This window comes from Bradyrhizobium sp. 2TAF36, from assembly GCF_052114925.1.
In the GTDB taxonomy this organism is placed as follows: domain Bacteria; phylum Pseudomonadota; class Alphaproteobacteria; order Rhizobiales; family Xanthobacteraceae; genus Bradyrhizobium; species Bradyrhizobium barranii.
The window spans coordinates 1-57671 of record NZ_JBFRFR010000016.1 but is presented as its reverse complement, the minus strand read 5'-3'; the positions used below and the strand labels follow the sequence as shown (position 1 = coordinate 57671).

The window sequence follows — 57671 nt, the reverse complement described above, 5'->3', positions numbered from 1 at the left end:
GTCCAGATCGAGATGCCGTTCAGCGTCAGGCTGAGTTCGCCGTTCAGGAACGCCTTGTTGTTGTTCGAGTCATTCCACGACAGCACGCCCGGGATGAAGGTCTCGTAGAGCTGCTTAACGTATTCGAGCGCGGCGATGGTCTCCGGGGAGTCGATCACGACCTCGTTCTTGTCGTTGACGACCTTGCCGCCGAACGCCCAGAGCGCCCACTGGCACCAGCCATTGGCATCGCCCGTGGCATGGCCAAGCGCGAAGCCGGCCGGCGTGTTGTTCTTCTTCAACGCCTGGCAGAGCTTGAGGAAGCCGGCGGTGTCCTTGGGGAATTCCTCGAAGCCCGCAGCCTTCACGTGGCTGATGCGGTAGTTAAGGCAGCCGCCGGTTGCACCCTGCGGAATGGCGATCCAGCTGTTGCCCTTCTTGCCGTAACGTTCGGCAACCGGATACCAGCCACCATACTGCGCGCCGAGATAGTCGGCGACATCGGTCATGTCGATCAGCTTTTCCGGGAATTTGTGGGGATCGTCGAGCGTGCCGATGATGAGGTCGGGGCCGGCGCCGACATTGGCGGCCACCGCGGCCTTGGGGCGGATGTCTTCCCAGCTCTCGGCCTCGAGCTTGATCTTGACGCCGGTCTTCTCGGAGAACTTCTTGGTCTGCTCGGCGAACTTGTCGAACTCGGCCTGGATGAACTGCTTCCAGCGCAAGACGCGGATGGACGCGTTCGGTTCGGGCGTGTTGGTCCACTCCGCGGCGCGCACCGGCACGATGCCCGGGCCGGCCAGCAACGCTGCGCCGCCCAGGCCGGCCTTAAGCACACTTCGCCTGTCGAAATTGCTCATCGTTCTCTCCCTGAATTTTATATTTGTATTTGGGTCGTTCTTGAACAGTCGTTGGGCAATCCTTCGGCGCGGCTACATGCGTTTGCCCGTCGCCTCGTCGAACAGATGAACCAGTGACGGGTCAGGCTTCAGCTTGACCTTGTCGCCCGGATTGAACTGGTGACGCTCGCGGAAGACGGCGACGACCTGCTCGCCACCCACCTTCGCGAACACCTGCGTCTCCGAGCCGGTCGGCTCGACCACGATGATCTCGGCATCGGCGCCGTCGTCCGCGATGGTGAAATGCTCGGGTCGCACGCCATAGACGACAGGGCGACCGTCGGACGCCGCCGGCGCGTTCTTGAGCGGCAGCTTGACGCCGTTCGGCCCCTCGAAGGTCGCAACGCCGTTGACGCGCACATGGCCCTTCAGGAAGTTCATGGCCGGCGAGCCGATGAAGCCGGCGACGAACTGGTTGTCGGGCTTGTCGTAGAGCTCGAGCGGGGTGCCCATCTGCTCGACGATGCCGTCATGCATGACGACGATCTTGTCGGCCATGGTCATGGCCTCGATCTGGTCGTGGGTGACGTAGACGGTCGTGGTCTTCAGCCGCTGGTGCAGCTCCTTGATCTCGGTGCGCATGGCGACGCGCAGCTTGGCGTCGAGGTTCGACAAGGGCTCGTCGAACAGGAACACCTGCGGATCGCGCACGATGGCGCGGCCCATCGCGACGCGCTGGCGCTGGCCGCCGGAGAGCTGGCGCGGATAGCGCTCGAGCAGCGGCGACAGCGCGAGAATTTCGGCGGCGCGCTTGACGCGCTTGTTGATCTCGTCGGAGCTCGCGTTCCGCAGCTTCAGCGAGAAGCCCATGTTCTCGCCGACGGTCATGTGCGGATAGAGCGCATAGTTCTGGAACACCATCGCAATATCCCGCTCCTTGGGCTGGATATTGTTGACGACGCGGTCGCCGATCGAAATCGTGCCGGAGGTGATGTTCTCGAGGCCTGCGAGCATTCGCAGAAGCGTCGACTTGCCGCAGCCGGAGGGGCCAACCAGGACGACGAACTGGCCGTCCTCGATCGGAATCGAAACGCCGTGCAGGACTTCAAAATTGCCGAACGATTTCCGCACGTCGCGGATTTGCACAGACGACATCTAGCTCCCTCCTCGAAAGTCCACGACGCCTCACGCGCCGCGACCGTCTTGTTTTTCAGACTTCACCGAACGAAGCCCGATCTTAGCGAGCGACATTGTCGGCAGTTTGTGCGGTTTTGGCAATTTGTCTTTGGTTAGTCGTTGCTGGTAGCGCTGTCAACGTTCCTTTGTTTGCCGGACCGACTGTGATAAGAGCAGCAAATGGSTCGAAAACGCACCAAGTCAGGTAAAATCCGGCTGGCGGAAGTTGCCGAGCTTGCCGGCGTCAGCCCGATCACGGCGTCCCGGTTCTTCCGCAATCCGGAGGCCCTGTCGGTCGCCAAGCGGACGCGGGTCGAGAGCGCGGCCAACGAGCTCGGCTATGTGCCGAACCTGGCGGCGCGGGCGCTGGCCTCGCAGCGCACCGAAGTGATCGGCGTCCTGATCCCGTCACTGACCAACAACGTGTTTTCCGACGTGCTGCGCGGCATCTACGACGCCTCCGAAGGCAGCCGGTACTCGATCCAGTTGTCCAACACACGCTACAGTATTCTCCAGGAGGAGAAGCTGCTGCGCCTGTTTCTCGCGCAGAAGCCGGCCGGACTGATCGTCACCGGCATCGACCAGACCGCGGAATCGCGCGCGATGCTGGAGGCCGCCGACTGCCCGATCGTGCAGATCATGGAGATCGGGCCCAATCCGGTCGACATGATGATCGGCTTTTCGCACTATGATGCGGCCCGCGCGGCGATCGCCCACCTGTTCGCGCAAGGCCATCGCAAGATCGGCTTCGTCGGCGCGCGCATGGATCCGCGGGTGCAGCGGCGGCTGGACGGATATGTCTCGGCCATGAAGGACGCCGCGCTGTTCGAACAGCGCCTCGTCGTCACGACGGCGACACCGACCTCGGTGACGCTCGGCGGCACCCTGTTCACCGATCTGCTGGCGCGCGAGCCCGATATCGACTCGGTGTTCTGCGCCAATGACGACCTCGCGCTCGGCGTGCTGTTCGAATGCCGGCGCCGGGAGATCGCGGTCCCCGAGCAGATCGCGATCGTCGGATTCAACGACCTCGAATTCATGGCCTCCGCGGTACCCACCCTCACCAGCGTGCGCACCAACCGCTACGAGATGGGCAACACGGCCGCCACCATGCTGATCGAAGCGATCGACGGACGCCGCCCCGAGCAGCCGGTGCTCGATCTCGGCTTCAAGGTGATCGAGCGGCAGAGCTCGTCGTCGCGGCGTTCGGACGACAGGCCTGCCGCATCAGGCGCGGGCGCCGCGAACAAAATGATAGCGTTACCAAGTGGCCAAGACTAGTATCGCGCTTGTGAGGGAATGACCCGCCAACGGGCCTTTGAACCATGGATCGCGCCGTTGGGCATCGCACCAGCCGAAGCTGAGCTCCCGACGCCAGTGCGTTTGCATTGCAGGAGAAACCAATGACAAAAAAACCAACCAATGGGCATGCGCCCGCCAGCAACGGCGCTCGCCGCCACCTCCGCTCGCAGGAATGGTTCAACAATCCGCATAATCCGGGCATGACGGCGCTCTATATGGAGCGCTACCTGAATTACGGCCTCACCCGGGCCGAGCTTCAGTCCGGCAAACCGATCATCGGCATCGCCCAGACCGGCAACGACCTTTCCCCCTGCAACCGCCACCATATCGAGCTGGCGCACCGCGTCCGCGAAGGCATCCGCGAGGCCGGCGGCATCGCGATGGAATTCCCGACTCATCCGATCCAGGAGACCGGCAAGCGCCCGACCGCGGCGCTCGACCGCAACCTCGCCTATCTCGGCCTCGTCGAGATCCTCTACGGCTATCCGCTCGACGGCGTGGTGCTGACCACCGGCTGCGACAAGACCACGCCCGCCTGCATGATGGCGGCGGCGACCGTGAACCTGCCCGCGATCGTGCTGTCGGGCGGCCCGATGCTGAACGGCTGGCATGCCGGCGAGCGCACCGGCTCCGGCACCATCGTCTGGAAGTCGCGCGAACGGCTCGCCGCCGGCGAGATCGACTATGAGGAATTCATGGAGATCGTGGCGTCCTCGGCGCCGTCGGTCGGCCATTGCAACACCATGGGCACCGCCTCGACCATGAACGGGCTTGCCGAAGCGCTCGGCTTCTCGCTGCCGGGCTGCGCGGCGATCCCCGCCCCCTATCGCGAGCGCGGCCAGATCGCCTACGAGACGGGAAAACGCGCCGTCGAGATGGTCTGGGAAGACCTCAAGCCGTCGGACATCCTGACCCGCAAGGCGTTCGAGAACTGCATCGTGATCAACTCGGCGATCGGCGGCTCGACCAACGCGCCGATCCACATCAACGCGCTGGCGCGCCACATCGGCGTCGAGCTGTCGATCGACGACTGGCAGAAATTCGGCCACGACGTGCCGCTGCTGGTCAACATGCAGCCGGCCGGCTTCTATCTCGGCGAGGAATTCCACCGCGCCGGCGGCGTGCCGGCCGTGGTGCGCGAGCTGATGAAGCACAAGCGCATCCACGAGGACGCGGTCACGGTGAACGGCCGCGGCATCGGCGAGAACTGCGCCAATGCGCCCGCGCCCGACAATGACGTGATCCGGGCCTACGACAAGCCGCTGGTGAAGGACGCCGGCTTCCTGGTGCTGAAGGGCAATTTGTTCGATTCCGCGATCATGAAGACCAGCGTGATCTCCAAGGAATTCCGCGACCGCTATCTCAGCAACCCAAAGGACCCTGGCGCATTCGAGGGCCGCGCCATCGTGTTCGAGGGCCCGGAGGATTATCACGAGCGGATCGACGATCCTTCACTCGACATCGACGAGAATTGCATGCTGTTCGTCCGCGGCACCGGCCCGATCGGTTACCCCGGTGGCGCCGAGGTCGTGAACATGCAGCCGCCGGCTGCGCTGATCAAACGCGGCATTCTCGCCCTGCCCTGCATCGGCGACGGCCGCCAGTCCGGCACCTCGGGCTCGCCGTCGATCCTGAACGCCTCGCCGGAAGCTGCCGCCAATGGCGGGCTCGCGATCCTCAAGACCGGCGACAAGGTACGCATCGACCTCAACAAGGGCAGCGCCAATATTCTCATTTCGGACGACGAGGTGAAGAAGCGCCACGCCGAGCTGATGGCCAATGGCGGCTTCAAGCATCCGGCGAACCAGACGCCGTGGCAGGAGATCTACCGCAACACGGTGGGCCAGCAATCGACCGGCGCATGCATGGAGCTCGCCACACGCTACCAGAACGTCGCCGGCACGTTTGGTGTCGCCAGAGACAACCACTAACAGCCACGTCGTCATTGCGAGCGAAGCGAAGCAATCCAGAGATATCTCCAAGGAGACAGTCTGGATTGCTTCGTCGCAACAGTGCAAAATTGCTGCGCAATTTTGTCACGAGCACCTCGCAATGACGAGCCGATAGACAAATTCAAGCCAAGGAGAAAAACAACATGGCAGACCGCCTCAAGGGAAAGCGCGCCGTCGTCACGGCTGCAGCGGCAGGCATCGGGCGCGCATGCGCCATCGCATTCGCGCGTGAAGGCGCAACCGTCATCGCCACCGACATCAACGAGGCCGGCATCGCGGGCCTGACCAAGGAAGGCATCGCCGAGGTCGCCAAGCTCGACGTCCGCAACACCGCCGACGTCAACGCCTTCGCCAAGCGCGTCGGCAAGGTCGACATCCTGCTCAACGCGGCGGGCTTCGTGCATCACGGCACCATCCTGGAGTGCTCGGAAGAGGATTTTGACTTCTCGTTCGACCTGAACGTCAAGTCGATGCACCGGACCATCCGGGCGTTCCTGCCCGAGATGCTGGCGGGCGGCGGCGGCAGCATCGTCAACATCTCGTCCTGCGCGGCGCTGCGGCCGCCGGCCAACCGCTACGTCTACAGCGCGTCGAAGGCCGCGGTGTCGCTGCTGACGCGCGCGGTCGCGCTCGACTTCATCACCAAGGGCATCCGCTGCAACAGCATCTGCCCCGGCACCGTCGAGACGCCCTCGATGCTCGACCGCGCCGCCGCCCAGGGTCCGCAGGGCAAGGAGATGTTCGTCTCCCGCCAGAAGATGGGCCGGCTCGGCACCGCCGACGAAATCGCATCCATGGCGGTCTATCTCGGCAGCGACGAAAGCGCATTCACCACCGGCGTCGACCTTGTCGTCGACGGCGGCTACATGCTCTGATCGCCCCTCATCCCGAGGAGGCGCGACAGCGCCGTCTCGAGGGATGGGCCACGGGCTTATGGTTCGAGACGCGCGCAAGTGCGCGCTCCTCACCATGAGGGATAGAGAAGGGAGTTCTCGATGAACAAGATCGATCTCAACGGCCGCATTGCCGTCGTCACCGGCGGCGCGCAGGGCTTTGGCCGTGCCATCACCCGGCGTTTCATCGACTCCGGCGCCAAGGTCGCGATCTGGGATTTTGACTCGGCTCTCGCCGAGAAGACCGCGAATGAAGTCGGCGGCGAGACAAAAGTCTTCAAGGTCGACGTCACCGACCCCGCCGCCGTCGAGCAGGCGCGCGATGCGACGCTTGCCGCCTTCGGCAAGATCGACATCCTCGTCAACAATGCCGGCATCGCCGGCGTCAACAAGCCGGTCTGGGAGACCGATCTCGAGGAGTGGCGCAAGGTCCTGCGCATCAATCTCGACGGCCCTTTCATCGTCTGCAAGGCGATCGTGCCGACGATGCTCAAGCAGAAATACGGGCGGATCGTGAACATCGCCTCGATCGCCGGCAAGGAAGGCAATCCCAACGCCTCGSATTATTCGGCCTCCAAGGCCGGACTGATCGCGCTGACGAAATCGCTCGGCAAGGAATTGGCGGCACATGACATCCTCGTGAATGCGGTGACGCCGGCCGCGGCGAAGACCGCGATCTTCGACCAGATGACGCAGCAGCATATCGACTTCATGCTGTCGAAAATCCCCAAGGCACGCTTCGTGCTGGTGGAAGAGCTCGCCGCGATGGTGAGCTGGCTCGCATCCCAAGATTGTGCCTTCTCCACCGGCGCGGTGTTTGATCTTTCCGGCGGACGGGCGACCTACTGAAGCTTTGGCCGCCCCTTGAAGGGGTGGACCATGCGGCTTGGACGTCGGGATTTTGGGCGTCGGGATTTCGTGAAGCTCGCAGCGGGCGCAGGCGCGCTGCCGCTGCTGTCGCGCGTTGCACCCGCGCAACTGGCGCCCAGCCCSCCGAGCATCCGTCCGCCCTCGCCGGCCGAACGCGGCGCCATGGCGCGGCTCGCGCGCAGCTTCATGGACAAATACGACGTGCCGGCGCTGTCCTTTGCGATCGGCTATGCCGGCACTGTTGTCCACGAGGACGCCTTCGGTCTTGCGGATCGCGAGCGGAACGAGACCGTGACGCCGCGGCATCTGTTCCGGATCGCCAGCGTCAGCAAGATGATCACCTCGGTCACGATCTTCCGCCTGATCGAGGAGAACCGCCTCAAGCTCACGGATTGCGTGTTCGGCCCCGGTGCACTGCTCGGCACCGATTACGGGTCACCGCCCTACTCTGCCGGCATCGACCAGATCACGCTCGAGCATCTGCTGACGCACGCTGCAGGCGGCTGGAGCAACGACAACCGCGATCCCATGTTCACGCATCCGCGGATGGATCATGCCGAGCTGATCGCCTGGACGCTCGCCAACCGGCCGCTGGACCGGCCGCCGGGCCAGCACTACGCTTATTCCAATTTCGGCTATTGCGTGCTGGGCCGCGTGATCGAGAAGCTCACCGGCCAGGCCTATGCCGAGCACGTCCGCACCGAGGTGCTGACGCGCTGCGGCGTCACCGACATGACCATCGCCGGTAATACCCGCGACCAGCGTCAGGCCGGCGAAGTCGCCTATTCCGGTCAGGGCGAAAGTCCGTATGAGATGAAGGTGAGGCGGATGGATTCCCATGGCGGCTGGATCGCGACGCCGGCGGATCTCGTCCAGTTCCTGATGCATGTCGACGGCTACACGAGACCGGCGAACATCCTGCGGCCGCGYACCATCGAGGTCATGACCACCGCGCCCAGTTACAGCCCGAACTACGCCAAGGGCTTCTGTGTCAACAAATTCGACAATTGGTGGCACAATGGCAGCCTGCCGGGCACGAGCACGATCGCCGTGCGCACCCATGGCGGCTTCTGCTGGGCCGCCTTCACCAACACCAGACGCGGAAATTCCAACATGGATGGCGATCTCGACAATCTCAACTGGAGCATGGCGCGCCAGGTCGGCGAATGGCGGGTGGCCTGAGCCATGATCCGGGAAGGTGGATGCCTGTGCGGCGCGGTGCGGTTCAAGGCGGAGGGTGAGCCGCTCAACGTCCGCATCTGCCATTGCCGCCTGTGCCAGAAGGCGATGGGCTCGCCGTACTTCGCCCGCGCGCAATTCGATCAACGCGCGCTGACCGTCGAGGGTGACATTGAGCGCTATGCCTCGTCCGAGAACATCGACCGCGTGTTCTGCAAGCGCTGCGGCACGCGCCTGTTCTCCTGGCGGCGCAACGGCACGCTGGCGGGCGTTTCGCTCACGGCCTTCGACGATCGCAACGCCTTCGCGCCGACCGAGCACATCTGGGTCTCGGAGAAGGTCGCCTGGCTGAAGCTCGACGACGGCCTGACGCAATATCAGGGCACCATCCCGGCGTGACGTCAGGCTTGCCCTGACGCAGGCACTCTCGCCGCCTGAGCGCGCCGTCCCGTCGTCGTCGCGATCCAGATCCCGGCAAACACCGCGACAATGCCGGCCGCCAGATTCCAGCGCAGCGGTTCGTTCAGCAGCCAAGCGCCGACCAGCGAGGCCGTGATCGGGTTGACCGTCACCGAGATCGCGACGCGCGTCGGAGTCGTCCGCTCCAGCGCGAAGGCCCAGAGATAGAAGGTCAGCGCTGCGCCGAAGGCGCCGAGATAGAAAGCCGCCAGCCATTGCGGCGCGCCGAAGCCGGCGACCGGCGCAAAACTGCCGCGGACATAAGAGAGCAGGATGAGGCAGGTCGCCCCGGCCGCCATGCTCATGGTCGTGAAGGCGATCGGGCCGGAGCGCCGGATCAGCGGCTTCGACCAGATGCCGTACAACGCCATGCACAGCGCGGCCGCCATCATCAGGAGATCGCCGCGCCAGGCGCCGGATGGTGCCGAGGTCAGGTCGGAGAGCAGCGCGACGGCAACGCCAAACGTCGCAATCACGACACCGATCGATTTGCGCCAGCTCAGGGCCTCGGCGCCGAGCGCGGCGCCGATCACGAGCGACAGCAGCGGAAGTGTCGACAAAGCGAGCGCGCCGCGCGCGGCAGTCGTGAAGATCAGCGACGCGTTGAACAGGATCGGAAACAGGGCAAAGAACAGGATGCCGAGCCCGATCGCGGCGGCCCAGTCCCCTCGCCCCGGCCAGCGGTCACCGCTGAGCAGCGTCAGGGGTAACAGCAGCAGGAATCCGATGCCGAACCGGAACGAGCCGATCGCGAGCGGATCGAGGCTGCCCACGAGATAGCGCGTGGCGCCGATCGAGGTGCCGCCGAGGCCGCTCGACAGCACCGCGGCCAGAACGCCGGAGATTTCGCCCACACTCCCTCCCTTGACGAGCCCTGAACGCAGCATACGAGGCGCGCCGAAACAGGGAATGGAGTTTCCGTCATGCTGGGATAAGTTTTCGTCATGATCACGCCTGTTCTCGATCCCGATCTGCTGCAGGCCTTTCTCGCCGTCGCCGAGCATCGCTCGTTCACGCGCGCAGCCCAATTGCTCAACCGGACCCAGTCGGCGGTCAGCGTCCAGATCAAACGCCTGGAAGAGCGGATCGGCACCAAGCTGTTTCAACGTACCAGAGCCGGTGTCGCGCTGACCGCGGCGGGCGATGAACTCCTCGTTTATGCCAGACGGCTTCTCGACCTCAATGCAGAGGCGATCGATGTGCTCCGCGCACGCAAGCACGACGCGGTGGTCCGCCTCGGCGTGATGGACGATTACGGCACGATCGTCATTCCGCCCTTGCTGGCGCGCTTTGCCCAAAACCACCCGGAGATCCGGGTCGAGATCGAAACCGGCCTGACCGCGACGATGCCGGCACGGCTCGGCGAGGCCTATGACCTCGTCATCGCCATGCATCCGGAAGGACGCGGCGATGGCGAACTGCTCCGGCGCGAGCAGGCGGTCTGGGCTGCGGCCAGGACATATCGAGCCGAAGCGCAGGACACGCTGCCCGTCGCGCTCTACCCGCCGGGCTGCCTGTTCCGGCAATGGGCCGCGGACGCCCTCGATGCCGCCGGCCGGCCCTGGCGATTGGCCTTTGTCAGCCGGACGCTGGCAGCGGTGGAAGCGATCGCGGCGCAGGGCCTCGCGATCACGGTCGTGAAGGCCGGCACCCTGCCCTCCCGCCTGCGCGTCGTGTCGAACGGCCTGCCGCCGCTGCCCGCCGCGGACATCCGCCTGCACCGCGCGCGCAACCTGTCGCAGCCGGCGGCGCTGCTGGCGGATCATTTACGGCTTGGGATTTCGGAACCCGCGTCCCATATCCTGACCTGACGCGTTGCCCCATCACCGGATCGGCCGGGTTGGCTGCAAGGCCACGAGGCACAAACCGGGACGGACGAGCCGTGAACATTTCCCTCTATGAGCTTTCTGTATGGGTGCTACCGCTGCTGCTCGCCATCACCTTCCACGAGGCCGCGCACGCTTTCGTCGCGTACCGTCTCGGTGACAACACGGCCTGGCAGCTCGGCCGCGTCAGCTTCAACCCTATCAAGCATATCGATCCGTTCGGCACCCTGATCCTGCCGGCGATGCTGCTGTTCGCGCACTCGCCGTTCCTATTCGGCTATGCCAAGCCGGTTCCCGTCAATTTCCGCAAGCTCAACCATCCCAGGCTCGACATGGTCTGGGTGGCCCTTGCCGGACCCGCCACCAACATCCTGCTGGCGCTCGCGGCGGCTCTTGCCCTGCATGCCCTGCCCCTAGCACCGGCGGCCTCGGCCCAGTGGATCTTCGACAACCTCAAGAATGCGCTGGTGATCAACGCGGTGCTGGCGGTGTTCAACATGATGCCGATCCCGCCGCTCGACGGCGGGCGCGTCGCGGTCGGGCTGTTGCCTCGGGCCCTCGCCATGCCGCTGGCCCGGCTCGAGCCATTCGGGATGCTGATCCTGATTGGTCTTCTGATCCTGCTGCCGCTCGCGGGCTCGCAGTTCGGTCTAAATCTTGATGTTATTTCAGGAATACTRCGAACGTTGACCGGTTATGTGATTCAGGCTGTTCTCTTCCTGACCGGCAACGCGTAGTTCAACAGAACACCCGAACATAAGCCGAAGGGCTCGAGGCCGACTTGGTCAAAGCTGCCGATATGCTGATCGCGCGACGCGCGGACACCCGCGCCCGCGCCGATTTTGCCACCTGGAAGATGATGGCCAAGCTCAACGGGGCCTCCGCGCTGCCTGCCGAGGCGCAGAAGTTCCTGGTCAGCTACAAGAACCTACTGGCGCGGATGAGCGAGGGCGAGGCCACCGAGGCCACGATCGGCGCGATCTACAAGGCCTACTATGCCGAGATGGGCGGCGCGGGAACTCCGCCCGACGTCCGCACCCGTCCGCCCGAGCCGGCGGCGGACAATGTTACCGCTTTCCGCCGCCCGCCTCCGAAACCGACGAAGACGGCCTCCTTCACGGCGGCGTTTAGCGGAGCCCAGAAACGGCCGCTCCCGGTGGCGCTGATCTTCGTCTGCCTGGTCGTGGTCTATGTCGGGATCCGGCTCTACTGGCGCTGAGCCGATTTCTTCTTTTTCTTCTCGTCCGGCGGCGTGAAGATGATGTCGACGGTCCGCTCGAACCGGTCTTCGGTCAGTCCGGCCGGGGGCTGCGGGATGGGATCGGACTTGCGGACAATCGAGAGCGCGGCCGCATCGTAGGCCACATCCCCCGATGACTCCACGACGTCGACGGACAGCACATTGCCCCTGCGGTTGATCGCGAAGCTGACCTTCACCTTCTGATTATTGGGCTGCTTGCCCTCAGGGTTGACCTTATGGGCCGTGAGGTGCGCGCTGATCTTGCGATTCCAGTCGGTCGTGATCCTGAGGATGTCTTTGCCGAGGCCAAGCACCGGCGCCAGGGCCTTCTCGGCCTCGCGCGCGTCCTCGTCGAGTGTCTGCCGCGCCGTTGCAACCGACTGCGGCGAAGCCTCGGCAGCGGGTGTCTCGACCGCCGCGATCTTGGGATCCTCGTCCTGCGGCTTCTTCGAGATGTTTTCGGTGACGACCCGATCGGGATCGTCGACCGGTTGCGACTGGTCCTTTGGAAGCTCGGTTTCCTTGGTCTCGGCCTTTTGCTCGGGAAGCGCCTGCTGCTCCTGCATCGCTTCGCTGTCCGGTCCCGGCGGAAGGTCGGTCTCGGGCGCCTTGGGCGAGGCCATCTCRACGGCGAACTCCGCGCCGGACGCGCCCAGGCCATCATCGTCGTCATCGGTCCGCAGATGGGCCAGGGCGAGCGCGGCACCGCCCAGATGGAGCGCGAGCGCCGCCACCGCCGCCAAAATCCAGAGCTTCCGGGATGGTCTGGCTTCGTCCGACATCGTGCGCCTCTAAGGCTGACCGGCGCCTGCCGCAGGCGCTCCGGGAGCGCCCTCCAGCGCGACCAGCTTCACCCGGGAATAGCCGCCTGAGCGCAAGAGCTCCATGACACTCATCAATTCGCCATACGGCACCGAGCGATCGGCGCGCAGGAAGACATACTTGTCCTTGCTCATGTCGGACAGGCCGTCGAGGGTCCCGATCAACTCGGCGCGGTGGACCGGGTTTTCGCCGATCGCAAGCGTCAGATCGGGCTTGATGCTGAGATAGGTCGGCTTGTCCGGCTTCTTCTGCGGGGTCGCGCTCGAGGTCGGCAGATCGATCGGCAGGTCGACCGTGGAGAGCGGAGCTGCGACCATGAAGATGATCAGCAGCACCAGGATGACGTCGATGAACGGCGTGACGTTGATGTCATGCGTCTCGCCGAAATCGTCGTCGTCATCATTGTCTGCGAGCGAAACGCCCATGGTTCACTCCGCCGCGCGCGAATGCGCGCTGCCGTGGCTGCGGTCGAGATCGCGCGAGAGCAGCCGCCCCGCTGCGCCCGAGGCACGGCTGACGAGCTCGAGATAGCTTTTCGTCACGCGCGAGAAGTGGTTGTAGATGATGACGGCGGGAATGGCGGCGACGAGGCCGATCGCGGTCGCGAGCAGCGCCTCGGCGATGCCGGGCGCGACCACGGCGAGGTTCGTGGTCTGCGACTTCGAGATGCCGATGAAGCTGTTCATGATGCCCCAGACCGTGCCGAACAGGCCGACGAAGGGTGATGTCGAGCCGATGGTCGCCAGCACGCCCATGCCGATGCGGATGCGCCGCGCCTCCGCGCGCACGATTTCGGAAAAGCTCGAGGCCGCACGCTCCTTGATGCCGGCATCGCTGGACAGGCCGGCCGACATCCGCGCCTCACGCAGCGCCGCCGCCAGGAAGGACGGCAGAATGCCCTGCTTGGCGCCGAGCGCCATCTGCGCTTCCGCGAGCGAGCGCGCCTCCGAGATCTTCTTCAGTGCCGAACGAAGCTTGCCGGACGCGACCGACAGCTCGATCGACTTGGCGATCAGGACGGTCCAGGTCATCAGCGATGCGAAGGCAAGCCCGATCATCACCGCCTTCACGATGACGTCCGCCGACATGAACATCACCCAGGGCGACAGCTCCTTCATGGCCGGCGCGATAGCGGCCGCGTCGGGCTTCGCCACGGGCGCCACCACCGCCGGAGCGGCAGCCGGAGCCGGGCTGGCGGTGGCCGGCTGAGCCGTCGCCTGTGCCGGTGCAGGTGCCGCCGGCGGGGTCTGTGTCTGGGCAGAAACAGGGGATACGAGCCAGGCGGCCGCCAGCATCAAGGCGGCGGCAAGGCTTGCTTGGAAGGACATGATCTTCATACTTCGGCCCAGTAGCGAATGAGGTTGTGATAGATACCCGTCAATTTGACCGTTTCGGGATCGTCACGCCCGAGCCGTTCCACCAGCGCCTGTATCGCGGTGTCGAGGTCAAAGATCATGCTCCGGGCTTGATCGTCCCGTATCATGCTCTGAAGCCAGAAGAAAGACGCAACCCGCGTCCCCCTCGTCACCGGCGTGACGAGATGGAGGCTGGTCGAGGGATAGAGCACGCAGTCCCCGGCTTGCAACTTCACTTCGTGCGAACCGTAGGTGTCCTCGATCACAAGTTCGCCACCGTCATACTCTTCCGGCTCGGCCAGGAACAGCGTGACCGACAGGTCTGTGCGGATGCGAAGGCCGGTCAGGCGGTCGCCCCGGATCGCATTGTCGACATGCAGCCCGAAATGATGGCCGCTGTTCGCCGCATAGCGGTTGAACAGCGGCGGGAAGATCTGCAGTGGGATCGCCGCTGCCAGGAAACGCGGGTCCGACGTCAACGCCGAGATGATGCGGTTGCCGAGCTTGCGCGCGACCTCGCTGTCAGGCGGCAACTGCTCATTGCGCTTGACCATTGCTGACTGCGCGCCCGCGGTGGAACGGCCGTCTTCCCATTCGCTGGCGTCCATGATGCGGCGGAATTCCGCCACATCATCCTTGCTCAGGACGCCGTCTATGCATGTCAGCATGGCACCTCGTCGTTACTCCATCAGTAGCGCGCCGAGATCACCAGATAGGCGGCGCGTCCCGGTGCTTCCAGCACGAAGGGCGCGGCGCTCTGGTACAGCGCGTCATAGTAGCGTTTGTCGAAGATGTTGTTCACGAACAGCTTCAACTGCCAGTTCTTGTTGATCTTGGCTTCCGCGAACACATCGAAGCGCCAGTAGCTCGGAAGCGACGTGCCTGCGTTGGCCGCAAGCAACGAGCCACCGTAGATCTTCGAGCGGTAGACGGCCTGCCCGCCCAGTTCCCAGATATCGTTGAACTGGTACTTCGACAGCATGCTGAACGACTGATGGGCAACGTTGGCCAGAGGAAGCCCGACATTGGTGGTGTAGAGAAGCGGCGCGGGCATGTTCGCGGGCTTCACGTTGGACGCCGTAACCTCCGACTGCATCAGGACGAGGCCGCCGAACACACTCCATTTGTCGGTGATCTTGCCGCTCACGCCGAGATCGATGCCGCGAATACGATAAGCGGAACCTGCGGTGATACACGATATGTTGCCGGTCGTGCCGGCGGGATAGACGCATCCCAACGCGGACGCCGTGGCCACACTATTGACGTTCTGTGCCTCGCGCGCATTGTCCTTGGTGGTCTGAAACAGCGCAGCCGTCAGGAGCAGGTGGCGGTCGAACAGCTCCCACTTGGTGCCGAGTTCGATGGCCGTGTTCTTCTCCGGCCCGAAGATCTGATTGTTGCCGCCGGCCAGAGCGGGATTGACGCCGCCATACGCGGTGCTGGTGCCGTCGAACTCGGCGCCCACCGGGTTCGCTGAGGTCGCGTAGGCCACGTACACGCTGCCGTTTGGCGCCGGCTTCAAGGTCAAACCGAGATTGAAGTTGGGAATCAGGAAGTTTGCCGATTGCTGCTTGAGAGCGTTGCCCGCCCCGTATGCAGACGTATCGAGGTTGTAGTTGTCGTAGCGGAAGCCGCCATTGAGGATCAGGAGGTCACGATAGTTCGCACTGTCCATGACGTAGCCGCTGACAGTGTCGATGCCGATCTTGGCCGGCAGACCGGCCAGTGCGAGCGCCTTCCCGGGCAAGAACGTGTCCTGAGGGAAGAAGACGCTGACACCTGTCGGCGAGCCGCCTGGAGTGATCGGAACTCCGTTCCCTTCCGAGGTGAGCCCGAGATACTTGTCGATCGACGACCGCTCGCGATCGACTTCGATCCCGGCCAGCGCGGTGTGCTTGAAGCCGGCCCAGTCCTGGAACTTGTAGGTCGCTTCCGTCTGGTTGGCGAGCACGTCAGTGATCTGGAGACGGCTCTGCGGATTCATCGTGAGCGTCGAATTCGAAAGCGGGTTGGCGATCACCGGCTGCTCAGGCAGCGTTCCGACATAGTTCTGGGTCGAACGAGATACGCGGAACTTGTTGCTGACCATCAAGTCGGGCGTGATCTGCACTTCCGCGTTTAACGAGCCGATGTCCTGGCCGGTCCGGTAGAAGTCGCGGTTGATCTGGCCATACCAGTTGTTGCGGTTGGAGCCGAAGTCCGGGAACGGCCCACCGGCGGTCGTCGCCGTGCTCGGCCGGTAGTAGGGCACGCCGAAGTCCGGCACGCCGGTCAACTCGGTGTGGATGTAACCCCCGGTCACCCTGATCGTGTCGGTCGGCTTCCAGGTCGTGGCGACGAACGCGCCGTTGCGATTATCCTTGACGAAATCGCGACCGGCGACATCGGCGTCCTGGAACAGACCGCCGGCACGAACGGCCAGCGTCGGGTTGATCACCTGGTTGACGTCGAGCACCACACGCTTGGTCTGGTCGGTGCCAAACGTCGTGTCCATGTTGTAGAAACTGTTCTGCGTCGTCGCCTGCTTGGTGACGATGTTGATCGCACCACCGGCGACACCGCGGCCCGCGAAAGTTGAGCCCGGACCACGCAGAATTTCGACCTGCTCGGTGAAGAAGTTTTCACGGACGCTGACGCCCGCGTCGCGCACGCCGTCGATGAAGATGTCGTTGCGGGCATCGAAGCCGCGAATGAAGAAGCGGTCACCGAAGGCATTGCCGCCCTCACCCGTTCCGAGCGTCACGCCTGCCGTGCTCAGGATCGCCTGCTTCAGCGTCGTGGCGTTCTTGTCCGCGAGCACATCCTTTGTAAGCACGGTGATCGATTTTGGCGTGTTGAGGATTGGCTCAGGGAATTTACCCGACGCTTGCACTCGGGTGGCCATATAAGGCGCGGCGGGATTTGCGTACGGATCACGATCGGCAGGACCAGGGCTCGGATTGGCGACAGGCGCTTGTGCGGCCTGCTGCCGCTGCGCCGCGCGCCGCAGCGCGTTGCGCGCGCGAATCTGATCGGCGGTGGGCTTCGAAGCGGTCGGACGCGGACGCTGCTGAGGCGCATCGACGTTCACGGGGGGCAGATTGGTCTGCTGCGCCTGTGCGCCGGTCGAGACCGTCGCGACCGCGATCAGACTGGCGACCGTGGACACAGTCTTGCCGGTCGCAGTGTCGAAATTGTTGCCGAAGGATTTCCGATCCGCGACCGAACGCAACGATCGCGGTGTCTTCATCATGCCCATCACACGCCCCACAGTGCTTATGCTTCCATTGGTCGCGTTGCGACAACGCGACGCATTGGTGCTATCGGGCGTGTTCATGGGGGTCAACGCGATCTCTGCAACACTCCGTTTGAATCCGACCATTTCAAAGCAATTCTAAACTCGGTTGAGTGCGCCGCAGTTTTAAATGGTTCTAAACTTGAACCGTTCTAATCTGGACATTGATCGCTGCGATCTCGTCGTGCCGCATCAACCTTCGAGCTGATGCGCTTCGTCGATGCAGAAACGCGAACGATGGGGCGGTGCTATCGGTCGGAGAAAAGCAGGTCAATGCGATTGATCTGCCTGCACATTTGAATTCATCCAGATCGGACTCGGTGCAGATTTCAATCTGGAAACATGGGCGCATGCGAGAGCTGCGCAGGCGCGAGCAGCGGCGCCGCTCTCAATCGCTGCTCGGCGGCTTCATCAGCGAGAACAATTCGTCGACGGTTTTCTGCGCGACGGCACGCACACGATCGGAGTTGTCCATGCCGGCGATGTTGACGCCGCTAACGACGGCTTTGATCTCGTCGCGGAAGTCGGTCAGAAATCGCAAGGGATCGCGCTGCTCGTTGGCGACGCGCGCGATCAGTCCCGTGATCAGAATCTGGCACGCGATCAGCTTGCCGTTCAGTTCGTCCATCCTGCGCTCCCGTTGTGGCGGGGCCGATATGACCGATGCCGGATTTCCTGACAACCGAAACGCCGTGCAGGCGAATTAGAACCGTTCTCACGGGAGTTGTTTCCGGCTCACTTCGCAGCGCAGCCGGGGCGCCCTCGCGGACAGATCTGCAAGCCGCCCACACCGGCTCCGGGCATTGCCCAAGATTTGCGCGCGGATCGTTCGTGCCGGGAAAATGCAGCACTGCACACCGTAGTGTCACGGAGCTGCCTAGACAGTGCAAAGCTTTCCAATTGTTTAGGATTCCGAACCGATAGTGCTGTTTACACTGGAACTTGGCGTGTATTATACAAGCGCGCTGGAACCCTATGATTGCTCCACAATTCGTAGTTTTGGGCGTAAGAGCCAACGAGCCGACATGAAAAAAACACGGCCGATCCTCTGGATTCTGATCATCGCGGCCGTGGCCTCCGCGGGTTACTATGGCTGGCAGAAATTCGGCTCGCCCGAGGCCGGAAAAGCCCAGACGGCTCAGAAGGGTCCGGCGCGTCCGCCCGCCATCCCCGTCAGCGTTTCGCCGGTCCAGAAGGCCGACTTTCCGGTTTACCTGACCGGTCTCGGCACGGTTCAGGGCTTCAATACGGTACAGGTCCGGAGCCGGGTTGACGGCCAGATCGACAAGATCGCCTTCAGCGAAGGCCAGATGGTCAAGCAGGACGACCTTCTGGTCTCGATCGATCCCCGGCCCTATCAAGCCACGCTCGACCAGGCCAAGGCCAAGAAGGCGCAGGACGAGGCGAATCTCGCCAACGCCAATCTCGAGCTCCAGCGCGCCATGAAGCTTGGCGAGTTCGCGACTGCGCAGCGGGTCGACACCCAGCGTTCCACCGTCGCGCAGCTGACCGCCCAGATCGCCGCCGACGAAGCCGCCATCTCCAACGCCCAGACCCAGCTCGACTACACCCAGATCAAGGCGCCGTTCACCGGCGTGGCCGGGCTGCGCCTGGTCGACGTTGGCAACATCGTCAACGCCTCCACGCAGACGGGAATCGTGACGATCTCGCAGGTCGAGCCGATCTCGGTGATCTTCACCGCGCCGGAAGATCAGCTGCCCTATATCAGCGAAGGCCAGAAGGCCGGTGCGCTCAAGGTGATCGCGTTCACCACCGACGGCAAGAAGACGCTGGCCGAGGGCAAGCTCGCGGTCATCAACAATCAGGTCGACACGACCAGCGGGACTATTCGGCTCAAGGCGGTGTTCGACAACAAGGAACACACGCTGTGGCCGGGCCAGTCGGTTTCGACGCGCCTTCTGGTACGCACCCTGAAGGACGCGACCGTGGTTCCGGATGACGCGGTTCAGCATTCGACCAACGGCCTCTACGCCTATACCGTCAATCAGGACAACAAGGCGGAAGTGCATAAGATCAAGGTCAGCTACGCCATCGACGGCCGTTCGGTCGTCGACGAAGGCTTGAGCCCGGGTCAACAGGTGATCACCGGCGGCCAGTTCAAGGTCCAGCCCGGAAGCCTCGTCTCGACGGCCGTAGCAAGCTCGGATCCGAGCCAGAATAAGGTACGACAGGAATGACCGAGGGCGGGATTTCGGCACCTTTCATCCGTTATCCCATCGGCACCTCGCTGCTGATGGCCGGCATCCTCTTCGTCGGTCTCGTCGCCTATCCCCTGCTGCCGGTCGCGCCGCTGCCGCAGGTGGACTTCCCGACCATCCAGATCACAGCCAATTTGCCGGGCGGCAGCCCCGAGACGATGGCCTCGTCGGTGGCCCAGCCGCTCGAGCGGCAATTCGCCCAGATCCCCGGCATCGCCCAGATGACCTCGACGAGTTATCTCGGCACCGCCTCGATCACCATCCAGTTCGACCTCAACCGCAGCATCGACGGCGCCGCCAACGACGTGCAGGGCGCCATCAACGCTGCAAGCGGCCAATTGCCGAAGAACCTGCCCTCGCCGCCGACCTACCGCAAGGTCAACCCGGCCGACGCGCCGATCCTGCTGCTCTCGGCGACATCCGATACACTGCCGCTGACCACCGTCAGCGATGCCGTCGACGCCCAGCTTGCCCAGCAGATCAGCCAGCTCTCGGGCGTCGCGCAGGTCTTCATCGGCGGCCAGCAGAAGCCCTCCATCCGCATTCAGATCGACCCGGCGAAACTCGTCGCCAAGGGCCTGTCGCTGGAGGACGTGCGCAGCCAGATCGCGATCACCACGGTCGACAGCCCCAAGGGCAATATCGACGGGCCGAAGCGCGCCTACACGATCTACGCCAACGACCAGCTCACCCAGTCCAAGGACTGGAACGACGTCGTCATCGCCTATCGCAATGGCGGTCCGCTTCGAATCCGCGACATCGGACAGGCGGTGAGCGGCGCCGAGGACGCCAAGCAGGCAGCCTGGGCCAACGGCAAGCGTGGCGTGTTCCTGGTGGTGTTCAAGCAGCCGGGCGCCAACGTCATCGAGACCGTCGACCGGATCAAGGCCACCCTGCCCCGCCTCGTCGCGGCGATTCCGCCCGCGATCAAGATCGAGTTGATCAGCGACCGCACCACGACCATCCGCGCCGCGGTCGAGGACGTCCAGTTCACGCTGCTGCTGACCATTGCCCTCGTGGTCATGGTCATCTTCGTCTTCCTGCGCAGCTTCTGGGCGACGGTCATTCCCACCATCACGGTTCCGCTGGCGCTACTGGGCGCGTGCGCCCTGATGTGGGTGGTTGGCTATTCGCTCGACAATCTGTCGCTGATGGCGCTCACCATCGCGGTCGGATTCGTCGTCGACGACGCCATCGTGATGCTCGAGAACATCACGCGCTACATCGAGGAAGGCGAATCGCCGATGGCGGCCGCCTTCAAGGGCTCCAAGGAAATCGGCTTCACCATCGTCTCGATCAGCATCTCGCTGGTCGCGGTGCTGATCCCGCTGCTGCTGATGGGCGGCATCATAGGACGCCTGTTCCGCGAGTTCGCCGTCGTGCTGGCGATGACCATCTTCGTCTCGATGTTCGTGTCGCTGACGCTGACGCCGATGATGGCCTCGCGCTTCCTGCGCGCCCATGGCGAGGTGACCCACGGCAAGTTCTACCAGTGGAGCGAACGCGCCTTCGACGGCATGCTGCGCGGCTACGAGTACGTTCTCGATCATGCCCTGGCCTGGCGCCGCACCACGCTCCTGATCTTCTTCGCCACGCTCGGCCTGTCGATCTACCTGTTCATCCTGATCCCGAAGGGCTTCTTCCCGCAGCAGGACGTCGGCCTGATCACCGCGACCTCGGAAGCGTCCCAGGACATCTCCTTCGCCGAGATGCAGCGGCGCCAGGTCGAGCTCGGCAAGATCGTGATGGACGATCCCGACGTCGCCACGATCGCGATGAACATCGGCGGCAGCGGCCGCGCCGGCAACAACGGCAATTTGTTCATCACGCTGAAGCCGCGCAACGAGCGCAACGCGTCGGCGCAGGAGATCATTGCCCGGCTGCGCCCCAAACTCGAGAAGGTGTCGGGCGCCCGCCTCTACATGCAGGCGGCCCAGGACGTCCGGCTCGGCGGCCGGCCGACGCGCACGCAGTTCGAGTTCACGCTACAGGATGCCGACCTCACCGAGCTCAACGACTGGGCGCCGAAAATCCTCGCCAAGATGCAGACGCTGCCGCAACTGCGCGACGTCGCGACCGACCAGCAGACGCAGGGCACCACGGTCCAGCTCAAGATCAACCGCGACACCGCATCGCGCTACGGCATCCAGCCGCAGCTGATCGACGACACGCTGTATGACGCCTTCGGACAGCGGCAGGTCACGCAGTATTTCACCCAGCTCAACACCTACAAGGTGATCCTCGAGATCCTGCCGGAGATGCAGGGCAGTCTCGACAGCCTGAACAAGCTCTATCTGAAATCGCCGCTGACCGGCGACCAGGTGCCGTTGTCGACCTTTGCGACCTGGACCACTGATCCGGTCCGCCCGCTCTCGATCAGCCACCAGGGCCAGTTCCCGGCGATCACGATCAGCTTCAACCTCGCCCAGGGCGTCGCGCTCGGTCAGGCCACCGAGGCCGTGCAGAAGGCGATGGCCGATCTCGGCGCACCCCCGACCCTGAATTCGAGCTTCCAGGGCACCGCGCAGGCGTTCCAGCAGTCGCTCGGCACCGTGCCGCTGCTGATCCTCGCAGCCCTCGTCGTGGTCTATCTGATCCTCGGCATCCTGTACGAGAGCTACATCCATCCGATCACGATTCTGTCGACCCTGCCCTCGGCCGGCGTCGGCGCGCTCCTGATCCTGATGGCGGCCGGCTTCGACTTCAGCCTCATTGCATTGATCGGAATCATTCTCCTGATCGGCATCGTGAAGAAGAACGGCATCATGATGGTCGACTTCGCCATCGCGGCCGAGCGCGACGAGCACAAGACGCCGGAGCAATCGATCCGTCAGGCCGCGCTGTTGCGCTTCCGGCCGATCATGATGACGACGATGGCCGCCCTGCTCGGCGGCGTGCCGCTGATGCTCGGCCACGGCACCGGCGCCGAGATCCGCCAGCCGCTCGGCTACGCCATGGTCGGCGGCCTGATCGTCAGCCAGGCGCTGACGCTGTTCACCACCCCGGTGGTCTATCTCTATCTCGACGAGCTCAACAACTGGTTCTCGGGCTGGGGCCGTTCGGGTGACGGCAAAGGTCACGAGGCGCCCGAGCACAGCACCGTCAAGCAGGCCGCCGAGTAAGCTTGCACCGCGGCTTCCGCGACGCTACAGCGAGGCCCTCGGTTCACGCCAACGCGGTTTCGCCATGTCCATGCAATCCAGACTTGTCGCCCTCGCCGCCGCCCTTCTGCTGTCGACAGGCGGCGCGTATGCCCAGCAGAGCGCCAAAAAGAACGCCGCTTCCCCTGCACCGGCCGCTCAGCCCGCGCCAGCTCCGACCCAGCCGCCGGCTGACGGTGCGCAGCAAGCCGGATGGGTCGTGCGCTGCACCAGCGTCAGCCGCGACGCGCCGCTCGAATGCGCAATGGAGCAGAACGCGGTGCTGACCAAGACCGGCCAGACCATCGTCCTGATCAACATCCGTATCGCGCCCGACACCCGCACGCCGGTGGCGCTRCTGCAATTGCCGCTCGGCCTCAACCTGCCCGTCGGCGCCAAGCTCCAGGTCGACGAGGGCAAGACATTCGATCTTCAGATCCAGACCTGCGAGAACCGCGGCTGCTACGCCTCGACGCCAATCGCGGCGGACCTGCTCGCGGCCTTGCGGTCGGGCAAGCAGCTGAAGGTCTCCTTCCAGAACATGGCCAAGGAGGCGATCGCGATCCCGATGCCGCTGGGCGATTTCGCAGCGGCCTACGACAAGATCAAGTAAGGCCCACACTGTCATCGCCCGCCTTGTGCGCAATTGCGCACTGGGGCGGGCGATCCAGTACTCCGAGACGTTTATGGTTCAATCGATAGGCCGCGGCGTACTGGATGCCCCGCCCCCGTGCGCGATTGCGCACTAGGCGGGGCATGACACCGGTTCTCGCCGCCCAACCTCCCGCCCCTACTGCCGCGCCATCTGCGCATTGCCGACGGCATCGCCGTCGAGCTTCTGGTCGTCGTGCATGGTCACGGTGACGCGCAGCAGCCGCCCCTCGAACTCGAACGGCGCCTCGTAATGCGACACGGGGCTGCCGCGGTCGCGGCCGATGTCGAGGCCGGACCACGAGATCAGCGTGTGGAAGCCGAGCTGGGTCTGGAGCGACCCCGCCGGCTCGCCGTCGATCAGCAGCGTGTATTCGGTGACGCCGGTGCGCGAACCCTTCGCCGGCGGCTCCTTGCGCACGAGCCGCTCGACATGCACACCGAGCCGCCGCGCGCCTGACGACACCTTGCGGTCCGACCGCACGACCTGGTGGCTGCCGCCGATGTTGAGGTCGTGCACGAGATGGCCATCCCTGACGTAGAGGCTGTAGCCCGACGTCGCGTCGCCATGCGAGATCAGCACGCCATCGGATCCCCCCTCCTCGATCTCGACATGCGCCTCGATCGTGTAGCTGCGGCTGCGCACGTCAGGCGCGACATCGGTCGGCACGTGGCCCATGCCGGCGTGGAAGACGAAATGGTGGCGCGCACCATGGAAGCGCGCGGCGTTCTCGGCGAAGCGCGGACCGAAGCGGTCGTCGAGCGGCAGAACCTTGTGCTTCTCGGCCTCCGCCCACCACGTCGCGATCATTGCTGCCAGACGCTCCGGCTCCTTCGCGGCGAGATCGTCGGTCTCGGAGAAATCCTGGTCGAGATGAAACAGCTCCCATTTGTCGTTCTCGAACGGCGTGCCCGAGGGATGGAAGGCGACCGCCTTCCAGCCGCCCTGCCAGAGGCCGCGATGGCCGAACATCTCGAAATATTGCGGCGAGCTTTTTGAGGACACGGACGCATCCATGATCGAGCGCGCAAAGCCCTCGCCTTCCAGCGGCATCTGCGGGCAGCCCGCGATCTTGTTCGGCGCCTCGATGCCGATCAGCTCGAGCAGCGTCGGCGTGAGGTCGCAGGCGTGGACGAACTGGTGCCGCAGCTCGCCTTTGCCTGCGATCTTCTTCGGCCAGTTGATGACGAAGGGATCGCGGATGCCGCCGCCATGGGTGTTCTGCTTGTAGCGCCGCAGCGGCGTGTTCGACGCCATCGCCCAGCCATGCGGGAAATTGCTGTGGGTGTCGGGCCCGCCGATGTCGTCGATACGGCTGAGCTTCTCGGCGATCGGCTCCGGCTTGAAGTTGAACGGCCCCATCGCGTTGACGAAGCCGAGCGGCCCGCCCTCCTGGCTCGCGCCGTTGTCGGACATCACGATGATCACGGTGTTGTCGCGAATGCCGGCCGTTTCCAGGAACGAGACAAGCCGAGCAAGATGCCGATCGGAATGATCGAGCATGCCGGCGAAGGCCGCCTGCAGGCGGGTGAAGACGCGGCGCTCATCGGTCGAGTGCTCCTCCCAGGCCTTGACGCCGTCGTTGCGCGCCGGCATCCGCGTTCCCTCAGGCACCAGCCCCATCGCCTTCTGGCGTGCCAGACGCCGTTCGCGCTCGACGTCCCAGCCGTGCGCGAATTCGGCGTCATAGCTCATGATGATATCGGCCGGCGCCTGATGCGGCGCGTGGCAGGCGCCAAGTGCGACCCAGGTGAGCCAGGGAACGTCAGGACGGTCGGCGACATGGTCGCCGATGAAGCGGATCGATTGGTCGATCAGATCCTCGGTCAGATGATAGCCGTCCGCATACGTGCCCGGTGGATCGATATGCGTGTTGTCGGAGACGAGCTCCGGCGCGTACTGGTCGGTCTCGGCGTCGAGGAAGCCGTAGAAGCGGTCGAAGCCACGGCCGAGCGGCCAGCCGTCGAACGGGCCGGTGGCGCCGCTTTCGGTCAGCGGCGTGACGTGCCATTTGCCGACCATGTAGTTGCGATAGCCATGTCCGCGCAGCATCTCGGCCAGCGTCCCCGCCTCACGCGCGATCTTGCCGCGGTAGCCGGGATAGCCGGAATCGAAATTGGCAAGGCAGCCGACGCCGACCGAGTGATGATTGCGTCCTGTCAGCAGCGCGGCGCGCGTCGTCGAGCACATCGCCGTGGTGTGAAATCCTGAGTAGCGCAGGCCTTCGGCGGCGAGCCGGTCGATAGTCGGCGTCTTGATTGCCGAGCCATAGCAGCCGAAATCGGAGAAGCCGACGTCGTCGAACAGCACGACCAGGATGTTCGGCGCGCCCTCGGGCGGCCTTGGCGCCTCCGGCCACCAGGGTTTTGACTCCGCGACTGTCTTGCCGACGGTGCCGCGGAACGGCGTGCCGCTGTTTGCGCTCATCTGCTCCTCCCGATGTTGCCCGGCGGCTGCGGTTGACCCGTGGCTCGGCCACGCCTAAATTATAATCCGAATTATTATTATTGTTTTAGCCGGATGCAAGCACGGATGCGGCCAAGCTCGGACGAACCCGATTTCGACCTGCCCGGCGTTGCCCCGTCGCGGCAGAAGCGCAGCCGCGAGACGACGCTGGCGCTGCTGCGCGCCGGCGCCGACATGCTGCGCACGCGCAGCCTGGCCGAGCTGTCGATCGAGGCGCTCTGCACCGAGGTCGGCGCCACCGTCGGCGCCTTCTACAGCCGCTTCGAGAGCAAGGAGGCCTATTTCAACGCACTGATGGCGCTGGCTGCGCGCGACGGTGAGCAACGGCTCGGCGACATGCGGCGCCCATCGCCGGATGCGGACCTCGACAAGCTCTGCCACATCATCGTCAGCGGGATCATCGCCTGGATGCGCAACCACGAGGGCGTGCTGCGCGCCGCGCTTCAGCACGATGACACCCGTCCGGACAAATGGACGCCGTTCAAGGCCCTCGCGAAGGCAACGACGCAACGCGCGACCCCTCTCCTGCTCCCGGCCATGGGCAAGGGACGCAAAGCCGCCAAGACCCTCACGATCGCCTTCGGCTTTCAGGTCATACTGGGCTCGCTGGTGAACGCGATCCTCAACGATCCCGGGCCGCTGTCGCTTGGATCAAAAGAGATGGAGACGCGGCTGGCCGGTTGCCTGTTGCTGTTGCTCCAGGCGGAGATCAATCAGTCGACGCCGAGATAGGCCTTCTGCACCTGCGGATCCTGTGCGAGCGCCGCGGCCGTGCCGGACAGCACGCTCTTGCCGACCTGGAGCACGGTCGCAAAGTCCGAGACTTCCAGAGCGAGCTCGATCGACTGCTCGGCAAGCAGGATGGTCAGGCCCTCGCGATGCAGGCGGCCAAAGGTCTCGTACATGGATTCGACCACCGCCGGCGCGAGGCCGAGCGACGGTTCGTCCAGCATCAGCAGCTTCGGGTCGCTCATCAGCGCGCGGCCGACCGCGAGCATCTGCCGCTCGCCGCCGGACATGGTGCCGGCGCGCTGGTTGCGGCGCTCCCTCAGGCGCGGGAAGATCTCGTAGACACGCTCCAGCAAATTGGCCTGGCGCGACTTGTCGTGCAGCGGCGTCGCGCCGAGCATCAGATTGTTCTCGACGCTCTGCTGCACGAACAGCCGCCAGCCTTCCGGCGACAGCGCCAGTCCCTTGCGCACGATCGCAAAGGCCTTCTGGCCGGCRATGTCCTCGCCGCGAAAGCTGATCGATCCGGAATGCACGGGAATGAGACCCGCGATTGCGTTCAGCGTCGTGGTCTTGCCGCCGCCATTGGAGCCGAGCAGCGCGACGACGCTGCCCTCCGGCACTTCCAGCGAGACGTCGGAGACACCGATGAGGTCGCCATAGCGCACCTCGAGGTGCTCGATCCGAAGAAGCGCGCCGCTCATAGGTCCCGCCCGCCCATCAGCTCGACCGGCGTATGGCCGGCCGCGGCCTTCGCCGCGCGTTTGCCGAGATAGGCTTCGATCACCGCCGGGTTCGAGGTGACCTCGCGCGGCGAGCCGCGGGCGATCTCCTTGCCCTGGTGAAACACCATCACGCGGCTCGCAAGCGACATGATCACTTCCATGATGTGCTCGACGATGACGAGCGTGATGCCGGAACGGTGGATGTCGCGCACGAGATCGATGGCGAGCCTCACCTCGTGGGCGTTGAGCCCGGCCATGGCCTCGTCGAGCAGTAGCACCTTCGGCTCGGTCGCCAGTGCGCGGGCGATCTCCAGCCGCTTGCGGCCGGGTGTGCCCAGCGAGCGCGCTGGCGCATCCGCAAGCCTGCTCATGCCGACGCGCTCCAGCACCGCGCGCGCCCTTGTCTCGGCCTCGTGGCGATGCGAGGTGCGCAGGAAGGCGCCGATCATGACGTTCTCGAGCACCGTCATGCCTTCAAAGGTCTGCGGCACCTGGAAGGTGCGCGCAAGCCCGAGCCCGGCGCGCTGCTCCGGCGCGAAGTCGGTGATGTCGGTCCCCTCGAACAGCACGCGGCCCGAGGTGGTCTTGAGGTCGCCGGTGAGGCAATTGAAGAAGGTGGATTTGCCGGCGCCGTTCGGGCCGATCAGGCCGAGAATATCGCCCTGCTCCAGCGTGACGGACGCATCGTCCACCGCCTTGAAGCTGCCGAACGCCTTTGTGATCCCGCGCGCCTCAAGGAGCATGGCCGGCTCCCTTATCTGCGCCGGGCTTCCGTCGTCCCATGAACAGGCTGAGCAGGCCGCCGGGCTGGAAGCGTGCGATCAGCACGATGATCGCGCCATACAGGACGAAGGTGAGGCCGGCCCCCTTGCCGCCAAGCCAGCTGTTGGAGATCTCCTCCAGCGGCACGAGGATCGCGGCTCCCACCAGCGGACCGAACAGCAACCCCGCCCCGCCCAGCGCCGCCATGATCAGGATCTTGACCGAGATCAGGATGCCGAGCCCGGACTCGGGATCGACGAAGCCGAACATCATCGCATAGAGCGCGCCGGCAACGCTCGTCAGCGCCGCGCTCAGCATGTAGGCGTAGAGCTTGGTCCGGCTCGCGGGTGCGCCCAGGGAACGTGCGGCCCTCTCGGAATCCTTGATCGCGCGCAGATAGAATCCCATGCGGCTGTTGGTCATCCACCAGGTGACGAGCAGCGTGATCACGAGGACGACCAGGAAGAGGTAGTAGTACGGCAGCGACGACAGGAACGAGAGATCGAAGATGTTGCGCGGGACCGTTGGACCGGAAAGACCCACGGCCGCGCCGAGCCAGTCGGTGTTGGTGACGATCAGCCGCATGGTCTCGGCGACCGCGATCGTCGCCATGCTGAAATAGTGACCCGACAGCCGCAGCGTCGGCACGCCGATGATCGCGGCAAGCCCCACCGCCAGCACGATGCCGCCGGGGATGCCGAACAGTGGCGACAGCCCGAACTTGGCGTAAGACCCCATCGCGGCATAGGCGCCGCAGCCGAAGAACACGACATGGCCGACCGAGACCTGGCCGGCATAGCCGCCGACGATGTTCCAGGCCGACGCGGCGATGGCATAGAGCAGCACCAGTGCGCCCAAGCGCTGCTGGAACGGCGAGGACAGCAGCAACGGATAGGCAATCGCCAGTGCTGCGACGATTGAGAGCCAGATCAAGCGCCGCATTGCAGCTTTCTCATCAGAGCTTGCCCATCAGGCCTTGCGGCCGGAACCAGAGGAAGAACAGGAACAGGACATAGACGACGATGTCCTTGTAGACCGCACCGATCAGATAGCCGGAGAGCGACTCGATGACGCCGATCAACAGGCCCGCGACGAGCGCGCCTGGCACGCTGCCGAAGCCGCCAAGGGATACCGTGACGAAGGCGACGATGCCGAGCGTCTCGCCGACCGTCGGCACGATGTAGAAGAAGTTCGCGATCAGCGCGCCGGCAAGGCCGGTGGCGCCGGCCGCGATGGCCCAGGCAATCGCCTGCATGGTATCGGGCCTGATGCCCATAAGCTGAGCCGCGGTCTGATCCTCCGCCACCGCCAGCATTTTTGAACCAAGCGATGTGCGCGTCAGAAGCAGGTGGAGGCCGAATGTCACCAGCAGCGCGACGACACCGGCAAGCAGCCGCGAGGCTTCGATCCGCAGGCCCGCAAACGCATAAGTGCCGCCGACGATATTCGACGGCATCGACAGGAAGTTGGCGCCGAACCACCAGAACACGGAATAGCGCAGCAGCAGCGCGAGCCCGAACGTGCCGAGGATCTGCGCCAGCATCGGCCCCTTCATGATGTCGCGGATCAGGGCGAAATAGACGACGACCCCGACGGTCGCGAGCACCAGTGTCGCCAGTGGGGCGCCGAGGATGGGCCCGCCCCCCATCAGCGTATAGACGACATAGGCGACGTACATGCCAAGCATGACGAAGTCGCCATGCGCGAAATTGACGATGTTCATCATGCCCCACACCAGCGTGAGGCCCGAGGAAAACAGGGCGTAGACGGCGCCAAGCAGAAGCCCGCCGACAATCACCTGCACGAGTACGAAGGACATGAGCTGCGTTGCTCTGATCAAAACATTCTGGGAAAGGCGGGACGCGCGGTCCCGCCTTCAGGCAATCTTACCAGCCCTTGTAGGGCAGTACCGGCGCCTTCTCGGCATTGGCCTTCGGCCATACCGCGACGTAGTTCTCGCCATCCTGGAGCTGGATGATGGCGCCGGAAGCCAGGATGTTCTGGCCCTTGTCGTCGAACTTCACGCCCTTGTAGCCGATCATGAGCTGCTCGGGCTTTAGGTCCGTCGCCTTCAGCGCGGCCTGGATCTTTGCAGGCTCGGTCGAGCCGGCGCGGTCGATGGCATCGGCCAGCACGAAGAAGCCCTGCATCTGCCGGGCGACCGTGTCGTCCATCTCCTCGCCGCTCTTCTTCTTGTACATCTCGGCGATGATGGCGGACGCCGAGCCCGGCGGTCCCACGACCCAGGACGAGCGGTTGAAGACGCCTTGCGAGATCTTGCCGACCGCCTTGGTGAAGGACGGATCGGAGTAGCCGGCATCGTCGGCCAGCAGCACGGCCGGCTTGTAGTCGAGCGACTGCATGGTCTTGGYGAACAGGATCGCATCCGACGTGTAGCTGATCATGATGACGACGTCGGGCTTCTTGTCCTTGAGCTGGAGCACCTGGCCCTGCAAGTCGGTCGCATTGACGGGATAGGCGATGTCGAGCGCGATCGGTTGGCCCTTTTCCTTGAAGGCGCCGGCGATCGTGTTGGCGACCGAGGTGCCGTATTCGGTGTTGTCATGGACCACCGCGACGCTGTCGGTCTTGGCACCCTGCGCCTTGATGTCGGCGAGGAAGTCGACATAGATCTTGGCGAAATCGGTCGCAATCGGCGTGGTGCGGAAGAACCATTTGAAGCCGCGCTCGGTGAGATTGGCGGCGACCGATTCCGAGTTCAGGAAAGGAACGCCGTATTTCTCGGCGATCGCGCTCGAAGTCAGCGTGACGCCGGACTGGTAGGAGCCGAACACGGCCGCCACCTTCTCTTCCGTGATCAGGCGTAGCGCCTGATTCTGGCCCGTCGCCGGGTTGCCCTGGTTGTCGGCGAACACAGCCTCGATCTTGGCGCCGCCGAGGCCGGCAAGGCCGGCGTTCTTCGCCAGCGGCAGATTGCCAAGCTCAGGATGGGCGTTGTTGATGATGTCCATGGCGACTTCGAGCGCCGCTTTGGCGTGCGCACCGATCGAGGCGGTGCCGCCGGACATCGGCATGATGACGCCGATCTTGATGACCTTGTCCTGGGCCTGCGCGCCGGAGCCGAGCGCAAGGAACATCGCGGCTGCGCAAAACAGCCCGGTGACGTGCTTGAAATTCATCAAATCAGACCTCCCAAAGGGTTTCCCCAACCAAGCTATTTTGGAAGCTTCAGGCTAAGCGCCCGCTTCCGTTTGTTTATGCCTGGTGGATCTAGGATGGCATGCCAGCCGGACACCGGCAAGACGAAACGGACTTGCGCAATGCTGCATGGGAGGCAGCGAACGCGCCGGCGCGGGCGGCGTTCAAATCCGGCGTCGCCCGGCGCGAACGCGGTAACTCGAACGGTGGACGTCATTGCCATCTGCAGGGGTGGGTTAACACTGCGACTGTGCCAAGCGCGGTCCGCTGGCGTAACCCGGCCCCCGTGTGTTTCCGCGAACGCAGAGGCGGTGGGTGACGCTGTCGCCAACCCACCCTGCGAGACGCCGTCAGCCGACGATGTCGCTCGCCCGCAGCAGCGTCGTGAAGCCGCCATAGATCATGCGCTTRCCGTCGAAGGGCATGTCGGCGCCCTTGAGCCGCTCATCGGCCATCACCTTCTTGTTGACGGCATCGCGGGTCTCCCGGTCACGGTAGACGATCCAGGAGAACACCACGACCTCGTCCTCCTTCGCGATCACCGCGCGCGGAAACGAGGTCAATTCGCCATAGGGCACGTCGTCGCCGATGCACTCGACGTAATCGAGCGCGCCGTGTTCCATCCACACGGCGCAGGCCTTTCGCGCCAGCGCCTTGTAGGCCTCGATCTTGTCCTTCGGCACGGCCAGCACGAAACCATCGACATAGGGCATCACGGGATCTCCTTTGGGTTGCCTGCCCCAAGGACGAAGCGGCGCACGGCGATCCGACACGTCATCGCACCCGCAAGGTGAGGCAAACTGTCGCGAGGATTTCGTGCGCTACTTCACATTTGAAGCTCGCCGCGCCGTGACATCATCCCGGACGTTTGCGCTCGCACATCGGCTACTTCAGATTGCAATTGAGCAGAAGGCAGCTTTCATGAGCACCCGCCTGTCATTGCTTTGTGTCCACGGCGTCGGTCACGCGGAGATCGACGCCGAGTTTCGAAAGTCATGGTCCGAGGCGATCATACGCGCCGTCCAGTCCGTCGATCAGAGCCTCAACCCGGCCATCGACTTCCTCTCGTATGACGACCTGTTCGACAAGAGCCCGCCCAACCTCGTCACCTACAGCATCGCCTTGGCGAAGCTGCTGGCGAGCGCGACAGTCCATGGGATCGGTGATCTGCTCTCGGGCACGCGCGGCCTCGATGACGTACCGACCCTGATCAGATGGACCGCGGGCATGGTCGCCCAGTGGTCGGTGGATGAGCAGTTGCAGGCCGCGCTGCGCGGCGCAGTCCTCGACAAGCTGAAGAGCGGCAACTACGACGTTGTCCTGGCTCACAGTCTCGGCTCGCTGATCTGCTACGACACGTTCGTGCGCAACCCCGCTGCGATCAGGGACAAGGTCTTCGTCACGTTCGGCTCGCAGATCGGCAATCCCGCGGTGCGCGACGTCTTCGCAGGCCGCATTCAGGACCTTCCCTGCCGGAAATGGTACCATCTGTTCAACCGGGAAGATCACGTTCTCACCTATCCGCTCGAGATCGCCGCAGACAATTTTCAGCAGGTACTGACACCGTTCGATGTCCCCAACGATCTCCTGAATCACAACGCGACCTGGTACCTGTCGCGCCCCGAGACCGTCGCCACCGTCTGGCACGACGTGGTCCCGGTGCCGGCGTCACGCTCCATCGTCAGCGCCGCGCGGGGAATTGCCCGCATTGACGCCCGGCCGACCCGCCGCGCCCTGCTGATCGGCATCAACGACTATCCCAAACCCGCGGACAGGCTCGAAGGATGCGTCAACGACGTATTCCTCATGAGCTCGGTGCTGCAGGAAAGCGGCTTCAAGCCGGACGAAATACGCGTCGTGCTCAATGAGCGGGCGACGGCGCAGGGCATCATGGAAAGGCTTCACTGGCTGCTCGAGGGCGTCCGCGACGGTGACGAGCGTATGCTGTTCTACTCGGGCCATGGCGCCCAGATTCCCAGATACAGCCCGAGCGGCGCACCGGATAGCGTCGACGAGTGCCTGGTTCCCTATGATTTCGACTGGACGCCCGAGCACGCCATTCTCGACCGCCAGTTCAGCCAGCTCTACTCACAGCTTCCGTACGACTGCTATTTCGTCGCCATGCTCGACTGCTGCCATTCCGGCGGCATGACACGTGACGGTGGTCCGCGTATCCGCGGCCTGACGCCGCCCGACGATATCCGCCACCGGGCGCTGCGGTGGGAGGCAAGCGAAGGCATGTGGGTGCCGCGCGAGTTCCCGCCCCTCAACGAGAGTCTGAGCAAGAGCAAGAACGGCGCCGACTATCTCGGCGACAACGGCGCCACGCAGCGGCTCGGGCGCAGCATGGCGCTCCGCACCCAGCCCGACAAGGAATACAACAAGACGCGGGCCGAGCTCGGGCATCACGGTCCTTATCTGCCGATTCTCCTCGAGGCCTGCCAGGAGCAGGAGCTATCCTATGAATATCGTGACGGCGTCACATCGTATGGCGCCTACACGTTCTGCATGGCGAAGGTGCTGCGCGAACAACGAGACCGCGGCGCCAATCCATCGTTCCGGGAGCTGAACGAGCTCGTCACGGCCAAACTCCGTCGCCTCAAATACAACCAGACGCCGAATCTCGTCGGCGCCAAGACGCGCGTCAGCGCGAAAATTCCATGGGGCGCGGCAGATGCAGGTCGCGGCCAGCGACGGGCGCCGAAAAAGCGTGCCACCAAGACGGGCCGGAAGAAGCGCCGCTAATCATTTCGCCTTGCATCGCGGGGCGGCGCATCGCGGACGCGATGAGTCGGGCCAACGCGCCGAGGTGGCACCGACGAAAGGAAAGGCCTGCCGACGRCACGTCAGGCTCGCGACGCGGGCCCGATTCAGAGCAAGTTATGATCTGGGTAAATCGCCCGGAACTGGCTGGGGAACCTGGATTCGAACCAAGACAAACAGAGTCAGAGTCTGTTGTGCTACCGTTACACCATTCCCCAACGGAATAGCCGAACAAATTCAATAGCTTGCTGACTTGTTCAGCTGCGGCCGGAAGCGCGTTTGGCGCAAATCACGGCTCAGGCGTGGCAGCGTTCTACCCGCTCGGCCTTGGGCTGGCAAGCGCTGCGGTGCACGGGCCTGTGAACCGGCGGCCCGACTGCGCCGGTAACCAAGACCCGCCGGCGCAGGCAGCGCCTGATCCAGTTCGCTGATGCCTGCGGCCGAAAATCCCCCCGTCTGCTGCTTCATCAGCGCCTCAGCTAGTTCGAGCCGCAGACTCGAACCACGATCTCAGCCTTGCCGTTCGCGATCATCACCTGGCCGTATTCGTCCTGCGGCGGGCTCTCCTCGTAGCGGAGCGGGATCGTGGTGATCGCTTCCTGCGCTTCGCCACCCGGCTGCTGCGTGTTCACGTCGAGGATCAGGATCTTCGGGTTGATCCCTTGCGGCGAACGCCTGGTCAGCCGGGCCTGCCAGCCATCGGTCGGTACTCTCACGTCGCCGACCATGACCAGCTTGGGCGGCGCGCCTGGCGCCCGGTCGATCCAGGCCTTGAAGGTGTTTCTCAGCAGGACAGTCATGACACGTCTCTCCTTTGCCAAGCTGCGAATTGTCCGCCCCTCGTCCCGACACGCGGCGCCGGCCTTTCGCCTATTAAATCAGCGCAGCCTGACGGACAGATATCAGGCCCCGACAAACCACCCGATCGCCGCCTTCCCCTTCGACCAGGCTTTCAAGTCCCGGCTGCCGCCTTGGCGCGGATCGCGTTGGCGACGGCCGGAGCCTCACCGCCAACGCCTTCACGGCCGGCAAGTTTTCCGGCCCGCCGACGGCTTTGGCCGCTTCCGCAACCTTGTTGATGTCGGGGACGCTCTTCTTCACGAACGCGTCGATGAAGTCAGCGCCAGCGTATCCGGCCGCCAGGACGCTCAGGAGAAATTGCCGGCCGATTTCCTTCGGCTCGACCATAAGCCCCGCGGAGATCCCCGCCACGCAGCCGATAACGATCGACACCAGAAACGCCGACCCATCGAACACGTCCTTGAAGCGGCGGGGGCTCGTGAGGAAGCCGAGCCGACAGCGACCCGTCCGCCAGATAAACGACCGTCGCCTACTCCAGCTTGATATTCGCCGCTTCGATCACCTTCTTCCACCGCTCCGTCTCGGAGGCGATGTAGGCCTTGAAAGGTTCGGAATCGACCGCAACCGCGGCCGCGCCGAGCTCGGCCATCTTCTGCACCGTCTCCGGCTGCTGCATGAAGGCGCGGATCTCGCCCGACAGCTTTTCGACGATGGGCTTCGGCGTGGCCGCGGGAACGAAGAAGCCGTGCCAGGCCACCGCTTCGAAGCCCGGCAGGAATTCGGCGACGGCCGGGACTTCCGGATCGAAGGCGGCGCGCTTGGGCGTTGCAGTGGCGAGCATCGCGAGCTGGCCGGTCTTCACCTGCGGCAGCAGCAGCGGCACGTTGTCGAAGGCAAGATCGATCTGGCCGCTCAACAGATCCGTCAGCATCTGGCTGGAGCCCTTGTAGGGCACATGCACCATCTTGGTACCTGTCATCTGTTGAAACAGTTCGGCGGCAAGATGCTGCGAGGTGCCGACGCCGGCCGAGCCGAACGAGACCTTGTCCGGGTTCGCCTTCAGATAGGCGATCAGCTCCGGCACGGTGCGCGCCTTGATCTTGTTGGGATTCACCACGAGCACGTTCGGCACGACGCTGATCTGGGCGACCGCCACCAGGTCCCTGTCCGGCTGGTAGCTGAGCTTGGGCCCGTAGAGCGTGGGGTTGATCGCGAGCGCGGAGGTGCTGGCAAGGCCGAGCGTAATGCCGTCAGGCGCCGATTTCGCCAGCCGCGTCACGCCGAGGATCGAGCCGGCGCCGCCGACATTCTCGACCACGAACGGCTTGCCCAGCTTCACTTGCAGATGGTTCGACACCATGCGCGCGAAGATGTCGGCGGTACCGCCGGCGGCGAAGGGGACGATCACCGTCACCTGCTTGGCCGGATAGCCGTCCTGCGCCTTTGCCGGCAACGTCGCCAGCAGCACGGCTGACACAAGACCAAGCCACATCGATCTCATCGAAGTTTCCTCTACTGCTACTGTTTTGTTGATTGGGTGCCGCGCGCGGCGGAGGTGACTAGAACGCGACCTCGTACATGTTCAGGATCGCATCCCGGCCGAGGTCTCGCGGATTATTGTCGAGCAGGCGGCGAATGGCATGGGCCTCGTCGGCCATCACGCCGAGATCGCCCTTGGGCACGCCGAGCGCGGACAGACGCATCTCGATGCCGAGGTTCTTGCAGAACTCGTAAGTGGCGTCGAATGCGAGCTTCGCATCGTTCTGCGCCGGCAGGCCGAGCGCCGCCAGCACCGCGACCGTCTTCGCCTCGACTGCCGGCATGTTGAAGGCCAGCGTGTGCGGGAAGATCAAGGCACAGGCGAGCCCATGTGCGACATGATGGCGCGTGCCCAGCGGATAAGCGACAGCATGCCCGGCGGTGGTGTTCACCGGTCCAAGGCAATAGCCGCCATAGAGCGAGGCCAGGGAGAGACCCGCGCGCGCCTCGCGATCGCCGCCGTCAGCGACCGCCCGCTTGAGATATTGCCCGACCAGCCGCGCGCCCTCGATCGCGTAGAGATCGATCATGGGATGCGCCTTGCGGCTGGTATAGGCCTCGACGCAATGCGCCAGCGCATCGACGCCGGTGGCCGCAGTGACCTCCTTCGGAACGGTCATTGTGAGATCAGGATCGACGATGGCGATATCAGCAAGCATGAAGCGGCTCTGCACCGCCTGCTTGTTCTGGCTGACAGGATCGGTGACGAGCGCGCGGGTGCCGGCCTCGCTGCCGGTGCCCGACGTGGTCGGGATCTGCATCAGCGGCACGCTGCGGCCGGCGACTTTTTCCGGCCCAACGATATCGGCAAAGGCCACGTCGCTCGTGCAGAGCACCGCGACCAGCTTGGCGAGATCCATCGCGCTGCCGCCGCCGAAGCCGACGACGAGATCAGGCGCGACCTCTTTCGCCATCGCCACCGCCTTCTCCAGATTAGGCAGGTCCGGTTCAGGCTTGACGTCGCCAAACACTTTCACTGCCCCCGGCAGCGCCAGCGCATCGACGCGGCACGCATTGAACGGATCGGAAATCACCAGCGGCCGCCTGGCGCCGATCCGCTCGGCGAAGCGCGCAGCAGCCGTGATGGTGCCGTTGCCGAATTCCAGGATGGTGGGACGTTGGATTTCGATGGGCGTGAAGGCGTTGGTCATCGTGCGCTAGATCTCATGACTYGGAGGCGGAGACGCCAGCGGAGAGCCGCTCGGCATAGTCGATGGCCTCGATCAGGCTGTGCTCGTTGGCAATGCCCTTGCCGGCAATGTCGAAGGCGGTGCCGTGATCGACGGAGGTGCGGATGATCGGCAGGCCCAGCGTGATGTTGACGCCGGAGAGCTCCTGCCAGCGCCCGGTCGCGGGATCGACCTGGAAGCCCAGCAGTTTGACCGGGATGTGCCCCTGGTCGTGATACATCGCGACCGCAGCATCGTACTGGCCGGCGCGCAGCTTGACGAAGATGGTGTCGCCGGGCACCGGGCCGACGACGTCGAGGCCATCGGCGACGGCCTTGGCAATCGTCGGTGCCGAAACGTCGATATCCTGCCGGCCGAACAGACCGCCCTCGCCGGCATGCGGATTGAGCGCGGCGATCGCAATCTTCGGCTTGGCGATACCGAGCCGCAGCAAGGCCTCGTTGGTGAGATCGATCACCATGCGCAGACGCTCCGGCGTCAGACGCTTCGGCACGTCTTCCAGCGCCACGTGGGTCGAGACATGGCTGACGCGCATGTTGCCGTGGGCGAGCAGCATCACCGACCCGCGCACGCCGGTGAGGTGCGCCAGCATCTCGGTATGGCCAGGGAAGTGATAGCCGGCTTTGTTGAGTGCTTCCTTGTTGAGCGGCGCGGTGACAATCGCGGAGGTCCGCCCGGCCTGGGTCAGAAGCACGCCCTGTTCGATCGCCTTGTAGGCAAAGCGGCCGCCATCGGCGCTCAAGACGCCGGGCTTGATCGGGGTGCCCTCGACATCCGCCTGGAGGAAACAGAGGTTCGGCCAGTCAGCATCGTCGGCACTCACCTCCGGAATCGCAACGGCAGCGCCGAGCGCGGCCTTGGCACCATCGAGCGCGGCGCCGCTGCCGATGATCAGGATGCGCAGATCGCCTGTCGCGATCCGGTCCTTCAGCCCGAGGCAGGCCTTGACGATGATCTCCGGGCCGATCCCGGCCGGATCGCCCATGGTAATGGCAAGATGACGAGAGGTCATGTCGGGCTCCCCGTATTGAGCAAATGATTATCCCGGAGCAGATCGCGCCACAGCTCGCTGGTGCCGAACGCGCCGGATTTCGAGATGACATCCACGCCGGCCCAGCGGCCGCCTTGCAGAATCGAGCGCGGTAGCCCCGGCACGATACGCCCCGTCACCTGGAGCGCATGCGCGCCAAGCGCAACGCATACGGCCTTCAAGGTCTCGCCGCCAGCAACGATCAAGGTTCCGGGCGGATTGAGCACCGCAATCAGCGTCGTCAGCTCGCGCGCGATCCGCTGGGCGGCCTCAGCGCGCGAAAGGCCATCCGCGAGCGCGAATTTCACCAGCGCCACGCCATCGTCAGCCAGCTTGCGTTGAACGCCTGCGCCCCCCTCACCTTCGGCCAACGCGATGGTGGCTTCGCCACATGCTGCGAGCTGGGAGGCGGTGGCGGCCTGGTCGGAACCGAACAGCCCCAGCACCGGCCGCTTCAGCCGGCTAGGCGCATCGGCGCGATGGCCGCGGGCGAGCGCGCCGGCCAGCCCGCCGCTTCCGCACCACAGCACGGGCCCCGGCATCTGCCGCGCCATTTCGACGACGCGATCGAGGTCGATGTCGCTCTCGGCATCGAAGACCTGAACACCGCCTTGCGACAGCGTATCGGCCCGGCCCTGCCGTGCATCGATGCCCTCGAGCTGCAGTTGAGCCAGGAGATTGTCACCGACACGATGCCAGTCGCCTTGGACCGTACGCGCAAATTGCTGGCCGCCCATGGTGCGGCGTCCCTGATAGTCGAAGGCCGGTGCGACCACGCATGACGCCCAATCGCCGCCGCGCAGGCAGGCGCCGAGCTCGGCCGCCCAGGCACCGCGGAGCAGGCTATCGACCTTCTTGTAGGCGATCGTCCCACCCTGAAGCTGCGGCGCCAGCCGTCCGACGATCTCGACGCTGTCGGCTTTCGACCGCTCGCGGGTGCCGCTGTCGATCGCGAGGCTTTGCGCGCTCGGAGCCGCGGGCGAATCCGCCCAGGTGACGTCGAACGGTCCGCACAGGCCGACGAACTCCGCCGCGGTGTCGAGCGCGCCGGTGAGATCGTCGGCAAGCAGGCGCACGACCGTCATCGTCATGCTGCTCCCGCGCCAAAGATCTTGCCGGGGTTCATCAGGCCGTTCGGATCGAGCAAGCGCTTGATGCCGCGCATCAGCTCGATATCGAGCGGATCGGCGACACGGGCCAGCCGGACGCGATTGGTGATCCCGATGCCGTGCTCGGCACTGATCGCCCCGCCCTGCGCTGCGGTCTCATCGTCGACGATCTCATTGATTTGCGCCACCAGGGCGGCCGTGGTCGCCGGCTCCTGACAATGCGCACGGTCGATCAGGGCGATCACGTGGATGTTGCCGTCGCCGATATGGCCATGCATCACCACGCGGGCATGCGGCACAGCGGCCATAATTCGCGCCTCGACATTGGTGACGAAGTCCGCCTGGCGCTCCAGCGGCACAACGCTGTCGTGCGAGACGACATAGCCGCTGCGCTTGTTGCCTTCGGACACGCTGTGCCTGACGGCCCAGATCGCCTTCGCCTGCGCGAGGTTGGAGGCCAGGATGACGTCTTCGGCGATGCCGGCCTCCATCGCATCCGCCAACGCCGTGGCGAGCGGCTCGTCGAGATCGACGCCCGCGAGCGTGTCCGTCAACTCAACGATCAGATACCACGGTGTCGTCAGCTCGAACGGGATGGTGACATGCGGCACGGTCTCCGCGATCGCCTCGATCTGCGAGCGCGACATGATTTCGAGGCTGCCGAGCCGGTCGCCGACCACACCGCGCAGGCGCGCCATGATCTCGAGTGCCTGCGCGACACCCTGCAATTTCACCAGCGCCAGCGCCGAGCTGCGCGGCGGCGAGAACAGTTTCAGCACCGCCGCGGTGACGATGCCGAGCGTGCCTTCCGCCCCGATGAAGAGCTGCTTGAGCGCGTAACCCGTGTTGTCCTTGCGCAGCGCGCGCAGGCCGTTGAAGATACGCCCGTCGGGCAGCACGGCTTCGAGCCCGAGCACGAGATCGCGCGTCGGGCCGTAGCGCAGGACGGCCGTGCCGCCGGCATTGGTCGAGATGTTGCCGCCGATCTGGCAGGAACCCTCGGCACCCAGGCTCAAGGGAAAGTAGCGATCGACGCTACGCGCCGCATTCTGGACCTCGGCGAGAATGCAGCCGGCCTCGACCGTGATCGTATTGGCGAGCGGACTGACGTCGCGCACGGCTCGCATGCGGTCGAGCCGGATCACGACATTGCCCGCGTGATCGTCCGGCGTCGCGGCTCCGCACATGCCGGTGTTGCCGCCTTGCGGCACGATCGCAAGGCGCCTATCGGCGCAGTATTTGACGACGGAGGCGACCTCGGCGGTCGAGCCGGGCTTCACCACCGCGACCGCCCGGCCGCGATAGCGCCCGCGCCAGTCCACCACATAAGGCTCCTGGTCGGCTCCGGACGCGATGACGTGCTTGTCGCTGACGATCGCGGCGAGCCCGGCCAATGCATCCTGGAATGAGTCGGACATCAGATCGCCTCGTCGTCCGTACCGGGCCTAGGCGGAGGCTGCGAATGCCGCAGCATTCGCAAGCAGCTCTTTCAGCTGGTCCGGCGGCAAAGACTCCAGCGGCGGCCGCAGGCGCTGCCAACCGGCATGCTTGGTGCGGTCGGCCGCCAGCGCCTTCAGCGAGGCCATCTGCGGAAATTGCGAGACCAGCTCGCGCGCCTTCACGATGCGCGCCTGCGCCGCCTTGAGCGCCGGATCGTCGTCACTGTCGCCAAAGTGCTTGAAGACATAGGCAAGACTGCGCGCGATGACATTGGAGGTCGCGGTGATGCAGCCCGCGCCGCCCCTGCGCAGCAGCGGCAGCATCAATGGATCGGCGCCGCCGAGGACAGCGAAGCCCGGGAAGCGCTCGACCATCGCCGTCATGTTGGCGAAGTCGCCGGACGAATCCTTGATGCCCGTGAACGTGGCCGGATAGGCCTTGCGCAGCCGCTCGATCAGCGCATGCGAGATCGGCTGCGCCGACATCTGCGGGTAGTGATAGAGGACGACTTTCAGGCGCGCATCACCGATGCGCTGCACCACTTCGCTGTAGGAGGCGAAGATGCCGTCATCTGTGACGTTCTTGTAGTAGAACGGCGGCAGCATCACCACGGTGTCGACGCCGACCGAGAGGGCGTGGCGCGTCAGCGCGATGGTGTCGCTGAGCGCGGCAACGCCGGTGCCGGGCAAAAGCCGCCGCGGCGCGATGCCGGCGGCCACCACCGCCTCGAGCAGCGCCGTGCGTTCGGCCACCGAAAAGGAGTTCGCCTCACCCGTCGTGCCCAGCATCGCGATGCCGTCGCAGCCTTCGTCGAGCAGATAGCGACAATGGTCCACGAAGCGCGCATGATCGGGAGCAAGCTCAGCGTCGAGCGGCGTCAACGCGGCGGAGAACACGCCATGAGGGTGCAGCGATGATGTCGACAAAACTTCCTCCGATCGTCAGAACGATGTTGTTCGGAATGCGAACATTTGTTATTTGCTGGTGCAGTCGTAAAATCAGCCCGGCCCGACGTCAAGGGCATGGCTGTCATGGTGGGGCATTCGAGCATGGCCAAGGTCGCAGGGAAGGCAGCGAAGCGCGTATCGGAAACTAGCGCCAAAAATCCCAAGAATTATGTCGCCTCCGTCGGCAAGGCCTTTGCCGTGCTCAAGAGTTTCACCAGCGAAACCTTCGAGCTGACCCTGAGTGAGATTGCCGCACGGGCCGAACTCGATCGCGGGACGGCGTTCCGCCTGATCCAGACCCTGACCGAACTCGGCTATCTCCAGGCCGTTCCGCAAAGTCGCCGGTTCCGTCTCGGCGTCGCCTGTCTCGACCTCGGCTACACCGTGCTGTCGCGCGGCTCGTTGCGGCCGATCGTCGAGCCGCTGCTGCGCGACCTCGTCCCAGCGGTCGGCGATGCGGCCTCGCTCGGCATTCTCGATGGCGGCGACGTGGTCTATCTCGCGCGCGTCGGTGCCGGCCTCGACCGTCACAAGATGGACCGCCGGCCGGGCACGCGCATCCCCGCCTACAGCGCCGCGCTCGGTCATGTCATGCTGGCGCATCTGCCACGCGACCAGCAGATCGAGCGGCTCGAGTTGCGTCCTCGCGTCAAACTGTCGGAGCGAACGCTGACCGATCTCGATGCACTGCTCGCCCGGCTCGATCAGGTGAAGAAAAAAGGCCATGCCGTCTCCGACGGCGAGAATGCCTATGGCCTGCGCACGCTGGCAACGCCGATCTTCGACGCTCAGGGTTTTGTGATCGGCGGCCTGAGCGTCACGGTCGATGCGATGCGCATGGACATGGCGGCCTTCCGCGACCAGGCGTTGCCGCGGCTGATGCAGGCGACGGCCCAAGTCCAGGATCTCACGATCAAGTCTGGATTGACGAGCTGAGTGCGGTGATGGCGATTAGATCACGATGTGATCGAAGTCGGCGGCGATCCGCGTATTCGGAAACACCCTTGTCGCTTCGGCCAATATCTCTTCATCGTCGTACCGTCCCGACATGTGGACCAGCACGAGCTGCTTGACGTTGTTGGCGGCGGCAAACGAAGCGGCTTCGGTCGCCGTGAGATGGCCGTAGTCCCGCGCGGTCGCGGCGTCACGATCGAGGAACGTCGCCTCGATCACCAGCAAGTCGGCGTCGGCGACATGTCGGGATAGACCATCAGTGGTTTCAGTGTCGCCGACCACGACGAGCTTCCTCCCGCCGCCCGGCGGACCCAGGACGTCCTCCGGATCGATGGTTCGACCGGCGATCACGACCGGCCGTCCGGCGGCCAGCTCTCCGCGCATTGGCCCGTCCGGGACACTGAGAGACGCGAGGCGCTCGGGCAGAAGGTGGCGGCGCGCGGGGCTTTGGAAAGAGAAGCCAAAGCTGTCGGTGTCGCGGTGGCGGACCGGAAAGCAGTCGATGGTGAAGTCGCCGGCATCGATGACTTGCCCCTCGGTCAGCGGTGCGAACGCCACAGGGATCGGCGCCCTGCCCGCGCCCCACAAGCCGGCGAGCATGCGAACGACGATGTCGAGCGTGCCCGGGCCCGCATGAACGGTCATCACGTCGGAGGTCTGCCGCAACCCCAGCGTCGAGAAGAGACCGGGGATGCCGAGCACGTGATCGAGGTGCCCGTGCGTCAGCAGGATGCGGTCGAGCCGGCGAAAGCCGGCGCCGCTGCGCAGCAACTGGCGCTGCGTGCCCTCTCCGCAATCAACCAGGATGCGCTTGCCCGCGGCCTCCACCAGGAGGGCCGGATGGTTGCGCTCCACTGAGGGAACGCTTGCCGAGGTGCCGAGGAATGTCAGGGCGAACATGGTCGTCAGCGTCCAGAGACCGACCTCTCCCCGATAGCACCGCAACGGTCCGCACGGTGGATGGCCTCACCGTCCCCAATGCCATGCGAGCAGCAGCGCGTACAGGCCCATCGAGCCCGCATAGAGCGCGGCAAGCAGTGCATATCCCGCAATCTGGCGGCCGAGCGCTGCCTTCGGCTTGATCCACCAGTCGAGCGCCCTGAAGGCGGCCGGCACGAGAAACCAGCCGAGCAGCTGGGTACTCACGAGATTGCCGACGAACAGCGACAGCCAGACCGGCACGCCGTGGCTGTCGATCAGCGGCGCGCTGATGAAATAGCCCCAGAGATAGACCACGGGATAGAGCACCAGCAGGACGATGAGGTTGCTCTTCCAAATCAGGCCGGGCCCTTGCTCCGGAGCCTGCGTCTTGCCGGCCGGGAACCAGAAATTGAAGCCGTAGCTTGCCCGCTTCACGTTCATGCCGGCGTTGAAGCGCGCGCCTTCCTCAAGCAGCGTCTGCCGCAAGGGCGAGTCCAGCCACGTGTTGAGGTTGGCATCGCTGTCGAACGACAGGATGACGATCCACTCGTCGTGCAGGCCCGGGATAGGCCGCTCGATCTTGTGACGCAGGAACCCCCTGAACTCGGCCTCCGCGGCCTGGATGCGCTGTTGCCATTTGAGGAACGCATCCTCGAGTCCATCCGGGACCTTGAAGGAGATGACGGCGGAGACCGCGCTGTCGCGCTGAACGCCGGTGTCGGGAAGGATATGGACGTCCTCCGACCCGACGAAGAAGCGCTGTACGTCCGCGATCAGCCGCGCCCGTACATCGCTCTGAAGCCAGGCGCGGGCAGCGGCCGGGTTCGCGAAACGCAGGATGGTCACCCAGTCCACGTGCGCCGGCGGCTGCGGCGGCACGACCTCCTGACTGAGGAAGCCGGGCCACGCCTTCAGCGCCTCGCCGACCTCGCCGTTCCACCGCGCGAACGCGGCAAAGCCGTCGTCGGCAATGCGGCGCTGGATGACGAGGGCGACCGCCTGGGCCGCCGGATCCGGAGATGCGCTCATCGCGACCGTCCGCTTCAGCTCTGCTTGTAGAGACGCTTGCCCATCACCCAGGTCTCGTCGACGCACCGGTCGTCGCCGACCATCATGACGGCGAACAGCATGTTCGCGGCGTCGTCGACCGTGCGCGGACCAGCACCGTCGGCGATCAGCGACTGGTGCCAGGGTTGCGCCAGCTGGCCGCCATTCGGATCGAGCGCGACGAAATCGGCTTCCTTGCCGGGTTCGAAATTGCCGAGCTTGTCGTCGATATAGAGGCCTTCGGCGCCGCCGAGCGTGACCGACCAGAAACCGCGATAGGGCGAGAGCTTGTTGCGCTCGGCCTCGGCGAGATCCTTGCGCGCCGGATCAATGCTGCCGTCGAGCATCGTGTTGTTGCACATGCCGACCTTGTAGGCGTCGTCGAGCACGGAGATCATCGAGAAGCGATTGCCACCGCCAACGTCGGTGCCGAACGACATCTTCACCCGATGCTCGGGATCGGTGGCACGGCCGAGGCGGAACAGACCGCTGCCGAGGAACAGGTTCGAGCACGGGCAGAACACCACCGCGGCGCCCTTCTTGGACATGCGGCGGAACTCGTTGTTCGAGAGATAGACACCGTGGCCGCCGGAGAACTTTGGCCCGACCAGGTCGAACTTCTCGTAGACGCCGAGATAATCCTGGCAGTCCGGATGTTCGACGAGCACGCCGCTGCATTCGGCCGGATTCTCTGAGATGTGGGTGTTGACCCAGCAGTCCGGATGCTCGTGCTTGAGGCGCTGACATGCCTTGAGCAGCTCCGGCGAGGCGCCGAAGGCGAAGCGCGGCGTGATGGCATAGAGGTTGCGGCCCTTGTTGTGGTACTGCGCGATCAGACCCTTGCTGTCGCGATAGAAGTTTTCGGGCGTGTCGATGAACTCGGCCGGCGCGTTGCGGTCGATCCCGGTGAGGCCCGCGATCACGCGCATGTTGCGGCGGGCCGCTTCCTCGAACAGCTCTTCGGTCGCGACCGGCGAGGAGCTGGTGAAGGCCTGGCAGGTGGTGGTGCCGGCGGCAAGCAGTGCGTCGAGAAAACGCTTCACACCGTCGCGCGCGTAGTTGCGATCCTTGTACTTGATCTCCTCGGGGTAGATCGATTTCTGGAGCCACGGCAGCAGCTGCTCGCCATAGGCACCGAGCACGCGGGTCTGCGGCAGATGGATGTGGCCGTCGATGAAGCCCGGGACGATGATGCGGTCCTTGATATGGGTGATCTCGACGCCCGGATGCGCGGCGGCGATCTTCTCATACGGACCGAACGCCTTGATGACGCCATCCGTGACGACCATCAGGCCGTCCTGGTGAAAGCGCGCGGCAGCCTGCTCGTTGCCGATGTGCTTCCAGGGATCGTCGACGAAGTCGAAGAACGTGCCGCGAATACCGACGGTGGTCATGAATGGGTTCCTTCCTTAAGTCTGTGTGGCGTGGCGTGCCGCAGGCAACGAGATCGCAAGCAGCGTCCCTGCGACGGCGCAGAGGCCGAGATAAAGCCATCCGATCGGCGCCTGGGTCGCTTCGGGCAACACCGCCGCGATCGCCATGGCGCCGCTGACCGCGAGATAGCAGAGCGCGCTGATGAGGCCGCCGATCAGGCCGTGGTCGCGCTCGAACAGGCCGAGCGCCATGCCGTACATCATCGGGCACAGCACGCCGCAACCGCCGAGCACCAGCGCACCGCCGATCGTGATCGACATGAAATCGAGACCGACGGCCAAGCCGGTCGCGGTCAAGACCACAGCGCCGGCGAGAAAGAGCGCGAAGGCGCCAAAGCCCATCACGCGGGCCGGCATGAAGCGTGCGAAATGCGCGCAGCCGAGCTCGCCCGCGAGATTGACGCCGCCAAGGCCGAGCGCGACGAGACCGTAGACGGCCGCGGAATAACCGAGGCCGGTCTGGTAGAGGAACGGCGCGACGACGCCGAACGCCAGTTGCGCGCTGGCCGCGGCGGCAAACACCAGCACGAAGGCCAGGAAACCCGGACGGACGAGCGCTTCGCGGAGAATGCTCGCCGTGCGGCGCGGATCGAACGGCGCGCGTCGCTCGGCCGGCAGCGTCTCGGGCAGAAGCAGCACGACGATCGCAGCGACGATGGCCGCGGCGATGGCGATGATGACGAAGACCCCGCGCCAGGACGTCAGCTCGACGATGAAACCGCCGGCCGCCGGTGCGAGCACGGGTGCAAGCCCCCAGGCGGCACCAAGCAGCCCAGAGATCGCCGTGAGCTCGCGGCCGCGAAAGCAGTCGGCCGCAACCGCATAGGCGACGACGAGGCAGGTGCRGCCGCCGACGCCCTGCAGGAATCGCAACGCGAGCAGCAGCGATGCGCTGGTGGCGAGCGCACAGGCGATGCTCATCGCGATGAGAACCGATAGCCCCGCGAGCAGGACGTTACGGCGGCCGAGCGTGTCGGAGGCGATGYCGACAGGCACCAGCGCCAGACTCATGCCGAGCATGTAGGCGGTAACGGTGTTCTGCATCGACGCGGAATCGGTTGCGAGGTCCACCACCATCTGCGGCAGGCCCGGCGTATAGGCATCGAGCGGAATCTGACTGAACGGCACCACGCATAGCAGGATCGGCACGATCCCGCCCTTCGCGCGACCAGCGTCCGAAGCAACTGCAGTCATGGCTCACGCCCCCTCGATGCCCGCGGGTCCCGTCTTTTCGTGCGCGCAATAAGAGGCGACGATGCAGGTTGCGGATATTGACGCGCGGAGCGTGCCAGAACTGTGTATAAAAACTCTTAGGAGGCCCGCTTCAATGCGGGCGGCTCATCCTCTGGTCCTCGCGGCCTGGGGATGCTCCAACAAAAAATGCGAAAACAACCCCATGCACAGTACAAATCATTGAAGAATTTCGCTCCGGCATGACGCGAGCGTGCCCCCCGAGGACGTTTGACGCGTCGGGCAACACAGGCGCAGGATTGCACCATCCCCGCTTGTGAATTCCCGCCGCACAGACGCCATTAACCGTTCGGAAGGCATCGCCGTTTCGAGCGCAGGATCGGCATCGGCCAGGCGCAGATCAAAGCAGGAAGCCCTTGAGAGCTCCGAGAAACTGCCGCGGCGACTGAAGCTGCGGCACGTGCGCGCAGCCTGGAATGACCTTGAGTTCGGCGCGCGGCAAACCGGCGGCCAGCTCGTGCGACATTGGCGGAGGCGTCGCTTCGTCGTGCTCACCGACCAGAACGAGGGCAGGAACTTTCACCGCGGCAAGTTCGGCGCGGAGATCGAGGTTTGCCAACGCGTCGCATGCGCTGCGAAACACATCGGGATCCGTCTGCAGAAAAGCTTCACGACGATCCCGCATCAGTTCGGGATGCCGCTCCTGAAACTCGGGCGCAAACAAGCGTCGCATCGCAACGTCAGTGATCGCCTCGAGGCCCTTGTCCCGCGAGACCCTCGCCATGTTGCGAAACGCCTCGCGGCCGGGCTCCGAGAACGCCGCGCCGCAATCGGCGAGAACGAGCTTGCTGGCGATCTCCGGGTGCCGGATCGCCATCTGCAAGGCGACGAAGCCGCCATAGCCATTGCCGAGCACGATCGCCGGCGCACCGCCCGCAGCCTCCTTCACGGCCTCCGCCATCCTGTCCGCGACAGCGACGAGCCCGCCCTCGACCGCGCGTGAACGGCCGAACCCCGGCAACTCCGGCACGATGGTGCGAAACGATCCCTCAAGCTCGGGCACGATCGCATCGAAGCTCGCACGGTCCGACAACAGCGAGTGGAAGAGAAACAGCGGCGGCCCATCGCCCGATTGCGCGGCGTTGACGGTCCCGTTGGCAAGAAGCCTGTCCATGTCCGGTCTTTCCTTAACTTCGTCGGCGGGATCACACCCGTTTGCGTGCCGTGGAGGCCCCCGATTGATAAATCAACTGTCAGGGAATTCAAGCATTTGGCTCTTGACGTGAAATATCAGGATTGCCAAATTGGAGCCAACGAGGTCCCTAGAATCATGCTTTTGCGCGAAAACATCTACGATCTTCTGAGGTCTGATATTTTAGCGTGCCGGTTCGCTCCGGGCGATGAAATGCGGGAACAGGATCTGGCCGAACGCTATTCGGTGAGCCGCCAACCGGTTCGGGATGCGCTTTTGAGGCTGCAGCGCGAGCATTTGGTGACGGTGCAGCCGCGCCAGGGCTACCGGGTCACGCCGATCTCGCTGTCGGACGCCCGCGACCTCCTCCGCTTCCGTCTTGCGCTGGAGCCGGCCTGCGTCGCCGAGGCGATCGAGAGCGCTCCGGACAGCGTTCTGAAATCGCTCGATGAATTTCGCCGCTTCTCCGGCAACCACGAAGACTTCATCGCCTACAATCGCGGCTTCCATTCCGCGCTGGCTCATGCGTCCGGCAATCGCCGCATGGCGACGGCGCTGTGCGACCTGATCGGCCAGGCCGACCGGCTGGTCCGCGTCAGCGTGTCCAATCTGAAGGGTCACGATCCGGCAAAGCTCGTCGCCGAGCACGTCGCCCTGATCGACGCCATGCAGAGCCGCGAAACGCGAACCGCGGCGCGCATCATCAAGGCCCATATCGGGGCCACCGAAAAACGCGTTCTGCCGGCGCTCAAGCGCAACGCCGTCATCGTCGAGGAGAGGTCATCATGAACATTCCGTCAAAACCCGCGTCGATCGACGTCGAAACCCACGGCAATTTCATCGACGGACGTGAAGTCGAAGCCGGCAACGGCGTGATGCTCGACGTTCGCAATCCCGCGACCGGCGACGTCATCGCCCGCATCCCCAATTCGACCGCCGAGGACATCGACCGCGCGATGAAGAGCGCGCGCGCAGCGTTCGAAGGCAAAGCCTGGGGCGGCATGGATACGCGCGCGCGTGCCCGGCTGGTCAACAAGCTCGCCGATGCTTTCGAGGCCAATCTCGACAGCCTGTACCGGCTGGAAACCCTCAACAACGGCCGGCCGGTCAACGAGACCCGCGCCCAGCTCTCCCGCCTGCCCGATTTCTTCCGCTACTTTGCCGGCGTTGCGCTGGCGCGTCGGGACTCCGTGATCCCGGTAGAAGGCGCGTATTTGAACTACACGCTTCGCACGCCGATCGGCATCGTCGCCAATTGCACGCCGTTCAATCATCCCTTGATGATCCTGTGCAAGTCGCTCGCCGTGGTGCTGGCGACCGGATGCGTCACCGTGGTCAAGCCGTCTGAATACACGCCGCTGACGACATTGAAGCTCGCGCAGATCTTCACCGAAGCCGGCCTTCCGCCCGGCGTCTTCAACATCGTTCTCGGCCTCGGGCAGAACGCCGGCAAGATGCTGGCCGAGCATGGCGACATCAACAAGCTGGTCCTGACCGGCGGCACCGAGGCAGGCCGCATCGCCGGCAGCGCGGCCGCAAAAGTGTTCGCGCATCAAACCATGGAGCTCGGCGGCAAGACGCCGGTGATGGTGTTCGACGATTTCGACGTCGACCGCGCCGTCAACTACGCCGCGTTCGGCGCCTTCATCGGCGCCGGACAGACCTGCGTCTGTGCCTCGCGCCACATCGTCCAGGCTTCGATCTATGACGAATTCGTCGAGAAGCTGCAGGCCAAGACCCGCACGATCCGCGTCGGCGATCCCTTCGACGCGAACACCCAGATGGGCCCCGTGATCTCCGCGCGGCAGCGCGACCGCGTTCTCACCTATGTAGGCTACGGCCACGAGGATGGCGCGCGTCTCGTCACCGGCGGCGTTGCCGCGAAGGTGCCGGGCCACGACAACGGCTATTTCGTCGAGCCGACCGTGTTCGCCGACGTCACATCCGACATGCGCATCTTCCAGGAGGAAGTGTTCGGTCCCTTCACCTCGGTGACGCCGTTCAAGGACGAGGCCGATGCGCTGCGGCTTGCCAACAACTCGCCGTTCGGCCTCGCCGCGGCCATCCGAACCCGCGACGTCGCCCGCGCGCACCGTGTCGCCGCCTCCGTCAAGGCCGGCATCGTCTGGATCAACGATCACCACCGTCTCGACCCGGCTTCGCCCTGGGGTGGCGTCGACGATTCCGGCATCGGCCGCGAATGCGGCACCGAGAGCTTCAACGACCACTTCAACACCAAGAGCGTGATGGTCGCGACCCACGAGCAGCCGTTCGACTGGTATCGCGACACGGCCAACCAACAGCGCCTGAACTAGCAAAAAACGACGAGCGGCCGACCGCCCATAGAAGGCGGGCCGCATCGACCAGAACAACAGTCAGGGGAGAGCGTATATGTCGACATTGGTGAACGCAGGCAGCCGTCTGGATCGGCTGCCGATCGGGCCATTCCACCGCCGCATCATGCTGCTGATCGGCATCGGAATGTTTTTCGACGGTTTCGACATCTATATCGCCGGGACCGTGCTCAGCGTCACGCTGAAGACAGGCTTTTCGACCCTCGCGCAGAATGCGGTTTTCATCTCCGCGACCTTCGTCGGCATGATGCTGGGATCATTCGGCACCGGCTTCCTCGGCGACCGCTACGGACGCCGCTTCACCTATCAATTCAATTTGCTCCTTTTCGGCGTTGCCTCCCTGGCCGCGGCGTTCTCACCGAACATGGCCTTCCTGATCGCCTGCCGCTTCGTGATGGGCGTCGGGCTCGGGGCGGAGAACGTCGTCGGCTATTCGACGATGACGGAATTCGTGCCCGCGCGCACCCGCGGCAAATGGCTCGGCTTCACCACCGTGTGCGTCGTCACCGGTCTGCCCGTGGCGCTATTGGTCGCGTCCGTGGTGGTGCCGCAATTCGGCTGGCGCTCCATGTTCGTGCTCGGCGGCGTCGGCGCGCTCGTGGTGTGGTACATGCGCAAGTCGCTGCCGGAATCGCCGCGCTGGCTGGAAGCCGTGGGACGCACCGCCGAGGCGGAAGCGCTGATGCAAGCCATCGAGAAGGAAGCCGCGCAGGGTCAGCCCCTGCCTCCTCCCGCGGCCACGACACCGGTCCCGGCATCTGCGGATCTCGGCACGCTGTTCACCGCGCCCTTGCTGTCGCGGATGATCGTCGGCGCCGTCTGCCTGATCACGATCAACACCCTGCTCTATGGCTTCGTGACCTGGCTGCCCGTGTTCTTCGTCAAGCAGGGCCTCTCGATCGCGACCTCGTTCGGCTATTCGCTGCTGATGGCGCTCGGCGCGCCCGTCGGCTCGGCCATCGGCGCGCTGACCGCCGACCGCTGGGGCCGCAAGCCGACCATCATCGGCGCATCCCTGATCACGGTGATGCTCGGAATCCTCTACCCCATGATCTCCGACCCGATCCTGCTGCCGGCTGTCGGCTTCGCGCTGACGGTACCGATCTACGTCCTGGTCGCCCTTCTGTTCGGCATCTATATCCCCGAGCTGTTTCCGACCGAGGTCCGCCTGCGCGCCTCCGGCATCGTCAACACGCTGGGGCGCGGCGCCACCATCGTCACGCCGTTCCTCGTCGTGTCGCTGTTCGAGACGCGCGGCGTGGCCGGCGTGATGGCGCTGATGATCGGGCTGCTGGTGGTGCAGATCATCACGGTCTGGGCGCTGGGCATCGAGCCGCGGCATCGCAGCCTCGAGGAGCTCAAGGCGGAGGAATCTGCCGCACCGGTGCTGAAGGAAGCCTCCTGAGGCTCTCCACCGCGTCATGGCCGGGCTTGTCCCGGCCATCCACGCCTTGCGACGCCGCACTGAGAACGTGGATGCCCGGAACAAGCCCGGGCACGACGACCAGATGCGATAGCGTCGTAGCCCGGATGAAGCGATAGCGTAATCTGGGTTCTGGATCCGCGTCGGGACATGTCCCGGATTGCGCTGCGCTCCATCCGGGCTACAAGGTCTCAGCCGGGATACAATGGAGCTCGTGATGACCGCAGATGCCGCTGACCTGGACTACGGCTCGATCAGCGCACTGCTGACCGCCCTGCACGCTCGCAAAGTGTCCGCGTCCGAGTTGCTCGCGCATACGATCGCGCGCATCGAGGCGCTGGACGGGCGCATCAACGCGATCATCGTCCGCGATTTCGATCGTGCGAGAGGGGCCGCACGCGCCGCCGATGCCGCGCTTGCCCGCGGCGACCGGCAGCCCCTGCTCGGCATCCCCGTAACCCTCAAGGAACCGTTCAACGTCGCCGGCCTGCCGACGACATGGGGCTTTCCGCATTTCAGGGATTTTAAGCCTGCGGAAGATGCCCTTGTGGTCTCGCGGTTGAAGGCGGCAGGCGCCATCATCATCGGCAAGACCAATATCCCGATCGGCTTGCGGGATTTCCAGAGCTACAACGAGATCCACGGGACCACGAACAACCCGTGGGACCTCGGCCGGTCACCCGGCGGCTCCTCGGGCGGATCGGGCGCGGCGCTGGCGGCGGGTTTCGGTCCGCTCTCGATCGGCTCGGACATCGGCGGCTCGATCCGGGTGCCCGCGCATTTCTGCGGTGTGTTCGGACACAAGCCGAGCCTCGGCCTGGTGCCGCTGCGCGGCTACAGCCTGCCGCCGGCACTACCCGTCCCCGGCCAGGGCGATCTGGCTGTCGTCGGGCCGATGGCGCGCACCGCCTCGGACCTCGCGCTGGCGCTCGACGTGATTGCCGGCCCGGACGAGACGCGCGACGGGATCGGCTATCGCCTGGCTCTGCCTGCCCCGCGGCATGACCGGCTCAAGGATTTCAGGATCCTCGTGATCGATACGCATCCGCTGATGCCGACGGGCGATGCCGTGCGTTCAGCCATTGGGCGGCTGGCCGACCGGCTCGACAAATCTGGCGCGCGGGTCGCGCGCGCAAGCACGTCACTGCCCGATCTCGCCGACTCCGCGCGGCTTTACATGAAGCTGTTGAACGCAGCGCGAAGCCCGCGTCTGACACCGGCCGCTCTCGCAGAGGCGCAAGGAGTTGCCGCGACACTCTCGCCCGACGACCGTAGCCTGCAGGCCGAGCGCGCCCGCGGCTGGGGCATGATCCATCGCGAATGGCTGGTGACCGACGCGGCGCGCCTGCAGTTGCAGCAACGGTGGCAGCAGTTCTTCCGCGAGTTCGACGCGGTGATCTACCCGGTCGCCGCCGTGCCGGCCTTTCCACACGACCATTCCGAACCGTTCGACGCGCGGCAGCTCGACATCGATGGCAAGCTCTACAACTACTCCGATGCGTGCTTCATCTGGGCCGACCCCGCCTCGACCTGCGGACTGCCGGCGACCGCCGTTCCGATCGAGCGCGCGCCGTCTGGCCTGCCGATCGGCGTCCAGATCATCGGGCCTTATCTCGAGGACCGCACGACGATTGCGCTCGGCGGGCTGATCGAACGCGATTTCGGCGGCTTCGTCCGGCCGCCGTCGCTGCAATCCTCAAAATGACAACGGCCGGCGGCCGTCACGTTCTGTCGGCCGACTGCGCCTCGACCGCCTGCACGGCCACGTCCGCCACCTGCCGCAACGCTTCGCGGTCGGAGCCCGAAGACGCCATCACGCCCATGCCGACTGACACCGCCGAGACATAGCGCGCGAGTGCTGCAGGATCAGACGTCGGCTTGAGATCGCCCTCGGCCTTGGCGCGGACAAAACGGTCGCGGAGTTGGTCCTCGTTCTCGGCGCGGCGGGCGGCGAGCTCGAACGGGACGTTCTCGGAGCCGCTGCCGCAGGCGATGCCGCCTTGCACGAGCAGGCAGCCGGGCGGATTGGCGGGATCGGTCTGCTTGTCGGCGATGCCCATCAGCATCCGCTCGGCAACGTCGCGGGCGGTAGGTGCGGCGACCACCTCGTCCATCCAGACGCCACGCAATTTGGTGTAACGGTCGAGCGCGGCCTTGAGCAGGCCTTCCTTGTTGCCGAAGCAGGCGTAAAGGCTCGGGGGATTGATGCCCATGGCCTCGGTGAGCTGGGCAATGGTGGCGCCCTCATAGCCATGGCGCCAAAACACTTCCATCGCCTGGTCCAACGCCGTTTCGGCGTCGAATTCGCGGGGGCGTCCCATGCCCATGTGCCTGTCTCCTCGGAATTCACGTTCTGCCTGAAGCTTAACGCCGAATCCTATCTATTTGTTCTAGCTTTATTTTCTCTGCCGTCTTCCAATTCTTGCGGTATGCCGCTACAATTTTCTTAGTGAATGGTACATAAGTATCTTGCACTGCGACATCCAGCTCCACATCTGTAGCGAACACTACATATCTGGAGCGCGCAAATGCATCCCTCGCAAAACTCCCCTCGCACCGGCCGTTTCCGCCGCCTCCTCGGCGGCGTCGCCATCGTGGGCGCCCTCGCCGTGGCCGGCTCGATCGCGACCGGCCATTACTTACGTGCCGCGCAGGCGACCGCAACGGCGGCAGCCGCCGAGCAGGCCGTCCCTGTCACGGTCGCGCTGATCGAACCGAAGCAGACCGTGCTGTGGGACGATTTCTCCGGCCGGCTCGAGGCCATCAACCGCGTCGAGCTTCGTCCCCGCGTTGCGGGTGCGATCCTTGCGACCAACTTCACCGAAGGCGCGCTGGTGAAGGCCGGCGATGTGCTGTTCAAGATTGATCCGGCGCCTTACGCAGCAGAGGTCGACAAGGCCAACGCCCAGCTCGAGGCTGCCAAGGCGCGCGTCGTGTTCACCCAGAGCGAGCTCGAGCGCGGCGCGCAGCTGGTCGGCAATGCCGTGGTCACACGGCGCGACTACGACCAGCGCGACAATGCCAATCGCGAAGCCATCGCCAACGTGAAGGCGGCCGAAGCGACGCTCCAGACCGCAAAGCTCAATCTCGACTATACCGAGGTGCGTGCACCCGTGGACGGCCGCGTCGGCAAGTTCGAGATCACCGTCGGCAATCTCGTCGCCGCCGGCACCGCCTCCCCGGTGCTGACCTCGCTGGTGTCGGTCAATCCGATCTACGCCTCGTTCGATGCGGATGAAGAGGTCGTGCTGCGCGCGCTGAACTCGATCGCGGATGCTTCCGGCAAGCGCGGCAATCTCGACCAGATCCCAGTGGAAATGACGACATCCGGCGGTCTCTCGGCGAGAGGTCATATCCAGCTGATCGACAACCAGGTCAACGGCCAGAGCGGCACCATCCGGGTCCGCGCGGTGTTTCGGAACGAGGACGGGCGTCTCATCCCCGGCCAGTTCGCCCGCGTGCGCATGGGTCAGCCGAAGCAGCAGACGCTGGTGATGATCGATGAGCGCGCGATCGGCACCGACCAGGACAAGAAGTTCGTGATGGGGGTCGGCGACGACAGCCGGGCGGTCTATCGGCCGATCACGCTCGGCGGATCGGTCGACGGCCTGCGCATCGTGACGGCTGGGCTGAAGCCCGGTGATCGCATCATCGTCAATGGCTTGCAACGCGTGCGTCCGGGTGCGCTCCTCAAGACGGAGGTCGCGGCGATGGGTGCGCGTGGACCGCAGCAGGCCTCCAACCACAGCAACCAGGACGTGGTGCAGCGCTAGTTACATCATTCCGGACCGCGTGCCCGGAATAACGACGTCATAGAGCTACCAAGACATCGCATCTCGATTCCGGGTTCGCGGGTATTTCCCGCGTCGGGGTAACGGGAGAGCTGTCTCTCTTGCAGGGGCAAGGCCATGAATCTCTCAAAGTTCTTTATCGACCGTCCGATCTTCGCCGGCGTGCTGTCCGTCCTGATCTTCCTCGCAGGCCTGATCTCGCTGTTCGCGATGCCGATCTCCGAATATCCGGACGTGGTGCCGCCCTCGGTGCTGGTGCGCGCGACCTATCCCGGCGCCAATCCCAAGGTGATCGCCGAGACGGTGGCGACCCCGATCGAGGAGCAGATCAACGGCGTCGAAGGCATGCTCTACATGTCGAGCCAGGCRACCACCGACGGCGCGATGACGCTGACGGTGACGTTCCGGCTCGGCACCGACCCTGATAAGGCGACGCAGCTGGTGCAGAACCGCGTGCAGCAGGCCGAGCCGCGCCTGCCGGCCGTGGTGCGTCAGCTCGGCATCATCACCAAGAAATCGTCCCCCGACCTCACCATGGTCGTGCATCTGCTCTCGCCCAACAACCGCTACGATATGACGTATTTGCGCAACTACGCGGTGCTCAACGTCAAGGACCGCCTGGCGCGGATCGACGGTGTCGGTGACGTCCAGCTCTATGGCGCAGGCGACTATTCGATGCGGGTCTGGGTCGATCCGCAGAAGGCGGCCGAGCATGGCCTGACCGCAAGTGACATCGTCAAGTCGATCCAGGCCCAGAACGTCGAAGCCGCCGCCGGCGTGGTCGGCTCTTCCCCCAACGTCAGGGGTATCGACCTGCAGATGTCCGTCAATGCCGAAGGCCGGCTCGCCAACGAGGAGCAGTTCGGCGACATCGTGGTCAAGACCGGCACGCGCGGTGAAGTGGTGCGGCTACGCGACGTCGCGCGCATCGAGCTCGGCGCCTCCGAATACGGCCTGCGCTCGCTGCTCGACAACAAGCAGGCCGTGGCGATCCCGATCYTCCAGGCGCCGGGCTCCAACGCGCTGGAGATTTCCGACCACGTCCGCGCCACCATGGCCGAGATCAAGAAGAACATGCCGGAGGGCGTGTCCTACCAGATCGTCTACGATCCCACCCAGTTCGTGCGCTCCTCGATCGAGGCCGTCATTCACACCCTGCTGGAGGCGATCGCGCTGGTGGTGCTGGTCGTGATCCTGTTCCTCCAGACCTGGCGCGCCTCGATCATTCCGCTGCTGGCGGTGCCGGTGTCGATCGTCGGCACGTTTGCGGTGATGCATCTGTTCGGCTTCTCCATCAATGCGCTCAGCCTGTTCGGCCTCGTGCTCGCGATCGGTATCGTCGTCGACGACGCCATCGTCGTGGTCGAGAACGTCGAGCGCAACATCGAGGGTGGCCTCTCGCCGCGCGACGCGACCTACCAGGCGATGCGCGAGGTCTCCGGCCCGATCATCGCGATCGCGATGGTGCTGATCGCGGTGTTCGTGCCGCTCGCCTTCATCTCCGGCCTGACCGGGCAGTTCTACAAGC

51 protein-coding genes and 1 tRNA gene (1 of these 52 running past the window's edge) are annotated in these 57671 nt (G+C 64.8%); 21 read left to right on the top strand and 31 right to left on the bottom strand.

Annotation, left to right across the window (positions count from 1 at the left end):
* Both AB4Z51_RS11600 and AB4Z51_RS11595 read right to left on the bottom strand, forming a co-directional pair.
* Nucleotides 1-839 carry the 5' portion of an ABC transporter substrate-binding protein gene (locus AB4Z51_RS11600; RefSeq protein ID WP_071914934.1) on the bottom strand. It extends 475 nt beyond the left edge of the window, so only the first 839 of its 1314 coding nucleotides appear in the window; it begins with the start codon at nucleotides 837-839; the stop codon falls past the left edge of the window.
* A 72-nt stretch (nucleotides 840-911) separates the two neighbouring features.
* Nucleotides 912-1973, bottom strand: a complete 1062-nt coding sequence (locus tag AB4Z51_RS11595; RefSeq protein ID WP_063983849.1) for an ABC transporter ATP-binding protein — start codon at nucleotides 1971-1973, stop codon at nucleotides 912-914.
* A gap of 201 nt (nucleotides 1974-2174) precedes the next feature.
* Between AB4Z51_RS11595 and AB4Z51_RS11590 the strand changes: the two genes are divergently transcribed.
* The 6 genes from AB4Z51_RS11590 to AB4Z51_RS11565 all read left to right on the top strand — a co-directional run bounded on the left by AB4Z51_RS11590 (nucleotide 2175) and on the right by AB4Z51_RS11565 (nucleotide 8589).
* Nucleotides 2175-3275 (top strand): LacI family DNA-binding transcriptional regulator, encoded by a 1101-nt coding sequence (locus AB4Z51_RS11590; protein WP_441497428.1) that lies wholly within the window; start codon nucleotides 2175-2177, stop codon nucleotides 3273-3275.
* Between the two features lie 122 nt (nucleotides 3276-3397).
* A complete protein-coding gene (locus AB4Z51_RS11585) occupies nucleotides 3398-5227 on the top strand; it encodes an IlvD/Edd family dehydratase (RefSeq protein ID WP_439036267.1) in 1830 nt (609 codons plus the stop codon).
* A 164-nt stretch (nucleotides 5228-5391) separates the two neighbouring features.
* The gene (locus AB4Z51_RS11580) at nucleotides 5392-6123 is read left to right on the top strand and encodes an SDR family oxidoreductase (protein WP_014495988.1); all 732 of its coding nucleotides are present in this window, start codon (nucleotides 5392-5394) and stop codon (nucleotides 6121-6123) included.
* Between the two features lie 120 nt (nucleotides 6124-6243).
* Nucleotides 6244-6990, top strand: a complete 747-nt coding sequence (locus AB4Z51_RS11575; RefSeq protein ID WP_441497427.1) for an SDR family NAD(P)-dependent oxidoreductase — start codon at nucleotides 6244-6246, stop codon at nucleotides 6988-6990.
* Between the two features lie 69 nt (nucleotides 6991-7059).
* The gene (locus AB4Z51_RS11570; RefSeq protein WP_441497426.1) at nucleotides 7060-8193 is read left to right on the top strand and encodes a serine hydrolase domain-containing protein; all 1134 of its coding nucleotides are present in this window, start codon (nucleotides 7060-7062) and stop codon (nucleotides 8191-8193) included.
* 3 nt (nucleotides 8194-8196) lie between these two features.
* Nucleotides 8197-8589: a GFA family protein gene (locus tag AB4Z51_RS11565; protein WP_441497425.1), complete on the top strand. Its 393-nt coding sequence runs from the start codon at nucleotides 8197-8199 to the stop codon at nucleotides 8587-8589.
* A gap of 2 nt (nucleotides 8590-8591) precedes the next feature.
* Here the strand turns inward: AB4Z51_RS11565 and AB4Z51_RS11560 are convergent, their stop codons facing one another.
* The gene (locus AB4Z51_RS11560; RefSeq protein ID WP_441268281.1) at nucleotides 8592-9503 is read right to left on the bottom strand and encodes a DMT family transporter; all 912 of its coding nucleotides are present in this window, start codon (nucleotides 9501-9503) and stop codon (nucleotides 8592-8594) included.
* 90 nt (nucleotides 9504-9593) lie between these two features.
* Here AB4Z51_RS11560 and AB4Z51_RS11555 point away from each other — a divergent pair, with 90 nt between their 5' ends.
* From AB4Z51_RS11555 to AB4Z51_RS11545, 3 genes are all read left to right on the top strand, one after another.
* Nucleotides 9594-10460, top strand: coding sequence for a LysR family transcriptional regulator (locus tag AB4Z51_RS11555; protein ID WP_441497424.1), 867 nt, complete (start codon nucleotides 9594-9596; stop codon nucleotides 10458-10460).
* A gap of 71 nt (nucleotides 10461-10531) precedes the next feature.
* Entirely contained in the window at nucleotides 10532-11212 is a 681-nt protein-coding gene (locus AB4Z51_RS11550; RefSeq protein ID WP_063983857.1) for a site-2 protease family protein, read from the top strand.
* 62 nt (nucleotides 11213-11274) lie between these two features.
* Nucleotides 11275-11694: a hypothetical protein gene (locus AB4Z51_RS11545; protein WP_441268844.1), complete on the top strand. Its 420-nt coding sequence runs from the start codon at nucleotides 11275-11277 to the stop codon at nucleotides 11692-11694.
* Here the strand turns inward: AB4Z51_RS11545 and AB4Z51_RS11540 are convergent.
* The 6 genes from AB4Z51_RS11540 to AB4Z51_RS11515 all read right to left on the bottom strand — a co-directional run bounded on the left by AB4Z51_RS11540 (nucleotide 11682) and on the right by AB4Z51_RS11515 (nucleotide 17794).
* Nucleotides 11682-12497, bottom strand: coding sequence for an energy transducer TonB family protein (locus tag AB4Z51_RS11540; protein ID WP_439034656.1), 816 nt, complete (start codon nucleotides 12495-12497; stop codon nucleotides 11682-11684). The two genes, AB4Z51_RS11545 and AB4Z51_RS11540, sit on opposite strands and share 13 nt — an antisense overlap.
* 9 nt (nucleotides 12498-12506) lie before the next feature.
* On the bottom strand, nucleotides 12507-12962 hold the full coding sequence (exbD, locus tag AB4Z51_RS11535) for a TonB system transport protein ExbD (protein WP_014495997.1): 456 nt from the start codon (nucleotides 12960-12962) through the stop codon (nucleotides 12507-12509).
* Between the two features lie 3 nt (nucleotides 12963-12965).
* The gene (gene exbB / locus AB4Z51_RS11530; protein ID WP_063983859.1) at nucleotides 12966-13874 is read right to left on the bottom strand and encodes a tonB-system energizer ExbB; all 909 of its coding nucleotides are present in this window, start codon (nucleotides 13872-13874) and stop codon (nucleotides 12966-12968) included.
* Nucleotides 13871-14560: a Fe2+-dependent dioxygenase gene (locus tag AB4Z51_RS11525; RefSeq protein WP_441268282.1), complete on the bottom strand. Its 690-nt coding sequence runs from the start codon at nucleotides 14558-14560 to the stop codon at nucleotides 13871-13873. Before AB4Z51_RS11525 ends, exbB begins: the two co-directional genes overlap by 4 nt.
* A 20-nt stretch (nucleotides 14561-14580) precedes the next feature.
* Nucleotides 14581-17130, bottom strand: a complete 2550-nt coding sequence (locus tag AB4Z51_RS11520) for a TonB-dependent receptor (RefSeq protein WP_354117475.1) — start codon at nucleotides 17128-17130, stop codon at nucleotides 14581-14583.
* A 424-nt stretch (nucleotides 17131-17554) separates the two neighbouring features.
* Nucleotides 17555-17794: a hypothetical protein gene (locus AB4Z51_RS11515; protein WP_071914955.1), complete on the bottom strand. Its 240-nt coding sequence runs from the start codon at nucleotides 17792-17794 to the stop codon at nucleotides 17555-17557.
* Nucleotides 17795-18191: 397 nt separating this feature from the next.
* Here AB4Z51_RS11515 and AB4Z51_RS11510 point away from each other — a divergent pair, with 397 nt between their 5' ends.
* The 3 genes from AB4Z51_RS11510 (at nucleotide 18192) to AB4Z51_RS11500 (ending at nucleotide 23138) form a co-directional block, all read left to right on the top strand.
* Entirely contained in the window at nucleotides 18192-19364 is a 1173-nt protein-coding gene (locus AB4Z51_RS11510; RefSeq protein ID WP_441268283.1) for an efflux RND transporter periplasmic adaptor subunit, read from the top strand.
* Entirely contained in the window at nucleotides 19361-22507 is a 3147-nt protein-coding gene (locus tag AB4Z51_RS11505) for a multidrug efflux RND transporter permease subunit (protein ID WP_063983863.1), read from the top strand. Before AB4Z51_RS11510 ends, AB4Z51_RS11505 begins: the two co-directional genes overlap by 4 nt.
* A 64-nt stretch (nucleotides 22508-22571) precedes the next feature.
* The gene (locus AB4Z51_RS11500; protein WP_167767988.1) at nucleotides 22572-23138 is read left to right on the top strand and encodes an invasion associated locus B family protein; all 567 of its coding nucleotides are present in this window, start codon (nucleotides 22572-22574) and stop codon (nucleotides 23136-23138) included.
* Between the two features lie 177 nt (nucleotides 23139-23315).
* On the opposite strand, the gene AB4Z51_RS11495 is transcribed toward AB4Z51_RS11500, so the two are convergent.
* The gene (locus tag AB4Z51_RS11495) at nucleotides 23316-25604 is read right to left on the bottom strand and encodes an arylsulfatase (protein ID WP_441497423.1); all 2289 of its coding nucleotides are present in this window, start codon (nucleotides 25602-25604) and stop codon (nucleotides 23316-23318) included.
* 105 nt (nucleotides 25605-25709) lie between these two features.
* On the opposite strand from AB4Z51_RS11495, the gene AB4Z51_RS11490 reads away from it, so the two are divergent.
* A complete protein-coding gene (locus AB4Z51_RS11490; RefSeq protein WP_441268285.1) occupies nucleotides 25710-26375 on the top strand; it encodes a TetR/AcrR family transcriptional regulator in 666 nt (221 codons plus the stop codon).
* On the opposite strand, the gene AB4Z51_RS11485 is transcribed toward AB4Z51_RS11490, so the two are convergent.
* From AB4Z51_RS11485 to AB4Z51_RS11460, 6 genes are all read right to left on the bottom strand, one after another.
* The gene (locus AB4Z51_RS11485) at nucleotides 26357-27076 is read right to left on the bottom strand and encodes an ABC transporter ATP-binding protein (RefSeq protein WP_441268286.1); all 720 of its coding nucleotides are present in this window, start codon (nucleotides 27074-27076) and stop codon (nucleotides 26357-26359) included. The genes AB4Z51_RS11490 and AB4Z51_RS11485 overlap by 19 nt on opposite strands.
* A complete protein-coding gene (locus tag AB4Z51_RS11480; RefSeq protein ID WP_071914964.1) occupies nucleotides 27073-27840 on the bottom strand; it encodes an ABC transporter ATP-binding protein in 768 nt (255 codons plus the stop codon). Before AB4Z51_RS11480 ends, AB4Z51_RS11485 begins: the two co-directional genes overlap by 4 nt.
* Nucleotides 27830-28801 (bottom strand): branched-chain amino acid ABC transporter permease, encoded by a 972-nt coding sequence (locus AB4Z51_RS11475; RefSeq protein WP_071914966.1) that lies wholly within the window; start codon nucleotides 28799-28801, stop codon nucleotides 27830-27832. Before AB4Z51_RS11475 ends, AB4Z51_RS11480 begins: the two co-directional genes overlap by 11 nt.
* 13 nt (nucleotides 28802-28814) lie before the next feature.
* On the bottom strand, nucleotides 28815-29678 hold the full coding sequence (locus AB4Z51_RS11470) for a branched-chain amino acid ABC transporter permease (protein WP_071914968.1): 864 nt from the start codon (nucleotides 29676-29678) through the stop codon (nucleotides 28815-28817).
* A gap of 67 nt (nucleotides 29679-29745) precedes the next feature.
* Nucleotides 29746-30999, bottom strand: coding sequence for an ABC transporter substrate-binding protein (locus tag AB4Z51_RS11465; protein ID WP_441497422.1), 1254 nt, complete (start codon nucleotides 30997-30999; stop codon nucleotides 29746-29748).
* A 369-nt stretch (nucleotides 31000-31368) separates the two neighbouring features.
* Nucleotides 31369-31731: a DUF1428 domain-containing protein gene (locus tag AB4Z51_RS11460; RefSeq protein ID WP_441268287.1), complete on the bottom strand. Its 363-nt coding sequence runs from the start codon at nucleotides 31729-31731 to the stop codon at nucleotides 31369-31371.
* A gap of 208 nt (nucleotides 31732-31939) precedes the next feature.
* On the opposite strand from AB4Z51_RS11460, the gene AB4Z51_RS11455 reads away from it, so the two are divergent.
* Complete coding sequence (locus tag AB4Z51_RS11455) at nucleotides 31940-33763, top strand: caspase family protein (RefSeq protein WP_441268288.1); 1824 nt, start codon at nucleotides 31940-31942, stop codon at nucleotides 33761-33763.
* Nucleotides 33764-33925: 162 nt separating this feature from the next.
* Here AB4Z51_RS11455 and AB4Z51_RS11450 read toward each other — a convergent pair.
* The 9 genes from AB4Z51_RS11450 to AB4Z51_RS11410 form a co-directional block, all read right to left on the bottom strand.
* A tRNA-Gln gene (locus tag AB4Z51_RS11450) sits at nucleotides 33926-33999 on the bottom strand.
* Nucleotides 34000-34260: 261 nt separating this feature from the next.
* Nucleotides 34261-34581 (bottom strand): hypothetical protein, encoded by a 321-nt coding sequence (locus AB4Z51_RS11445; RefSeq protein WP_063983883.1) that lies wholly within the window; start codon nucleotides 34579-34581, stop codon nucleotides 34261-34263.
* Nucleotides 34582-34654: 73 nt separating this feature from the next.
* The gene (locus AB4Z51_RS11440; RefSeq protein ID WP_441268302.1) at nucleotides 34655-35014 is read right to left on the bottom strand and encodes a hypothetical protein; all 360 of its coding nucleotides are present in this window, start codon (nucleotides 35012-35014) and stop codon (nucleotides 34655-34657) included.
* Nucleotides 35015-35111: 97 nt separating this feature from the next.
* Complete coding sequence (locus AB4Z51_RS11435; RefSeq protein WP_441256502.1) at nucleotides 35112-36083, bottom strand: Bug family tripartite tricarboxylate transporter substrate binding protein; 972 nt, start codon at nucleotides 36081-36083, stop codon at nucleotides 35112-35114.
* Nucleotides 36084-36141: 58 nt separating this feature from the next.
* Nucleotides 36142-37272 (bottom strand): iron-containing alcohol dehydrogenase, encoded by a 1131-nt coding sequence (locus AB4Z51_RS11430; protein WP_441268303.1) that lies wholly within the window; start codon nucleotides 37270-37272, stop codon nucleotides 36142-36144.
* A gap of 13 nt (nucleotides 37273-37285) precedes the next feature.
* Complete coding sequence (gene pdxA, locus AB4Z51_RS11425; RefSeq protein WP_441497421.1) at nucleotides 37286-38323, bottom strand: 4-hydroxythreonine-4-phosphate dehydrogenase PdxA; 1038 nt, start codon at nucleotides 38321-38323, stop codon at nucleotides 37286-37288.
* Nucleotides 38320-39426: a four-carbon acid sugar kinase family protein gene (locus AB4Z51_RS11420; protein WP_439035743.1), complete on the bottom strand. Its 1107-nt coding sequence runs from the start codon at nucleotides 39424-39426 to the stop codon at nucleotides 38320-38322. Before AB4Z51_RS11420 ends, pdxA begins: the two co-directional genes overlap by 4 nt.
* 2 nt (nucleotides 39427-39428) lie before the next feature.
* Entirely contained in the window at nucleotides 39429-40868 is a 1440-nt protein-coding gene (locus tag AB4Z51_RS11415; protein ID WP_439034647.1) for an FAD-binding oxidoreductase, read from the bottom strand.
* Between the two features lie 27 nt (nucleotides 40869-40895).
* Nucleotides 40896-41816 (bottom strand): dihydrodipicolinate synthase family protein, encoded by a 921-nt coding sequence (locus AB4Z51_RS11410; protein ID WP_439034646.1) that lies wholly within the window; start codon nucleotides 41814-41816, stop codon nucleotides 40896-40898.
* A gap of 96 nt (nucleotides 41817-41912) precedes the next feature.
* Here AB4Z51_RS11410 and AB4Z51_RS11405 point away from each other — a divergent pair, with 96 nt between their 5' ends.
* Complete coding sequence (locus AB4Z51_RS11405) at nucleotides 41913-42773, top strand: IclR family transcriptional regulator (RefSeq protein ID WP_441497420.1); 861 nt, start codon at nucleotides 41913-41915, stop codon at nucleotides 42771-42773.
* Between the two features lie 15 nt (nucleotides 42774-42788).
* Here the strand turns inward: AB4Z51_RS11405 and rnz are convergent, their stop codons facing one another.
* The 5 genes from rnz to AB4Z51_RS11380 form a co-directional block, all read right to left on the bottom strand.
* Nucleotides 42789-43691 carry a ribonuclease Z gene (rnz, locus tag AB4Z51_RS11400; RefSeq protein ID WP_441497419.1) on the bottom strand — a complete coding sequence of 301 codons (903 nt, stop codon included), beginning with the start codon at nucleotides 43689-43691 and terminating at the stop codon, nucleotides 42789-42791.
* 66 nt (nucleotides 43692-43757) lie between these two features.
* On the bottom strand, nucleotides 43758-44741 hold the full coding sequence (locus tag AB4Z51_RS11395) for an antibiotic biosynthesis monooxygenase (RefSeq protein ID WP_439034643.1): 984 nt from the start codon (nucleotides 44739-44741) through the stop codon (nucleotides 43758-43760).
* A gap of 14 nt (nucleotides 44742-44755) precedes the next feature.
* A complete protein-coding gene (guaD, locus tag AB4Z51_RS11390; protein ID WP_441268305.1) occupies nucleotides 44756-46153 on the bottom strand; it encodes a guanine deaminase in 1398 nt (465 codons plus the stop codon).
* A 15-nt stretch (nucleotides 46154-46168) separates the two neighbouring features.
* Nucleotides 46169-47386 (bottom strand): multidrug effflux MFS transporter, encoded by a 1218-nt coding sequence (locus AB4Z51_RS11385; RefSeq protein WP_441497418.1) that lies wholly within the window; start codon nucleotides 47384-47386, stop codon nucleotides 46169-46171.
* Between the two features lie 397 nt (nucleotides 47387-47783).
* Nucleotides 47784-48557, bottom strand: a complete 774-nt coding sequence (locus tag AB4Z51_RS11380) for an alpha/beta fold hydrolase (protein ID WP_166352435.1) — start codon at nucleotides 48555-48557, stop codon at nucleotides 47784-47786.
* Nucleotides 48558-48713: 156 nt separating this feature from the next.
* On the opposite strand from AB4Z51_RS11380, the gene AB4Z51_RS11375 reads away from it, so the two are divergent.
* From AB4Z51_RS11375 to AB4Z51_RS11360, 4 genes are all read left to right on the top strand, one after another.
* Nucleotides 48714-49364: a GntR family transcriptional regulator gene (locus AB4Z51_RS11375; RefSeq protein ID WP_028146609.1), complete on the top strand. Its 651-nt coding sequence runs from the start codon at nucleotides 48714-48716 to the stop codon at nucleotides 49362-49364.
* Entirely contained in the window at nucleotides 49361-50890 is a 1530-nt protein-coding gene (locus AB4Z51_RS11370) for an aldehyde dehydrogenase (RefSeq protein WP_166094885.1), read from the top strand. Before AB4Z51_RS11375 ends, AB4Z51_RS11370 begins: the two co-directional genes overlap by 4 nt.
* 76 nt (nucleotides 50891-50966) lie before the next feature.
* Nucleotides 50967-52334: an MFS transporter gene (locus AB4Z51_RS11365; protein ID WP_439034640.1), complete on the top strand. Its 1368-nt coding sequence runs from the start codon at nucleotides 50967-50969 to the stop codon at nucleotides 52332-52334.
* 235 nt (nucleotides 52335-52569) lie between these two features.
* The gene (locus AB4Z51_RS11360) at nucleotides 52570-54057 is read left to right on the top strand and encodes an amidase (protein ID WP_441268307.1); all 1488 of its coding nucleotides are present in this window, start codon (nucleotides 52570-52572) and stop codon (nucleotides 54055-54057) included.
* 16 nt (nucleotides 54058-54073) lie between these two features.
* On the opposite strand, the gene AB4Z51_RS11355 is transcribed toward AB4Z51_RS11360, so the two are convergent.
* A complete protein-coding gene (locus AB4Z51_RS11355) occupies nucleotides 54074-54679 on the bottom strand; it encodes a TetR/AcrR family transcriptional regulator (RefSeq protein WP_441268308.1) in 606 nt (201 codons plus the stop codon).
* A 201-nt stretch (nucleotides 54680-54880) separates the two neighbouring features.
* On the opposite strand from AB4Z51_RS11355, the gene AB4Z51_RS11350 reads away from it, so the two are divergent.
* Nucleotides 54881-56125, top strand: coding sequence for an efflux RND transporter periplasmic adaptor subunit (locus tag AB4Z51_RS11350; protein WP_071915009.1), 1245 nt, complete (start codon nucleotides 54881-54883; stop codon nucleotides 56123-56125).
* A 135-nt stretch (nucleotides 56126-56260) separates the two neighbouring features.
* Nucleotides 56261-57671, top strand: a 1411-nt coding sequence (locus tag AB4Z51_RS11345; RefSeq protein WP_441497417.1) for an efflux RND transporter permease subunit, incomplete at its 3' end; no start/stop codon positions are given.

Bases quoted from the DNA above. Each gene is read 5' to 3' on its own strand.
- AB4Z51_RS11595 (WP_063983849.1), bottom strand. From the start codon at position 1,973: ATGTCGTCTGTGCAAATCCGCGACGTGCGGAAATCGTTCGGCAATTTT.
- AB4Z51_RS11585 (WP_439036267.1), top strand. From the start codon at position 3,398: ATGACAAAAAAACCAACCAATGGGCATGCGCCCGCCAGCAACGGCGCT.
- AB4Z51_RS11580 (WP_014495988.1), top strand. From the start codon at position 5,392: ATGGCAGACCGCCTCAAGGGAAAGCGCGCCGTCGTCACGGCTGCAGCG.
- AB4Z51_RS11565 (WP_441497425.1), top strand. From the start codon at position 8,197: ATGATCCGGGAAGGTGGATGCCTGTGCGGCGCGGTGCGGTTCAAGGCG.
- AB4Z51_RS11555 (WP_441497424.1), top strand. From the start codon at position 9,594: ATGATCACGCCTGTTCTCGATCCCGATCTGCTGCAGGCCTTTCTCGCC.
- AB4Z51_RS11545 (WP_441268844.1), top strand. From the start codon at position 11,275: ATGCTGATCGCGCGACGCGCGGACACCCGCGCCCGCGCCGATTTTGCC.
- exbD (WP_014495997.1), bottom strand. From the start codon at position 12,962: ATGGGCGTTTCGCTCGCAGACAATGATGACGACGACGATTTCGGCGAG.
- exbB (WP_063983859.1), bottom strand. From the start codon at position 13,874: ATGAAGATCATGTCCTTCCAAGCAAGCCTTGCCGCCGCCTTGATGCTG.
- AB4Z51_RS11525 (WP_441268282.1), bottom strand. From the start codon at position 14,560: ATGCTGACATGCATAGACGGCGTCCTGAGCAAGGATGATGTGGCGGAA.
- AB4Z51_RS11520 (WP_354117475.1), bottom strand. From the start codon at position 17,130: ATGGGCATGATGAAGACACCGCGATCGTTGCGTTCGGTCGCGGATCGG.
- AB4Z51_RS11515 (WP_071914955.1), bottom strand. From the start codon at position 17,794: ATGGACGAACTGAACGGCAAGCTGATCGCGTGCCAGATTCTGATCACG.
- AB4Z51_RS11510 (WP_441268283.1), top strand. From the start codon at position 18,192: ATGAAAAAAACACGGCCGATCCTCTGGATTCTGATCATCGCGGCCGTG.
- AB4Z51_RS11505 (WP_063983863.1), top strand. From the start codon at position 19,361: ATGACCGAGGGCGGGATTTCGGCACCTTTCATCCGTTATCCCATCGGC.
- AB4Z51_RS11495 (WP_441497423.1), bottom strand. From the start codon at position 25,604: ATGAGCGCAAACAGCGGCACGCCGTTCCGCGGCACCGTCGGCAAGACA.
- AB4Z51_RS11490 (WP_441268285.1), top strand. From the start codon at position 25,710: ATGCGGCCAAGCTCGGACGAACCCGATTTCGACCTGCCCGGCGTTGCC.
- AB4Z51_RS11480 (WP_071914964.1), bottom strand. From the start codon at position 27,840: ATGCTCCTTGAGGCGCGCGGGATCACAAAGGCGTTCGGCAGCTTCAAG.
- AB4Z51_RS11475 (WP_071914966.1), bottom strand. From the start codon at position 28,801: ATGCGGCGCTTGATCTGGCTCTCAATCGTCGCAGCACTGGCGATTGCC.
- AB4Z51_RS11470 (WP_071914968.1), bottom strand. From the start codon at position 29,678: ATGTCCTTCGTACTCGTGCAGGTGATTGTCGGCGGGCTTCTGCTTGGC.
- AB4Z51_RS11455 (WP_441268288.1), top strand. From the start codon at position 31,940: ATGAGCACCCGCCTGTCATTGCTTTGTGTCCACGGCGTCGGTCACGCG.
- AB4Z51_RS11445 (WP_063983883.1), bottom strand. From the start codon at position 34,581: ATGACTGTCCTGCTGAGAAACACCTTCAAGGCCTGGATCGACCGGGCG.
- AB4Z51_RS11435 (WP_441256502.1), bottom strand. From the start codon at position 36,083: ATGAGATCGATGTGGCTTGGTCTTGTGTCAGCCGTGCTGCTGGCGACG.
- AB4Z51_RS11430 (WP_441268303.1), bottom strand. From the start codon at position 37,272: ATGACCAACGCCTTCACGCCCATCGAAATCCAACGTCCCACCATCCTG.
- AB4Z51_RS11420 (WP_439035743.1), bottom strand. From the start codon at position 39,426: ATGACGGTCGTGCGCCTGCTTGCCGACGATCTCACCGGCGCGCTCGAC.
- AB4Z51_RS11415 (WP_439034647.1), bottom strand. From the start codon at position 40,868: ATGTCCGACTCATTCCAGGATGCATTGGCCGGGCTCGCCGCGATCGTC.
- AB4Z51_RS11405 (WP_441497420.1), top strand. From the start codon at position 41,913: ATGGCTGTCATGGTGGGGCATTCGAGCATGGCCAAGGTCGCAGGGAAG.
- rnz (WP_441497419.1), bottom strand. From the start codon at position 43,691: ATGTTCGCCCTGACATTCCTCGGCACCTCGGCAAGCGTTCCCTCAGTG.
- AB4Z51_RS11395 (WP_439034643.1), bottom strand. From the start codon at position 44,741: ATGAGCGCATCTCCGGATCCGGCGGCCCAGGCGGTCGCCCTCGTCATC.
- guaD (WP_441268305.1), bottom strand. From the start codon at position 46,153: ATGACCACCGTCGGTATTCGCGGCACGTTCTTCGACTTCGTCGACGAT.
- AB4Z51_RS11380 (WP_166352435.1), bottom strand. From the start codon at position 48,557: ATGGACAGGCTTCTTGCCAACGGGACCGTCAACGCCGCGCAATCGGGC.
- AB4Z51_RS11375 (WP_028146609.1), top strand. From the start codon at position 48,714: ATGCTTTTGCGCGAAAACATCTACGATCTTCTGAGGTCTGATATTTTA.
- AB4Z51_RS11370 (WP_166094885.1), top strand. From the start codon at position 49,361: ATGAACATTCCGTCAAAACCCGCGTCGATCGACGTCGAAACCCACGGC.
- AB4Z51_RS11365 (WP_439034640.1), top strand. From the start codon at position 50,967: ATGTCGACATTGGTGAACGCAGGCAGCCGTCTGGATCGGCTGCCGATC.
- AB4Z51_RS11360 (WP_441268307.1), top strand. From the start codon at position 52,570: ATGACCGCAGATGCCGCTGACCTGGACTACGGCTCGATCAGCGCACTG.
- AB4Z51_RS11355 (WP_441268308.1), bottom strand. From the start codon at position 54,679: ATGGGCATGGGACGCCCCCGCGAATTCGACGCCGAAACGGCGTTGGAC.
- AB4Z51_RS11350 (WP_071915009.1), top strand. From the start codon at position 54,881: ATGCATCCCTCGCAAAACTCCCCTCGCACCGGCCGTTTCCGCCGCCTC.